At 69.7% G+C, this 57,014-nt stretch carries 51 protein-coding genes and 1 pseudogene (1 of these 52 running past the window's edge); 25 read left to right on the top strand and 27 right to left on the bottom strand.

Annotated features, from left to right (window positions below; all coding sequences use genetic code 11):
* Positions 1–205 carry the final stretch of a GNAT family N-acetyltransferase gene (locus ACFWJW_RS10560; protein WP_190141608.1) on the top strand. Its footprint begins 248 nt before the window's first position, so 205 of the gene's 453 nt are visible here — the last part of the coding sequence; its start codon lies off the left edge, out of view; it ends in the stop codon at positions 203–205.
* Positions 206–237: 32 nt separating this feature from the next.
* On the opposite strand, the gene ACFWJW_RS10565 is transcribed toward ACFWJW_RS10560, so the two are convergent.
* From ACFWJW_RS10565 to ACFWJW_RS10590, 6 genes are all read right to left on the bottom strand, one after another.
* Positions 238–1,050, bottom strand: a complete 813-nt coding sequence (locus ACFWJW_RS10565) for a TetR/AcrR family transcriptional regulator (RefSeq protein WP_387237666.1) — start codon at positions 1,048–1,050, stop codon at positions 238–240.
* A 445-nt stretch (positions 1,051–1,495) separates the two neighbouring features.
* Positions 1,496–2,641 carry a pyridoxal-phosphate-dependent aminotransferase family protein gene (locus ACFWJW_RS10570; RefSeq protein WP_387237669.1) on the bottom strand — a complete coding sequence of 382 codons (1,146 nt, stop codon included), beginning with the start codon at positions 2,639–2,641 and terminating at the stop codon, positions 1,496–1,498.
* 90 nt (positions 2,642–2,731) lie between these two features.
* Positions 2,732–4,186: a serine hydrolase domain-containing protein gene (locus ACFWJW_RS10575; protein ID WP_387237672.1), complete on the bottom strand. Its 1,455-nt coding sequence runs from the start codon at positions 4,184–4,186 to the stop codon at positions 2,732–2,734.
* 49 nt (positions 4,187–4,235) lie between these two features.
* On the bottom strand, positions 4,236–4,937 hold the full coding sequence (locus ACFWJW_RS10580) for a hypothetical protein (protein WP_387237676.1): 702 nt from the start codon (positions 4,935–4,937) through the stop codon (positions 4,236–4,238).
* A gap of 50 nt (positions 4,938–4,987) precedes the next feature.
* Positions 4,988–6,211 carry a MerR family transcriptional regulator gene (locus ACFWJW_RS10585; RefSeq protein ID WP_387237679.1) on the bottom strand — a complete coding sequence of 408 codons (1,224 nt, stop codon included), beginning with the start codon at positions 6,209–6,211 and terminating at the stop codon, positions 4,988–4,990.
* Positions 6,212–6,297: 86 nt separating this feature from the next.
* Positions 6,298–7,272 carry a GlxA family transcriptional regulator gene (locus ACFWJW_RS10590; RefSeq protein WP_387237682.1) on the bottom strand — a complete coding sequence of 325 codons (975 nt, stop codon included), beginning with the start codon at positions 7,270–7,272 and terminating at the stop codon, positions 6,298–6,300.
* Positions 7,273–7,433: 161 nt separating this feature from the next.
* On the opposite strand from ACFWJW_RS10590, the gene ACFWJW_RS10595 reads away from it, so the two are divergent.
* A complete protein-coding gene (locus ACFWJW_RS10595) occupies positions 7,434–8,399 on the top strand; it encodes an NADP-dependent oxidoreductase (protein ID WP_387237685.1) in 966 nt (321 codons plus the stop codon).
* A gap of 6 nt (positions 8,400–8,405) precedes the next feature.
* Here the strand turns inward: ACFWJW_RS10595 and ACFWJW_RS10600 are convergent, their stop codons facing one another.
* The 4 genes from ACFWJW_RS10600 to ACFWJW_RS10615 all read right to left on the bottom strand — a co-directional run bounded on the left by ACFWJW_RS10600 (position 8,406) and on the right by ACFWJW_RS10615 (position 11,840).
* The gene (locus tag ACFWJW_RS10600) at positions 8,406–9,242 is read right to left on the bottom strand and encodes a helix-turn-helix transcriptional regulator (protein ID WP_387237688.1); all 837 of its coding nucleotides are present in this window, start codon (positions 9,240–9,242) and stop codon (positions 8,406–8,408) included.
* An 85-nt stretch (positions 9,243–9,327) separates the two neighbouring features.
* Positions 9,328–9,867 (bottom strand): GNAT family N-acetyltransferase, encoded by a 540-nt coding sequence (locus ACFWJW_RS10605; protein WP_387237691.1) that lies wholly within the window; start codon positions 9,865–9,867, stop codon positions 9,328–9,330.
* A gap of 129 nt (positions 9,868–9,996) precedes the next feature.
* On the bottom strand, positions 9,997–10,638 hold the full coding sequence (locus ACFWJW_RS10610; protein ID WP_387237694.1) for a response regulator: 642 nt from the start codon (positions 10,636–10,638) through the stop codon (positions 9,997–9,999).
* On the bottom strand, positions 10,635–11,840 hold the full coding sequence (locus ACFWJW_RS10615) for a sensor histidine kinase (RefSeq protein WP_387237697.1): 1,206 nt from the start codon (positions 11,838–11,840) through the stop codon (positions 10,635–10,637). The genes ACFWJW_RS10610 and ACFWJW_RS10615 overlap by 4 nt, the downstream gene beginning before the upstream one ends.
* Positions 11,841–12,102: 262 nt before the next feature.
* Between ACFWJW_RS10615 and ACFWJW_RS10620 the strand changes: the two genes are divergently transcribed.
* The gene (locus tag ACFWJW_RS10620) at positions 12,103–12,684 is read left to right on the top strand and encodes a heme-binding protein (RefSeq protein ID WP_387237700.1); all 582 of its coding nucleotides are present in this window, start codon (positions 12,103–12,105) and stop codon (positions 12,682–12,684) included.
* A 389-nt stretch (positions 12,685–13,073) separates the two neighbouring features.
* On the top strand, positions 13,074–13,640 hold the full coding sequence (locus ACFWJW_RS10625) for a dihydrofolate reductase family protein (protein WP_387237703.1): 567 nt from the start codon (positions 13,074–13,076) through the stop codon (positions 13,638–13,640).
* A gap of 18 nt (positions 13,641–13,658) precedes the next feature.
* Here the strand turns inward: ACFWJW_RS10625 and dnaB are convergent, their stop codons facing one another.
* On the bottom strand, positions 13,659–15,137 hold the full coding sequence (gene dnaB / locus ACFWJW_RS10630; RefSeq protein ID WP_387237706.1) for a replicative DNA helicase: 1,479 nt from the start codon (positions 15,135–15,137) through the stop codon (positions 13,659–13,661).
* Positions 15,138–15,595: 458 nt separating this feature from the next.
* Between dnaB and ACFWJW_RS10635 the strand changes: the two genes are divergently transcribed.
* Both ACFWJW_RS10635 and ACFWJW_RS10640 read left to right on the top strand, forming a co-directional pair.
* Positions 15,596–16,933 carry an MATE family efflux transporter gene (locus ACFWJW_RS10635; RefSeq protein WP_387237709.1) on the top strand — a complete coding sequence of 446 codons (1,338 nt, stop codon included), beginning with the start codon at positions 15,596–15,598 and terminating at the stop codon, positions 16,931–16,933.
* A gap of 41 nt (positions 16,934–16,974) precedes the next feature.
* Complete coding sequence (locus ACFWJW_RS10640) at positions 16,975–17,847, top strand: trypsin-like serine peptidase (RefSeq protein ID WP_387237712.1); 873 nt, start codon at positions 16,975–16,977, stop codon at positions 17,845–17,847.
* Between the two features lie 79 nt (positions 17,848–17,926).
* On the opposite strand, the gene rplI is transcribed toward ACFWJW_RS10640, so the two are convergent.
* From rplI to rpsF, 4 genes are all read right to left on the bottom strand, one after another.
* Complete coding sequence (gene rplI / locus ACFWJW_RS10645; RefSeq protein WP_159744422.1) at positions 17,927–18,373, bottom strand: 50S ribosomal protein L9; 447 nt, start codon at positions 18,371–18,373, stop codon at positions 17,927–17,929.
* A gap of 18 nt (positions 18,374–18,391) precedes the next feature.
* Positions 18,392–18,628: a 30S ribosomal protein S18 gene (rpsR, locus tag ACFWJW_RS10650; RefSeq protein ID WP_003978893.1), complete on the bottom strand. Its 237-nt coding sequence runs from the start codon at positions 18,626–18,628 to the stop codon at positions 18,392–18,394.
* Between the two features lie 109 nt (positions 18,629–18,737).
* Entirely contained in the window at positions 18,738–19,328 is a 591-nt protein-coding gene (locus ACFWJW_RS10655) for a single-stranded DNA-binding protein (protein WP_387237715.1), read from the bottom strand.
* Positions 19,329–19,410: 82 nt separating this feature from the next.
* Positions 19,411–19,701 (bottom strand): 30S ribosomal protein S6, encoded by a 291-nt coding sequence (gene rpsF, locus ACFWJW_RS10660; protein ID WP_006604399.1) that lies wholly within the window; start codon positions 19,699–19,701, stop codon positions 19,411–19,413.
* Between the two features lie 228 nt (positions 19,702–19,929).
* Here rpsF and ACFWJW_RS10665 point away from each other — a divergent pair, with 228 nt between their 5' ends.
* From ACFWJW_RS10665 to ACFWJW_RS10675, 3 genes are all read left to right on the top strand, one after another.
* Positions 19,930–20,244: a hypothetical protein gene (locus tag ACFWJW_RS10665; protein ID WP_387237718.1), complete on the top strand. Its 315-nt coding sequence runs from the start codon at positions 19,930–19,932 to the stop codon at positions 20,242–20,244.
* A gap of 124 nt (positions 20,245–20,368) precedes the next feature.
* On the top strand, positions 20,369–21,487 hold the full coding sequence (locus ACFWJW_RS10670; protein WP_387237721.1) for a lipid II:glycine glycyltransferase FemX: 1,119 nt from the start codon (positions 20,369–20,371) through the stop codon (positions 21,485–21,487).
* Between the two features lie 62 nt (positions 21,488–21,549).
* A complete protein-coding gene (locus ACFWJW_RS10675) occupies positions 21,550–22,581 on the top strand; it encodes an alanine racemase (RefSeq protein ID WP_387237723.1) in 1,032 nt (343 codons plus the stop codon).
* 91 nt (positions 22,582–22,672) lie between these two features.
* On the opposite strand, the gene ACFWJW_RS10680 is transcribed toward ACFWJW_RS10675, so the two are convergent.
* Both ACFWJW_RS10680 and ACFWJW_RS10685 read right to left on the bottom strand, forming a co-directional pair.
* Positions 22,673–24,154, bottom strand: coding sequence for a glycosyltransferase family 87 protein (locus ACFWJW_RS10680; protein WP_387237725.1), 1,482 nt, complete (start codon positions 24,152–24,154; stop codon positions 22,673–22,675).
* 122 nt (positions 24,155–24,276) lie between these two features.
* Positions 24,277–26,934 carry a transglycosylase domain-containing protein gene (locus ACFWJW_RS10685; RefSeq protein WP_387237728.1) on the bottom strand — a complete coding sequence of 886 codons (2,658 nt, stop codon included), beginning with the start codon at positions 26,932–26,934 and terminating at the stop codon, positions 24,277–24,279.
* Between the two features lie 361 nt (positions 26,935–27,295).
* Here ACFWJW_RS10685 and ACFWJW_RS10690 point away from each other — a divergent pair, with 361 nt between their 5' ends.
* The 4 genes from ACFWJW_RS10690 to ACFWJW_RS10705 all read left to right on the top strand — a co-directional run bounded on the left by ACFWJW_RS10690 (position 27,296) and on the right by ACFWJW_RS10705 (position 31,145).
* A complete protein-coding gene (locus ACFWJW_RS10690; RefSeq protein WP_387237731.1) occupies positions 27,296–27,976 on the top strand; it encodes a PadR family transcriptional regulator in 681 nt (226 codons plus the stop codon).
* Positions 27,977–28,022: 46 nt separating this feature from the next.
* The gene (locus tag ACFWJW_RS10695; protein ID WP_387237733.1) at positions 28,023–29,105 is read left to right on the top strand and encodes an inositol-3-phosphate synthase; all 1,083 of its coding nucleotides are present in this window, start codon (positions 28,023–28,025) and stop codon (positions 29,103–29,105) included.
* A gap of 78 nt (positions 29,106–29,183) precedes the next feature.
* A complete protein-coding gene (locus ACFWJW_RS10700) occupies positions 29,184–30,443 on the top strand; it encodes an MFS transporter (RefSeq protein WP_387237736.1) in 1,260 nt (419 codons plus the stop codon).
* A 111-nt stretch (positions 30,444–30,554) separates the two neighbouring features.
* Positions 30,555–31,145, top strand: coding sequence for a hypothetical protein (locus tag ACFWJW_RS10705; protein WP_387237739.1), 591 nt, complete (start codon positions 30,555–30,557; stop codon positions 31,143–31,145).
* 89 nt (positions 31,146–31,234) lie between these two features.
* Here ACFWJW_RS10705 and ACFWJW_RS10710 read toward each other — a convergent pair whose 3' ends face one another.
* Positions 31,235–32,710, bottom strand: a complete 1,476-nt coding sequence (locus tag ACFWJW_RS10710) for a CCA tRNA nucleotidyltransferase (RefSeq protein WP_387237741.1) — start codon at positions 32,708–32,710, stop codon at positions 31,235–31,237.
* A 249-nt stretch (positions 32,711–32,959) separates the two neighbouring features.
* On the opposite strand from ACFWJW_RS10710, the gene ACFWJW_RS10715 reads away from it, so the two are divergent.
* From ACFWJW_RS10715 to trxA, 7 genes are all read left to right on the top strand, one after another.
* Positions 32,960–35,215 (top strand): DUF6049 family protein, encoded by a 2,256-nt coding sequence (locus tag ACFWJW_RS10715; RefSeq protein WP_387237744.1) that lies wholly within the window; start codon positions 32,960–32,962, stop codon positions 35,213–35,215.
* Between the two features lie 46 nt (positions 35,216–35,261).
* The gene (murJ, locus tag ACFWJW_RS10720) at positions 35,262–37,469 is read left to right on the top strand and encodes a murein biosynthesis integral membrane protein MurJ (protein ID WP_387237747.1); all 2,208 of its coding nucleotides are present in this window, start codon (positions 35,262–35,264) and stop codon (positions 37,467–37,469) included.
* A gap of 107 nt (positions 37,470–37,576) precedes the next feature.
* Positions 37,577–39,289 carry a serine/threonine protein kinase gene (locus tag ACFWJW_RS10725; RefSeq protein WP_387237750.1) on the top strand — a complete coding sequence of 571 codons (1,713 nt, stop codon included), beginning with the start codon at positions 37,577–37,579 and terminating at the stop codon, positions 39,287–39,289.
* Positions 39,290–39,681: 392 nt separating this feature from the next.
* On the top strand, positions 39,682–40,365 hold the full coding sequence (sigM, locus tag ACFWJW_RS10730) for an RNA polymerase sigma factor SigM (RefSeq protein ID WP_387237753.1): 684 nt from the start codon (positions 39,682–39,684) through the stop codon (positions 40,363–40,365).
* Positions 40,362–41,309, top strand: coding sequence for a hypothetical protein (locus tag ACFWJW_RS10735; protein WP_387237756.1), 948 nt, complete (start codon positions 40,362–40,364; stop codon positions 41,307–41,309). The genes sigM and ACFWJW_RS10735 overlap by 4 nt, the downstream gene beginning before the upstream one ends.
* A 114-nt stretch (positions 41,310–41,423) precedes the next feature.
* Positions 41,424–42,398 (top strand): thioredoxin-disulfide reductase, encoded by a 975-nt coding sequence (gene trxB / locus ACFWJW_RS10740; protein WP_387237759.1) that lies wholly within the window; start codon positions 41,424–41,426, stop codon positions 42,396–42,398.
* Positions 42,399–42,444: 46 nt separating this feature from the next.
* On the top strand, positions 42,445–42,771 hold the full coding sequence (gene trxA, locus ACFWJW_RS10745; RefSeq protein WP_042150984.1) for a thioredoxin: 327 nt from the start codon (positions 42,445–42,447) through the stop codon (positions 42,769–42,771).
* 88 nt (positions 42,772–42,859) lie between these two features.
* Here the strand turns inward: trxA and ACFWJW_RS10750 are convergent, their stop codons facing one another.
* The 9 genes and pseudogenes from ACFWJW_RS10750 to rpmH form a co-directional block, all read right to left on the bottom strand.
* On the bottom strand, positions 42,860–43,477 hold the full coding sequence (locus ACFWJW_RS10750) for a GNAT family N-acetyltransferase (RefSeq protein ID WP_387237762.1): 618 nt from the start codon (positions 43,475–43,477) through the stop codon (positions 42,860–42,862).
* A 309-nt stretch (positions 43,478–43,786) separates the two neighbouring features.
* Positions 43,787–44,878, bottom strand: coding sequence for a ParB/RepB/Spo0J family partition protein (locus tag ACFWJW_RS10755; protein WP_387237765.1), 1,092 nt, complete (start codon positions 44,876–44,878; stop codon positions 43,787–43,789).
* Positions 44,875–45,945, bottom strand: coding sequence for an AAA family ATPase (locus ACFWJW_RS10760; protein ID WP_387237768.1), 1,071 nt, complete (start codon positions 45,943–45,945; stop codon positions 44,875–44,877). Before ACFWJW_RS10760 ends, ACFWJW_RS10755 begins: the two co-directional genes overlap by 4 nt.
* Positions 45,946–46,247: 302 nt before the next feature.
* Positions 46,248–46,973, bottom strand: a complete 726-nt coding sequence (rsmG, locus tag ACFWJW_RS10765; RefSeq protein ID WP_387237771.1) for a 16S rRNA (guanine(527)-N(7))-methyltransferase RsmG — start codon at positions 46,971–46,973, stop codon at positions 46,248–46,250.
* Positions 46,974–47,107: 134 nt separating this feature from the next.
* Positions 47,108–47,614, bottom strand: coding sequence for a R3H domain-containing nucleic acid-binding protein (locus ACFWJW_RS10770; RefSeq protein WP_042150991.1), 507 nt, complete (start codon positions 47,612–47,614; stop codon positions 47,108–47,110).
* A 14-nt stretch (positions 47,615–47,628) separates the two neighbouring features.
* Positions 47,629–48,768 carry a membrane protein insertase YidC gene (gene yidC, locus ACFWJW_RS10775; RefSeq protein ID WP_387237775.1) on the bottom strand — a complete coding sequence of 380 codons (1,140 nt, stop codon included), beginning with the start codon at positions 48,766–48,768 and terminating at the stop codon, positions 47,629–47,631.
* Positions 48,769–48,771: 3 nt separating this feature from the next.
* Positions 48,772–49,089 (bottom strand): membrane protein insertion efficiency factor YidD, encoded by a 318-nt coding sequence (gene yidD, locus ACFWJW_RS10780; protein WP_042150996.1) that lies wholly within the window; start codon positions 49,087–49,089, stop codon positions 48,772–48,774.
* 86 nt (positions 49,090–49,175) lie between these two features.
* Positions 49,176–49,544: pseudogene (gene rnpA / locus ACFWJW_RS10785) on the bottom strand (ribonuclease P protein component); the annotation flags it as partial.
* 21 nt (positions 49,545–49,565) lie between these two features.
* A complete protein-coding gene (gene rpmH, locus ACFWJW_RS10790) occupies positions 49,566–49,703 on the bottom strand; it encodes a 50S ribosomal protein L34 (RefSeq protein WP_003949374.1) in 138 nt (45 codons plus the stop codon).
* A 378-nt stretch (positions 49,704–50,081) separates the two neighbouring features.
* Between rpmH and dnaA the strand changes: the two genes are divergently transcribed.
* The 5 genes from dnaA to ACFWJW_RS10815 all read left to right on the top strand — a co-directional run bounded on the left by dnaA (position 50,082) and on the right by ACFWJW_RS10815 (position 56,965).
* Positions 50,082–51,986 carry a chromosomal replication initiator protein DnaA gene (gene dnaA, locus ACFWJW_RS10795; protein ID WP_387237778.1) on the top strand — a complete coding sequence of 635 codons (1,905 nt, stop codon included), beginning with the start codon at positions 50,082–50,084 and terminating at the stop codon, positions 51,984–51,986.
* Between the two features lie 1,019 nt (positions 51,987–53,005).
* Positions 53,006–54,136 (top strand): DNA polymerase III subunit beta, encoded by a 1,131-nt coding sequence (gene dnaN, locus ACFWJW_RS10800; RefSeq protein WP_018092092.1) that lies wholly within the window; start codon positions 53,006–53,008, stop codon positions 54,134–54,136.
* A gap of 203 nt (positions 54,137–54,339) precedes the next feature.
* A complete protein-coding gene (gene gnd / locus ACFWJW_RS10805) occupies positions 54,340–55,218 on the top strand; it encodes a phosphogluconate dehydrogenase (NAD(+)-dependent, decarboxylating) (protein WP_387237782.1) in 879 nt (292 codons plus the stop codon).
* A gap of 80 nt (positions 55,219–55,298) precedes the next feature.
* Complete coding sequence (gene recF / locus ACFWJW_RS10810) at positions 55,299–56,435, top strand: DNA replication/repair protein RecF (RefSeq protein ID WP_387237785.1); 1,137 nt, start codon at positions 55,299–55,301, stop codon at positions 56,433–56,435.
* A complete protein-coding gene (locus ACFWJW_RS10815) occupies positions 56,432–56,965 on the top strand; it encodes a DUF721 domain-containing protein (RefSeq protein WP_042151016.1) in 534 nt (177 codons plus the stop codon). The genes recF and ACFWJW_RS10815 overlap by 4 nt, the downstream gene beginning before the upstream one ends.
* Positions 56,966–57,014 lie beyond the last annotated feature (49 nt).

A 57,014-nucleotide genomic window follows, 5' to 3' on the forward strand; every position in this document is an offset into this window, starting at 1 on the left:
GATCATCGAGGGCGTCCGGATCCACCGCGATGAGCGCGGCGGGGGCCTCGGCACCCAGCTCATCGAATGGGCGGTGGCGGAATCCCGCACGCTCGGCTGCCAGATGGTGCAGCTGACCTCGGACGCGACCCGGATCGACGCGCACCGCTTCTACGAGCGCCTCGGGTTCGAAGCCTCACACCTGGGCTTCAAGCTCCCGCTCTGAGGAACGGGCCGCCGGTACCCGGCCGGTGCCGGTCAGGTCCGGCGCGTACGCTCCCGCACGCGGTGTGCCTTCTGCCGGCAGGCACCACCGCAGTAGCGCGCGGGTCGGCCCGTGCGCGCCGCCGCGATCGCCGCACCGCACACCTCACACCGCGATTCGTTACGTTTCACCGGCTCGGCTTCGAGTTCCGTTACGGCGCGTTCCGTCCGCAGGGCATCACACATCAGCACCGTCATCCGGCCCGGAGCCGCGTCCCCGGAACCGGCTCCCGGCACGGCCCGCTCCATCGAAAGACAGCCGACCAGCAGCGCCCTGAGCTCCGTTATCCCGACGTCCGGCCGCACGTCGCCCGCCTCTTGGGCCCTTCTGAGCAGGACTTCCAGCGCATCGTCGAAGTTCTGCCCGACCCCCGGCGACGGCTCGAAGCGGCCCGCGCCGGCCTCCTCCAGCGCGTCACACAGCGCTCTGTTCCGTGACGCGAGCCGTACCACCGAGGACAGGAAGCGAAAGAAGACCGGACCGGGATCCATGACCTCGGCCAAGTCCCTTGCGGTATCGGTGAACAGCTCGATCCGGTCCACGATCGTCGCCCTGAACAGGGCTTCCTTGGACGGGAAATGGCGATAAACGGTCCCGGCGCCGACCCCCGCACGGCGTGCGATCTCGCCGAGCGGAACCCCCAACCCCTGCTCCTCGAAGGCGAATCGGGCCGCCTGGAGCACCAGCGCCCGGTTGCGCCGCGCATCCGCACGGGCGGGCGTCACACCACCGTCCGTCACTGCCGGGCCTCCTGGGAACGACTGATACCGGGTCACGCGCTCCGCGTTTTTAAACGGGTCGCTCATTCCGATTCTAGAGGAGGCCCTGAGCAAGATCGTTAAGCGCGTTTCACCGTCGCGGCGCCAGCCGGAATCACCGGCCGGCAGCCAGCCGGCGCGCGACCGGCCGACTCCGCCACGCCGAAGCCCGCGCCCGACGGCGCGATGGACGCGGAGGCGGCGCCGCGCAGCCGTCGCCGGGGCGCCGTCCTCAGCGTCCAGCCTGACCCCGGAGCCCGGGGCGCGCCACCGGACGGCTCCTGACGGGGACGAGAGCGCCGCCGGCCGCGATGCCGTCGCCATGCCTCCCTCCGCGGCGTACGACAGCTCGCCTGCCTCGCCCCCAACTGCCCCTGTACAAAAGGCGTTTCACGTGAAACGGTGCCGCGTCCCGACATACGCGTGGGGTCGTGTTTCACGTGAAACACGACCCCACATCGACAACGCGCCCAGAGCCAGGCGCTCGCTCGGCTCAGCCGGCGACCACCGCGTCCCACGCCGCGCCCGCCGCCTGGGCCGCTCCCTCGGCGTCCACGGACACGCCCAGGGCGCGCAGCCCACCCGCCAGCGCCACCAGGGATGCCGTGACCACCGCCCGGTCGGCGGCGCGGCCATAGTGGTTCACCCGGATCATCCCCTTGGCCAGAGCGCCCGCCGCGGCCTGCACCGGCACCGCCGCATCCACCGCGACCGCGGCGGTCACGATCTCCCGGGCATCCACTCCCTCGGGTGCGCGGAGCGTCGTGGCGGCCGGCGCCGCGTCCTCGTCGCGCACGACATACGGAGCGAGCCCGCCCAGCGCCCGCACACCGGCCCGGGTCGCCGCGGCCGCCGCCCGGTGCCGGGTGAGGACCGCCTCCAGGCCCTCGGCCTCCACACGGTCCGCGGCCTGCTCCAGCGCGAGCATCTCCAGCTGCGCCGGAGCATGCGGAAGTGCGGTGCGTCCGCCGTCGATCCAGCGTTCCTTCCAGTCCAGCAGGGAGAGGTACGAGCGTCGCGGAGCCTGCTCGTTGGCGGCGATCCGCTCCCAGGCACGGGCGCTGACCGACGCCACCGACACCCCGGCAGGCCCGGCCAGCGCCTTCTGCCCGCCGATCACACAGAGGTCCACGCCCCACTCGTCGGTGAGCAGCGGCTCGGCGCCCACCGAGGCGACCGCGTCCAGCATCAGCAGCGCGCCGTGCTCCCGCACCACCGCGCCGATCTCGGCCACGGGGTTGGTGTTGCCGGTGGCCGCCTCGGCGTGCACCAGGCTCACAAAGTCGATCTCGGGCCGCTCCCGCAACGCCTCCGCCACCTGCTGCGGGGTGACCGCACCCGTGAACGGCGCGGTGACGGTGACCACCTCGGCGCCACAGGACCGCAGCCAGCCACCGAAGGTCTCGCCGTACGGACCGGTGATGATGTTGAGGGCGGTGCTGCCGGGCCGGACGGCCGAGCGTATGCAGCCCTCCAGCGGCAGCAGTGCCTCGCCCTGCATCGCCACGACATCGCAGCGGGTACGCATCAGGGCCGCGACCTTGTCCTCGATCCGCGCGAAGTGGGCCGCGGTCAGCGCAGGCAGGTCGAGCAGGTCCGGGGTGGCGGGGTTCGTGCTCAGGTCAGACACAGCAGTCACAGGGCCTTCCAGCGGTGGCGAGCCGACTCGGTGCGGCTCCTGACATCGGATTCGACTGTACGTCCGCGCCGGGCCGCCGCCGTACGGGCCTCAGACCCGCCAGCCGTCCGGATCCACCCCGCCGGGCACCGGCGCCGACGGCTCGTACGGTTCGCGGGTGAACACGAAGGTGCCGAGGTCCAGATGGCTCACCGCACCGTCCCGGTCCCGCCCCACCCGCAGCGTCTCGCCCGCGTAGTAACCGTCCAGCCCGGTCCAGGTGCCGTCCTTCTCGGCCCGGAACCGCGAGGCGCGCCCCGCCCCGGACAGCGGGGTGAGCTCCAGCCCGCGCTCGGCCCGCAGCCGCAGGGCATGGGGGTTCGCGCCCCAGTACCAGGGTCCGGTCAGCGCCAGCAGCTCCGGATCCAGCGGGCCGGGCAGCGGACGCCAGGGCTCGGGGATCCGCGGCTCGTGCGCGATGACGATCCCGGTGAGATCGGTGGCGACGGCCCCGGCCGCCGGGCCCGAGGTGCAGTTGGTGAGGACGACCGCGGCCACGTCCTCCTCGACATCGGCCCACAGCGCCGCCAGGAACCCGGGCATCGAGCCATGGTGCCCGACCAGCAGCCGCCCCTCCCGCCGCAGGAGCTGCACTCCCAGCCCGTACCCGGCATCCCACGTACCGCTCTCCGCCGGCACGGCCGGTGTCCGCAGCTCCGCCAGACTCGCCGCGCCGAGCACCCGTCCGTCGCCCCGCAGCAGGAACGCCGCCCAGCGGCAGAGGTCCTGGAGCGTCGACCACAGCTGCCCCGCCGGGCCCATCAAGCCGGTGTCCGCGGCCGGTTCCGGCAGCAGCGCGTCGGCCCACGGGTGCACCGCCCAGCCCGTCGCGTACGGCCGCTCCGGGCGCAGCGTCGTACGGCTCATGCCCAGCGGTGCCAGCACCTCACGCCGCAGCACCTCGCCCCACGGCACACCGCCCCGCAGCCGTTCGACCAGCGCGCCGAGCAGTGCGTAGCCGACGTTGGAGTAATGGTGCCGGCGGCCGGCCGGATGCCGCTGCGGGCGCTCGTCGAAGAGGTCGGCCGGCTCGGGCCGCAGCCCGCCCGAGGTCCGCTCCCACCACGGCCCCCGCGGCTCGGCCGCCAACCCCGCACTGTGGGAGAGCAGTTGCGCGATCGTCGCGTCCGGCACCGGAGTGTCCGCCAGATGCCTGCCGAGCGGGTCCGACAGCCGCAGCAGCCCCTCGTCCCGCAGCCGCAGCACCAGCACGGCGACGAAGGTCTTGGTGAGCGAACCGATCCGGTACTGCACATCGCCGTGCGGTGCCTCCCCCTCCCCCTCCACCGAGCCCCGGGCCCCGGTCCACACCGCTCGGCCGCCGCGGACGACCGCGCCCGTCATCGACGGTGCGCGCCCCTCGGCCTGCCCGACCGCCAGCCGGTGCAGCAAGGCCCGCCGGGTCTGCGGCAGCAGCTCCGCGCACGCGTCGGGTGTACCGGCCGTCCCCGGCTCCCGGCCGACGGCCTCGGAAGGGGGAAACTCCGTGGACTCTGCGATGGTCATGGCGCTCCTCAACAGCGGATCCGGCTCGGCCGGGCCCATCCTCGCCGCATCACCGCAGCGCTGCCGACCCGATCACCGCACCCAGTTCCGTCTGTTCGTCCGCCGGCAGCCGGCCCGCCGCATGCACCATGTGCAGCGCGGACCGCAGCCGCACGCGGTCCGCGGCCGTGCCGAGGTATCCGAGGTAGGCGGGGAGCGCCAGGCCCAGCGCCATGAGGTCGCCCCGGGCGCACCACCGCGACACCAACTCCCGCACCCGCCCGTCGACCGCGTCGTCGAGACTCCGTGGCGCCCTCTCCGCACCGGCTTCGTCCGCCGCTGCGTCGTCGCGCGGACCGGCCGTCTCCCGCAGGCCCGCCGCGATCGCGAAGCGGTTCCAGTCGCCGTACTGACCGTCGGGGGCCTGCGCCACCCGCTCCGCGGCGCGCTCGAAGTAGGTGCGCGCCAGGGCAGGCCGGCCGAGCCGGCGCCAGGCGTGCCCCATGTTCAGGTACAGCGACGCATAGAACCCGGCCACCCGCTCGTCCGCCACCCGGTCGGCGCGGTCCAGGCACTCCTGGTTCCAACGGAGCGTCTCTTCGGGCGAGTTCTGGTGCCGGGCGAGATAGTGCGCGGCGACACATGCCTCGTAGTCGTCGGTGGCGCCGTCCCATGCCTGCTGGAAGATTGCGCGCGCCGCATCGGCCCGCCCTTCCGCCTCGGCCTGCATCCCCGCCACGCACAGTCGCACCACAGGCAGTTCCGGATCCACCGGTCCGCTCCCCTCATCCGTCCTCGGTGACCGGTCCTCGGTCACCGGTCTCAGCCGCCGGTGCGCCCGGCAGCGTCGACCGCCGCTCCGGCGCCCTCGCGCACCGGCATCACCAGCGTCGTAAAACTCCCCTGGTCGGCGGACCGGACCAGAACGGGCCGGTCCGGCGCGGCGATCTCCAACAACGCGTCCGGCCCCACCCCGGCCTCCAGCGCCGGGACCAGTACGGCCGGATCGAAGGCGATCCGCAGCTCCGGCCCGGTGCGCACCACCCGCATCCGGACGGGCTCCCGGCCCCCGCCCGTCACCTCCAGCACCGGCCCGGCCGCACGGCCACCCGCCTCCGAGTCCGGAACCGCCGAGCCGCCCGCGTGCACCACGTCCCCCTGCCCCGCGCCGACGACCGACAACGACACCGGCCCCGTGCGCCCGGTCATCGCGTCCCGCAGCCCCAGCCGGTCGGCGATCACCCGATACCGCCCCGCCTCCGGGTCCGCCGGTATCAGCCGGTAGTCCGGAAACCCGTCGGCATCCCCACCGCCGCTCCACCCTTGCCCGGCGCCCTCCGGCACCTCCCGGCAGTCCGCCCCGCTCCGCAGCCGGAGCCCCGCCCCGTCTCCCGCGCACTCGATCTCGACCGTCACCTGCCGTACGGCCCACTCCGCCAGGCCCCGCGCCGTCTCCGCGCCGATCAGCACCCGCCGCGGACCGCCCTCGAACGCGTCCGGCCGCAGCACCCGCACCGCCAGCCGATAGCGGTCGGTCGCCACCCAGCGCACCTCACCGTCGACGAGTTCCAGCAGCACACGGCCCAGGACCGGAAACTCCTCCCGGGCCGCCCCGGTCGCGGCGGCGGGCGCCACCTGCCGTACCGCACTGGCGAGTTCGGCGCCGCCCACCCGCGCCCACGCCCGTCTCCCGCGGTCCTCCGGGCCGCCGGACGCCTCCCGCAGGAGCCCCTCCACCACCGCCCGCGCCTCGTCCGCCGTCCGCCGGGTCTGCGCCAAGTGGGCCCGCAGTACGCCGTGCGCCGCGTCCTCGGGACCGTCCAGCACCACCGCGACATCCACCAGCGGCAGCCCCGCCGCCCGCAGTTGCCGCAGCTTCACCGCCCGCGCCGCCTGCCCCGCCCCGTAGCGCCGGTACCCCGTCACGGCATCCACCCGCGCCGGCCGCAGCAGCCCGCAGTCGTCGTAGAACCGCAGGGCACTCGGCGCGAGGCCCACCCGGCGCGCGAAGACGCCGATGGTCAACAGCTGTCCGGTGTCGTCCATGGACGCGATTGTGGGGCTTCCACCAGCCTGAAGGTCAACGCCGGCGGGCAGCCCGAGCCGTGCACAGGGCCTGGTGCGGCGCCGCCTCAGACGGTCAGCGCCGTGGCGCTCCGGAACGTCCGCCGGTAGGCCAGCGGTGCCACCCCCACCGCGCTGTGCAGATGCTGGCGCAGCGAGGTCCCGGTGCCGAAGCCCGCGTGATGGGCGACGAGGTCGATCGACCAGTCCGTGGTCTCCAGCAGATGCCGGGCGCGCTCGATGCGCTGGCCGGCGAGCCACTGACCAGGGCTCATGCCGACCTCGTCGCGGAACCGCCGGGTGAGGGTGCGCACGCTGACGCGGGCGTGCCCGGCGAGGTCGGTCAGGGTGAGCGGCTCGCCGAGACGCTCCAGGGCCCAGGCGCGGGTCGCGGCGGTGCCGCCCGCCGAGGGCTCCGGCACGGGCTGCCGGATGAACTGGGCCTGTCCGCCTTCCCGCCACGGCGGCACCACACACAACCGGGCCACCTCATTGGCGATGGCGCTGCCGTGGTCCCGGCGCACGAGGTGCACACACAGATCCACCCCCGCGGCCGCACCGGCCGAGGTGAGGACATCGCCGTCGTCGACGAACAGCACATCGGGGTCGACCCGGACGGTCGTGAAGAGGCGTTGCAGCTGGGTGGCCTCGCGCCAGTGCGTGGTGGCCGGGCGGTGATCGAGCAGCCCGGCCGCGGCCAGGACGAAGGCACCGGTGCAGATGGCCACCATCCGGGTGCCGGGCCGGACATGCGCCAGCGCCGCCCGCGCGTCATCGGGCAGCCGGCCGTCCTCCCGGAGCGTGTCCGCCGAGTGGGCCGGCGGGATGACGACGGTGTCGACGTGCGCGAGGACGGAGGCGTCCGCGGTGACCGCGATGTCGTAGTCGGCATCGGTGCGCACCGGGCGCCCGTCCGGACTACAGGTGACGACGGAGTAGAGCGGCTCGCCGGCCGCGTCCTGTGCGGCGCCGAAGATCCGCGCGGGGATTCCCAGCTCGAAGGGGACGACACCATTCAGGGCGAGCACTCCGACGCGATGCATGACCCGATTCTTTCAAACATTGGCCATTTGGACACCGCCGGTCTCCCGGCCACCGCGGAAAGCTGGCGGGACCTCGGGAAACGCGGCCGCCAGGCGGCGCGCGCACCCGATCCCCCGCCATGGGCACAGACGAAGCCATGGGCGCAGACGAAGGAGACACCATGTCCGAGACCGGGACCCCGCGGATGCGGGCCGTCAGCCAGGACACCGCCGGAGGCCCTGAGGTCCTCAAGCTGATCACGACCGCCCGGCCGGCGCCCGGCCCCACCGAGATCCTGGTCCGGGTGCACGCCGCGGGCGTCAACCCGGCCGACTGGAAGACGCGGAACGACGGCCGGTTCCTCAACGGCAGCGAGCCGCCATTCATCCTGGGCTTCGATGTATCCGGTGTGGTCGAGGCCGTCGGCCGCGGGGTGACCCTCTTCGAGCCGGGCGACCGGGTCTTCGGCATGCCGCACTTCCCGCACCCCGCCGGAGCCTACGCCGAGTACGTCACCGCCCCGTCACGCCAGTTCGCCCACCTTCCCGAGGGCCTGGACCACGTCCGGGGCGCCGCCCTCCCGCTGGCGGCACTGACCGCCTGGCAGGCCCTGGTCGACACCGCGCACGTGCGGCCCGGCGCGCGGGTGCTGATCCACGCGGCGGCGGGCGGCGTCGGTCATCTCGCGGTGCAGATCGCCAAGTCCCGCGGCGCGTACGTGATCGGCACCGCCCGGCGGGCCAAGCATGACTTCCTGCGCGGTCTGGGCGCCGATGAGCTCATCGACTACACGGAACAGGACTTCGCCACCGCGGTGGGCGAGGTCGACGTCGTGCTCGACACCATCGGCGGCGACTACGGCGCCCGCTCGCTGCGCACCCTGCGTCCCGGCGGCTCGCTGGTCTCGATCCTGCCGCTGGACGACGCCTTCCCCGCAGACCGGGCGCGCGAGGCAGGGGTTCGCGCGGTGTTCGTCCTCGTCGAGCCCGACCGCTCCGGCCTGCAAGCCGTCGCCGGCCTGGTGGACTCCGGAGAACTGAAGGTCAACATCGATACGGCCCTGCCGCTCGAGGAGGCCGCGAAGGCCCACACCCTGGGCGAGACCGGCCGCACCACCGGCAAGATCGTCCTGACCGTCACGCCCTGACGCCGGTCACCGGGACCCCGCCTGCCGCCGGGTGGCGTTGAGGGCGCCGAGCAGGGACAGCGCTTCGGCGCTGGGGCTGCCGGGTTCGGCGTGGTAGATGACGAGTTGCTGGCCGGGTGCGTCGCGGACGTCGAAGGCTTGGTAGGTGAGGGCGAGCGGCCCGACATCGGGGTGGTTCAACAGCTTGGCGTCCTGGGTCTTACCGCGCACGGAATGGGCCTGCCACAGCGCCGCGAAGGCCGCGCTCCGCTCGGTCAGGGTGGCGACGAGCGCGCTCAGCCGGGGGTCGTCGGGAGCGAAACCGGCCGCCTGACGGAGGTTGGCCACGGTGGCCTGCGCGGTCCGGTCCCAGTGGGTGTAGAAGTCCCGGGCGGCCGGGTCGAGGAAGGTCATCCGGGCGAGGTTGTCCGCCGGGTCGAAGGGTGCGTACAAGGCGTCGGCCAGGGCGTTGGCGGCCAGGATGTCCAAGGCTCCGTTGACGACGAAGGCCGGAGTGTGCGGATAGCCGTCCATGAGCCGGCGCAGCGCCGGGCCGACCACGTTCCGCTGTCGCGCCGGACGGTCGTTCGGGGCGATACCGGCCAGCCGGTGGAGGTGGGCGCGGGCGTCGGTGTCCAGGTGGAGGGCACGGCTGAGGGCGTCAAGGACCTGCGGCGAGGGGTGGCGTTCACGGCCCTGTTCGAGGCGGGTGTAGTAGTCGACGTTCACTCCGGCCAGCACCGCGACCTCCTCACGGCGCAGCCCGGCGACTCTGCGGACGCCGTAACTCGCCATCCCGATGTCTTCGGGCCGCAGGCCGGAGCGCCGGGCGCGCAGGAAGTCTCCCAGGGTGTTGTCGGACATGCCCTCAGGTTAGGGAGGAGAGCGGTGCGCTGCCTGGGTGTGTGGCACCCAGGCAGCACGCATCCTGGTCACCGGCTCCGCGGGCTCACCGGCCCCTGCGGAGTCTCTGCCGCTCGACGGAGAACAGCACCTGCGATGCGCCGAACTCGACGAAGCCGTCGAGGCGACGCATGCCGATGGCTTCCAGGAGGCGGCAGGAGCGGGCGTTCGCCTCCTGGGTGACAGCGATGATGGAGGCGCTGTCCGAGGGGACGTTCACGAAGGCCCAGTCAACTACGGCGGCCACGGCTTCCCGGGCGTAGCCCTGGCCCCAGTGTTCGGGCAGGAGCCCGTAGGAGACCTCCCGCCGGTCGTCGAACCGCGACGCCGAATCGATCAGCACCGAGCCAACGACGCTCATGTCCTTGCGCGTGGTCACGGCGAACACATAGGGGCGGCTGGCGAAATGCTGCTGGTAGAGGAGAAGCTTCTCTTCGGCCACCGGCCCGCCCAGGAAGCGCCGGACCTCGGGGTCCGTCCAGAGCCGGGTGAATTCCTGCACGTCGGTGGACTCCGCAGGACGTAACAGAAGCCTGGCCGTGCGGATGGTGGTGGGCCAAGGGGACGACTCGGGCAGGGAAGGCATGCCCTGAGCTTCACACTACGGCCCCACATCAGCTCGCTGGTGGGGCGCTTTCCCGCCACGGCTCCTTCCCGCCACGGCTCCTTCCCGCCACGGCTCTTCCGCCGGCCCTTTCGGCGTCTTCGGCCGCCCTCACGGCACCAGTCGCCGCTCCTTCGCGACCGCCACGGCGCCCGCGCGGGTGTCCACACCGAGCTTGTCGTAGATGCGGCGCAGGTGGGTCTTGACCGTGGCCTCGCTGATGTAGAGGGCGCGGGCGATGTCCCGGTTGCCGATGCCGCGGGCGAGTTGGGCCAGGATGTCGCGTTCGCGGTCGGTGAGGGTGGGCCGGGGCCGGCGCAGGTTGGCCATGACGCGGCCGGCGACCGGCGCGGACAGGGCGGTACGTCCCCCGGCGGCGGCGTGGATCGCGGCGAAGAGCTCATCGGGGCGCTCAGCCTTGAGCAGGTAGCCGGTGGCGCCCGCCTCGATGGCGCGGGTGATGTCGGCATCGGTGTCGTAGGTGGTGAGGACCAGGACGTGGAGGGCGGCCCCGGGGGCGGAGGTGAGGCGCCGGGTGGTCTCCACACCGTCGATGCCCTCGCCCAGTTGCAGATCCATCAGCACCACGTCCGGGGCGAGTTTCGCGGCCAGCGCGAGCGCCTCCTCGCCGGTCCCGGCCTCACCGACGACCTCGATGTCCGGGGCGCTGTCGAGCAGGGCGAGCAGCCCGGCCCGTACGACGGCGTGGTCGTCGCAGACCAGGATGCGCACGGGAGCGCGGTCGGGGGTCATCGGGGCGCCTCCAGGGGGACGGCGGCGGACAGGACGGTGCCCTCGCCGGGCGTGGACTCGACGGTCAGGGTGCCACCGAGCGCGCGCAGCCGGGCTCGTATGGCGGGCAGCCCGTGCCCGCGTCCGCTGCCGGGGACCTCGGGCAGCGCGACGGGGTCGAAGCCGTGGCCGTCGTCGGAGACGTCCAGGACGACCTCGTCGTCGAGGAGGGTGAGGGTGAGCGTGGCACTGTCGGCGGCGGCGTGCTCGCGGACGTTGGCCAGGGCGCCCTGCGCGATGCGTAGTAGCGCGGACTGGACGCGGTCGGGCAGCCGGGGGAGCCGGCCGTCATCGTCGACATGGACGCGTACGGCGAGCTGCGCCCCTGACTCCCGCGCGGCCAGGGCGCGCAGCGCCGCACCGAGACCGCCGCCGCGGGCGAGGTCGGTGGGGGCCAGGTCGTGCACGAAGCGCCGGGCCTCCGCGAGGTTGTGCTCGGCGACGGACGCGGCGGTGCGTACGTGGACGCGGGCCTTGTCCGGCTCGGTGTCCCACACCCGGTCCGCCGCCTGGAGCAGCATCCGCTGGCTGGACAGGCCCTGCGCGAGCGTGTCGTGGATCTCCATGGAGAGCCGCTGGCGTTCGGCGAGGGTGCCCTCGCGGCGTTCGGAGGCGGCGAGTTCGCGGCGGGTGCGGATCAGGTCGTCGATCAGGACGCGCTGGCGGGCGGTGTGCCGCTCCATCTGGAGGAAGACGGCGGTGGCCAGGGCGGCGACGGCGGGCGGCGCGAGCACCAGGTTCGGGTCGAAGCGTCCGGCGAGCTGTAGTTGCGCGGCGACGACGAGCGCGGTCAGGACTGCCACGAGCACCAGGGCCGCGCGGGGCGGCAGCGTGCGCAGGCCGGTGTAGAAGAGCGGCACCGCGCACCAGGCGAAGCTGGGCGCGAGCACGACCAGCACCATCCACACCGCGACGACCAGCGCCAGCCAGGCCGCGCGCCGCCGGGTGGGCCGCGGGCCCGCCTCGCCCATTCCGGGCCCCAGCAGATGCAGGACGGCGAGCACGACGCACAGCGCGATGATCCATGGGGTGCGCGGCTCGCCGGGATGGCGCAGCAGGAAGCGGGCGAGCGCTCCGCCGAGCAGCAGGAAGAACGCCGTGTGCATCACGGCGCCGAGCCACCGGGTGTCCACGGCGCTCGGTTCGTACGGCCGGTGCCGCATCCGGAACCCGCCTCCCCTCGCGCTTGCTGCACTGTGCCCCGGCGGCCCGCCGAGCGGCGCCGAGCTGGGCAAACACCTCCATTGTGACCGTGCACGGGGCCGGGCCGGTCAATCGATCGGATGACCCCGGTGTCATCCGTCTTGCAGCGCCAAGGCAGCCGGAACTCCGACCGCCCGGCCCCGCTTCCGGGCCGAGTGTGGAGAGCGGACGAAGCAGGAGCGGCCACCGGGCCGCCCGCCCACCCGAGGAGCCGACCGACCCATGAAGGCCATGAACCCCGTGCAGCAGAAGTTCTCCCGCCGTGCCCGCGTCGCCACCGGCGGTGCCGTGCTCGCCGCCGTCGCCCTCTCGGGCTTCGGTGCGGTGTCCGCGAACGCCTCCGCCCCCGCCACGACGTCCGCCGCAGCCACCTCGGCCGCCGCCGTCCCGGACCAGGCCACCACCGCCTCCACCCACCTGACGATCGACGCCGCCACCAAGGCCGCGCAGGCCGCGCTCGACGCCGCCGAGAAGGAGAACCAGCGGGTCACGGTCGCCGTCGTCGACCGCAACGGCAACACGATCGTCACCCTGCGCGGCGACGGCGCCGGCCCGCAGTCCTACGAGTCCGCCGAGCGCAAGGCGTTCACCGCGGCCGCCTGGAACGCCCCCACCTCCCAGCTGGCCGAGCGCCTCCAGCAGACCCCGAACCTGAAGGACATCCCCGGCACCCTGTTCCTGGCGGGCGGTGTCCCGGTCACCGCCGAGAAGGCACCGATCGCCGGCATCGGCGTCGCGGGCGCTCCGTCCGGGGCACTGGACGAGAAGTTCGCACAGACGGGAGCGAACGCGGTCGCCCGCTAGGGCCGGAGAGGGGGCGGTTTCGTCCCCCGCCTGACGGGGCGCTCTCCCCCCCCGCCTGACGGGGCGCTCTTCCCCGCTGCCGGCGCGCCGGCCCCGCATCGACCCGGCCCCCGCCGTGGTCCTGTGGGGTCGTGCGCTCGTGACCTGTCGACCTTGCGTGACCTGGGCGTTCTTGGCTGTCTCACGGCCATGTCACCCATGATCGGTCTCAAATCCGTGGCATTTCCTCGCGAGGGCGAGGCCGACATCTGGCGGCTTGCCCGTGCCGGCCGAGCACTCCACGCTGAGCCCCGAGCACGAGGACTACCGGCGAGCCCAGATCGCGCACCGATGAGTTTCCCGCGCCACGCTGGTCCCTACGCCGGACACCACGGACGGAAGGCTGGGCCATGCGGAAACTGATCTACGGCATGAACCTGACCCTGGACGGCTACATCGCCGCGGCCGGCGACGACATCGGCTGGAGCGGACCGCCGAGCCACGAGCTGTTCCAGTGGTGGCTCGACCACGAGCGGGCGAGTGGCCTGTCGCTGTATGGGCGCAAGCTATGGGAGACGATGAGCTCCTACTGGCCGACCGGCGACCAACAGCCCCACGCCACCCCGGCGGAGATCGAGTTCGCGCGGAACTGGCGGGACACGCCGAAGGTGGTGTTCTCCTCGACGATCGACAAGGTCGACTGGAACACCCGCCTGGTCACCGGCGATGCGATCGCCGAGATCACCCGGCTCAAGGCCGAGGACGGCGGCCCGATGAACATCGGCGGCGCCACGCTCGCCGGGGCGGCCATGCGCGCCGGGCTGATCGACGAGTACGTGATCGCCGCCCATCCGGTCCTGGTGGGCGGCGGCACACCGTTCTTCACCGCGCTGGACAGCTGGGTGAACCTGAACCTGGTGGAGACCCGGACGTTTCCCGGCGGCGTGGTCCTGACCAGGTACGAGACGCGGCGCTGAGCAGCTTCCCGCGGCCGCTCAGGTCTGCGCCATGTCCACGAACCGGGAGTAGTGGCCCTGGAAGGCCACCGTGATCGTGGCCGTGGGGCCGTTACGGTGCTTGGCCACGATCAGGTCGGCCTCGCCGGCGCGCGGGGACTCCTTCTCGTAGGCGTCCTCGCGGTGCAGCAGGATGACCATGTCCGCGTCCTGCTCGATCGATCCGGACTCACGGAGGTCGGAGACCATCGGCTTCTTGTCCGTGCGCTGCTCGGGGCCACGGTTCAGCTGGGAGAGCGCGATGACGGGGAGCTCCAGCTCCTTCGCCAGCAGCTTGAGGTTTCGGGACATGTCCGAGACCTCCTGCTGACGGCTCTCGGCGCGCTTCGAGCCGCCGGACTGCATCAGCTGGAGATAGTCGATGACGACCAGCTTGAGCTCATTGCGCTGCTTGAGCCGGCGGCACTTCGCACGGATCTCCATCATCGACAGGTTCGGCGAATCGTCGATGTACAACGGCGCGGCCGAGACATCCGGCATCCGGCGCGCCAGCCGCGTCCAGTCCTCGTCCGTCATGCTGCCGGAGCGCATGTGATGCAGGGCGACCCGCGCCTCGGCGGACAGCAGACGCATCGCGATCTCGTTGCGCCCCATTTCCAGCGAGAAGATCACGCTCGGCAGATTGCTCTTGATCGAGCAGGCCCGCGCGAAGTCCAGCGCGAGGGTCGACTTACCCATGGCGGGACGGGCCGCGATCACGATCATCTGGCCCGGGTGCAGTCCGTTGGTCAGCGAATCGAGGTCGGTGAAGCCCGTCGGCACACCCGTCATCTGGCCCTGGCGGGAGCCGATCGCCTCGATCTCGTCGAGGGCGCCTTCCATGATGTCGCCGAGCGGGAGGTAATCCTCGCTGGTCCGCTGCTCGGTGACGGCGTAGATCTCCGCCTGGGCGCTGTTGACGATCTCGTCGACATCGCCGTCCGCGGCGTATCCCATCTGCGTGATCCGGGTGCCGGCCTCGACCAGGCGGCGCAGCACGGCACGCTCATGGACGATCTCGGCGTAGTACTCGGCGTTCGCGGCGGTCGGTACCGACTGGACGAGGGTGTGCAGATACGAGGCGCCGCCGACCCGCGCGATCTCGCCGCGCTTGGTGAGCTCCGCGGCGATGGTGATCGGGTCGGCCGGCTCGCCCTTGGCGTACAGGTCGAGGATCGCCTGATAGACGAGCTCATGGGCGGGACGGTAGAAATCCTCGCCCTTGAGGACCTCGACGACGTCCGCGATGGCGTCCTTGGACAGCAGCATGCCGCCGAGCACGGACTGCTCGGCGTCCAGATCCTGCGGAGGGACCCGCTCGAAGCCGCCGGTCCAGGAGCCGCCGCCCTCGTCGTCGCGGTCCTGCCGGTCGCCGCGGCCGCGGCCCTTGCCCTCGCCGCGCCGGGAGCGGGCGGCCGGCAGCAGGTCGCTGGGACCGGAGTCCGCCCAGGGGTCTTCCATGGGCTCGGGAATGCTCACCCCGGCACCTCCTCCCGTCCGCGACGCGGACCTTGCTGTGCGGTTCTTTCTTACGGCACAGCTCTGACAATCGAGTCGCCCGACTCCGGTTACGGCGCGTCGAGTTCGGACGATTTCTCAGGCCGGAACAGGCGGCGGGTGCCGGACCACGGTAGGCGCGTGGGCACCGTCCGCCAATCTGGTTATCCACAGGCCATGTGGATGACCGCCCTTCAGCTGTGGAGAAGTCCCCGGATCCTGTGCACGGCCCGGGGGAAACTTCTGTGGACAAGCACACAGTCACCCCACCCTCAACCCTCTGACCTGCACTTTTCTCATCCATAGCCTGTGGGGGAGAAAAACTTCCGCCAGCGGTTCAAGATCGCGACAAACGGCGCAGGGGAGACGACTCCACACTGCGGAAAGTAAGGACTGCACAGGGTTTGCATCTCTTACCTGTGGAAGATTAGATTGCGCGCATGACCCAGGCTCCCGCGACACCTCGCCGCACCGGCCGCCGCCATGACCGCGAGATCATCGCCCTCGCGCTGCCCGCCTTCGGCTCCCTGGTCGCGGAACCCCTCTTCGTCATGGTCGACAGCGCCGTCATCGGCCACCTCGGCACCCCCCAGCTCGCCGGCCTCGGCGTCGCCGCCGCCCTGCTGACCACCGCCGTCTCCGTCTTCGTCTTCCTCGCCTACGCCACCACCGCCGCGGTCGCCCGCCGGGTCGGCGCCGGCGACCTGCCCGCCGCCATCCGCCAGGGCATGGACGGCATCTGGCTCGCCCTGCTGCTCGGCGCCGCCGTCATCGCGGCGGTGCTGCCCACCGCACCCTGGCTCGTCGAGGTCTTCGGCGCGTCCGGCACCGCCGCCCCGTACGCCACGACCTACCTCCGCATCAGCGCGCTCGGCATCCCCGCGATGCTCGTCGTGCTCGCCGCCACCGGCGTGCTCCGCGGCCTCCAGGACACCCGGACCCCGCTCTACGTCGCCGTCGGCGGCTTCTCCGCCAACGCCGCGCTCAACATCGGCCTGGTCTACGGCGCCGGCCTCGGCATCGCCGGCTCCGCCTGGGGCACGGTCCTCGCCCAGTGCGGCATGGCCGCGGCCTACCTCGTCGTGGTCGTCCGCGGCGCGCGGCGGCACGGGGCCACCCTGCGCCCCGACACCGCGGGCATCCGTGCCTCGGCCCAGGCCGGCGTGCCGCTGCTGGTCCGTACGCTCTCGCTGCGCGCGGTGCTGATGATCGCCACGGCCGTCGCCGCCCGGCTCGGCGACGCGGAGATCGCCGCCCACCAGATCGTGCTCACGCTGTGGTCCCTGCTGGCCTTCGCGCTGGACGCGATCGCCATCGCCGGGCAGGCCATCATAGGCCGCTACCTCGGCGCGGGGGACCGCGACGGCGCCCGGGCCGCCTGCCGCCGCATGGTCGAGTGGGGCATCGCCGCGGGCCTGGCCCTCGGTGTGCTGGTCGCGCTCGCCCGCCCGCTGTTCATCCCGCTGTTCACCTCCGACCCGGCCGTGCAGGGCCCGCTGCTCAGCACGCTCCTGGTGGTGGCCCTGACCCAGCCGGTCTCCGGCATCGTCTTCATCCTCGACGGTGTGCTGATGGGGGCGGGGGACGGGCCCTATCTCGCCTGGGCCATGGTCGTGACACTGGCCCTGTTCGCGCCGGTGGCGCTGGCCGTCCCGCTGCTCGGCGGCGGACTGGTCGCCCTGTGGTGGGCGATGGCCCTGATGATGACCGTCCGGATGCTGACCCTGTGGCTCCGCACCCGCTCGGGCCGGTGGATTGTGACCGGAGCCTCTCGTTGAAGCATCTCCCGTAACACGCAGCGCGTGCCGATAATGACCCTGTGCGCTCGCTTGCCAGGAACTCCGTGCTGCCCCTGACGTTCGTCGTCATGGTGGCTGCTGCTGTGGTGGGGTACGCCACGGAGGAAGCCGATACGAACAGCGGCAGCGGCGGCGGTGGCCGCAGCAGCTTCGGCAAATCCGGCGAGGCGGGCCAGGACCCCCAGGACCAGGATCCCGCCGCGACGGCCCCGGCCGGTGACGGCAATGCCTACACCCCGCGCCGGACCGAGCAGAACGCCCGGGTCGGTGCGGTCTTCGAGAAGGACGACACCGGCGATCACTTCTGCACCGCGAGCGTGGTGCAGAGCCCGGGCCGGAACATGCTCATCACCGCGGCGCACTGTGCCTTCGACAGCGATGGCAAGACCCCGGTGGACGATCTGGTCTTTGCCCCCGACTACCGCAACGGCAAGGAGCCCGCCGGCCTGTGGAAGGTCAAGAAGGTGGTCCTCGACGACCGCTGGGCCAAGTCCAACGACGAAGATCTCGATGTCGCCTTCCTCCTCCTCGAAAAGAAGAAGGACCAGCAGATCCAGGACGTCCTGGGCGGAAACACCCTCGGAATCGACCGTGGCTTCCACAACGAGGTCAAGATCACCGGCTACCCCACCAGCCGCGACACCCCGATCTCCTGCCAGAACCGCACCACGAAGTACAGCAACACCCAGCTGCGTATCCGGTGCACCGACTTCGAGGGCGGTACGAGCGGCAGCCCCTGGCTCGCCGATTACGACCCGAGGAGCCACACCGGCACGGTCATCGGCGTCCTGGGCGGTCACGAAGGCGGCGGCGACGAGGACGATGTCTCCTACGCCGCATACTTCGACGACGACATCGCCACGCTCTACAAGCGCGCCCAGGACGAGGACTGACCCCGTCCGTCCGCGCTCCGCACACGGCGAAGGGCCGCACCCCGGTGACGGGATGCGGCCCTTCGGCCGGGTACTGCGATTACGCGGCGATGACCTCGACGCCGAGCTTCGCGACGACCTCGGCGTGCAGACGCACGGAGATCTGGTGCGCGCCCAGGCTCTTGATCGGCGAACCGAGCTCGACACGGCGCTTGTCGACGTCCGGACCACCGGCAGCCTTGATCGCCGAGGCGATGTCGGCCGGGGTGACGGAGCCGAACAGGCGGCCCGCGTCGCCGGCACGGACGGCCAGCTTCACGTTGACGCCCTCGAGCCGGCCCTTGATCTCGTTGGCCTGCTCGATCGTGGCGATCTCGCGGATCTTGCGACCGCGACGGATCTGCTCGACGTCCTTCTCGCCACCCTTGGTCCAGCGGATCGCGAAACCACGCGGGACCAGGTAGTTACGGGCGTACCCGTCCTTGACGTCAACGACGTCGCCGGCGGTGCCGAGGCCGGAGACCTCGTGGGTGAGGATGATCTTCATGATTCGGTCACCCTTCCCTTATCGCGCGGTGGACGTGTAGGGCAGCAGCGCCATCTCACGGCTGTTCTTCACGGCCGTGGCGACGTCACGCTGGTGCTGAGTGCAGTTGCCGGTGACCCGGCGGGCACGGATCTTGCCGCGGTCGGAGATGAACTTCCGCAGCAGGTTCGTGTCCTTGTAGTCGACGTAGGAGATCTTCTCCTTGCAGAACACGCAAACCTTCTTCTTAGGCTTGCGAGCAGGCGGCTTCGCCATTATCTCTCTCCAATGAGTTCAAGAAGTTTGTGCTGACGCCCTCAAGGCCGGCGGCCGTCGCACGGCGCGGTTTCACGTGAAACCGCGCGCGATCGGGCCGCGTACGGACCTAGAAGGGCGGCTCGTCCGAGTAGCCGCCGCCGGAGCTACCGCCCCAGCCACCGCCGCCGCCACCCTGCTGGCCACCGCCGGCCGGGCCGCCGGTCGCCCACGGGTCGTCGGCAGGAGCTCCGCCGCCCTGCTGACCGCCGCCGGGGCCGCCGCCCCAGCCGCCGCCACCCTGGCCGCCGCCCTGCTGACCGCCGCCGCCGAAGCCGCCGCCCTGGCCACCACGACCGCTGGTCTTGGTGATCTTGGCCGTGGCGTTCTTGAGGCTCGCGCCCACTTCCTCGACGTCGAGCTCGTAGACCGTGCGCTTCACGCCCTCGCGGTCCTCGTACGACCGCTGCTTGAGGCGGCCCTGGACGACCACGCGGGTACCCCGCGTAAGGGACTCGGCGACGTTTTCCGCCGCCTGACGCCACACCGAGCAGGTCAGGAACAGGCTCTCGCCGTCCTTCCACTCATTGGTCTGACGGTCGAAGGTGCGGGGAGTGGACGCGACGCGGAACTTCGCGACCGCCGCACCGGACGGGGTGAAGCGCAGCTCGGGGTCGTCGACAAGATTGCCGACAACCGTGATGACGGTCTCGCCTGCCATTAGGGGTACCTCTCGGCGGGTGTGCTGCTGGCTGCTGGTGTTGCTGCTACTCGAACCCGGTTACCGCTGGACGCTGACGCGATCAGTGGGTCTCGGGACGGAGGACCTTGGTCCGGAGGACCGACTCGTTCAGGTTCATCTGACGGTCGAGCTCCTTGACGACCGCAGGCTCGGCCTGGAGGTCGATGACCGAGTAGATGCCCTCGGGCTTCTTCTTGATCTCGTAAGAGAGACGACGACGGCCCCAGGTGTCGACCTTCTCGACCTTTCCGTTGCCCTCACGGACGACGGAGAGGAAGTTCTCGATCAGCGGGGAGACAGCGCGCTCCTCGAGATCGGGGTCGAGGATGACCATCACCTCGTAGTGACGCATGTAGAACCCACCTCCTTTGGACTCAGCGGCCACGGTCGTTCCGTGGCAGGAGGGTCGTATGCGTTCCGCACCCGGCCCGTCCGGTGCTCCGGACAGACATAGGCGCAGACCGTACAGAGTACCTGCCTGATGCCTTCCGGTTGAAATCCGTCCGCTCCACCCCGCAATCTGGAACACAACGGGTGTGAGCGGCGTTACAGTGCGCCGCCTTGTCATCGGAGGTGCCGCATGGCACAGGCACGGACCCAGCGCAGTCTGCTGTCGCTTCTCAACAGCGACGGCAAGGACCATCCCGTCGAGAACACCTTCGCGATCGTGACCGTGGTGCTCGGCGCGATCGCCATCTTCACCACGCTCTCTCCCAGCCTGCACCTGGTCAGTTCCTGGGTCGGTCTGATCGGGATCGGCACCGGCCTGTGGGGTCAGTTCATCTCGTCGACCACCGGCGAACGCTTCCTGTTGATCATCGGCCTCGGGGCGGCGGCCGTCGGCTTCTACCTCGGCCTGGCACACGGCGGCCTCTTCGGCGGTCTCGTCGGCTAGCCGATGGGGCATACGGGGCCCCAGCCCGTATGGCCCAGACGGGGCGCTCCACGGTCACAGTAGGCTTCGGCGCGAGAGCCGGAGCCCCGACCATGGGGACACACCTGCCCGAGGAGCGCCCCGCATGAGCCTGACCCTGAGGACCATCAGTCGAGAGCAGCATCTGGCATATATCCAGAGCCTGCCCGCGGCGAGCCACATGCAGGTTCCTGCCTGGGCAGACGTCAAGGCGGAATGGCGCGCGGAGAGCCTCGGCTGGTTCGACCCCAGCGGCGAGATGGTCGGCGCCGGCCTGGTCCTCTACCGCCAGGTGCCCAAGGTCAAGCGCTACCTCGCGTACCTGCCCGAGGGCCCGGTCATCAACTGGTACGCGCCGAATCTGGAGGACTGGCTCCAGCCGATGCTCGCGCATCTCAAGCATCACGGTGCCTTCACGGTGAAGATGGGCCCGCCGGTCATCATCCGCCGCTGGGACTCCCCGGCGATCAAGGCCGGCATCCAGAACCCGGACGTCAAGCGGCTGCGGGACGTCGAAGCGACCCATATCGAGCCGCGCGCCTTCGAGGTGGCCGACAAGCTGCGCCGCATGGGCTGGCAGCAGGGCGAGGACGGCGGCGCCGGCTTCGCCGACGTACAGCCCCGCTATGTCTTCCAGGTGCCGCTGGCCGACCGTTCGCTGGAAGAGGTCCACAAGGGCTTCAACCAGCTGTGGCGCCGCAACATCAAGAAGGCCGAGAAGGCCGGTGTCGAGGTGGTCCAGGGCGGCTACGACGACCTGGCCGAGTGGCAGCGTCTCTACGAGATCACCGCGGTACGTGACCAGTTCCGGCCGCGTCCGCTGGGCTACTTCCAGCGCATGTGGACGGCGCTCAACGCCGAGGACCCCGACCGCATGCGGCTGTACTTCGCCCGCCATGACGGCGTGAACCTGTCGGCCGCGACGATGCTCGTCGTCGGCGGACACGTCTGGTACTCCTACGGCGCCTCGGACAACATCGGCCGTGAGGTCCGGCCGTCCAACGCGATGCAGTGGAAGATGCTCCAGGACGCCTACGCGCTCGGCGCCTCCGTCTACGACCTCCGCGGCATCAGCGACTCGCTCGACGAGAACGACCACCTCTTCGGCCTGATCCAGTTCAAGGTCGGCACGGGTGGGCAGGCAGCGGAGTACCTCGGTGAGTGGGACTTCCCGCTCAACAAGCTTCTGCACAAGGCGTTCGACCTCTACATGGCGCGCCGCTGACGCTCCACCGCACCGTTCGTTCCCCTGAGACACCAGCCACGAGAAAGGTTCCGGGCCCGGCCATGGCGCTCACCCTCTACGTCGACACCGCGCGCTGGCGGGCGCATCAGCAGAGCGTTCTCCAGCAGTTCCCCGGGTTGGTCCCGGTCTGCAAAGGCAACGGCTACGGCTTCGGCCATGAGCGCCTCGCCGACGAGGCGACCCGCCTCGGTGCCGACATCCTCGCGGTCGGAACGACCTACGAAGCGGCCCGCATCAAGGACTTCTTCAGCGGCGATCTGCTCGTCCTGACCCCGTTCCGCCACGGTGAGGAGCCGGTGCCGCTGCCCGACCGGGCGATCCGCTCGGTGTCGTCGGTCGAGGGTGTGGGCGGCCTGGTCGGGGCCCGGGTCGTCATCGAGGTCATGAGCAGCATGAAGCGCCATGGCGTCAGGCCGGAGGACCTGCCGAAGCTGGCCACGGCCATCGAGGACGTCCGGCTCGAAGGCTTCGCGATCCACCTGCCGCTGGACCGCACCGACGGGTCCGACGCGGTCGAAGAGGTCATCGGCTGGATGGACCAGCTCCGCTCCGCCCGCCTCCCGCTGCACACCATGTTCGTCAGCCACCTCAAGGCCGATGAGCTCGCCCGTCTCCAGCAGCAGTTCCCCCAGACGCGCTTTCGCGCGCGGATCGGTACCCGGCTGTGGCTCGGCGACCACGAGGCCACCGAGTACCGCGGTGCGGTGCTCGATGTCACCCGGGTCGCCAAGGGCGAGCGCTTCGGCTACCGCCAGCAGAAGGCGGCCTCCGACGGCTATCTGGTCGTGGTGGCGGGCGGTACCTCGCACGGTGTCGGGCTGGAGTCGCCCAAGGCGCTGCACGGGGTGATGCCGCGCGCCAAGGGCGTGGCCCGGGCCGGGCTGGCGACCGTGAACCGCAATCTCGCGCCCTATGTGTGGGCCGGGAAGCAGCGCTGGTTCGCGGAGCCCCCGCACATGCAGGTGTCGATCCTGTTCGTGCCGGGGGATGCCCCGCAGCCGCAGGTCGGCGAGGAGCTGGTGGCCCATCTGCGGCACACCACCACACAGTTCGACCGCCTCGTGGACCGCTGAGCCGGCCGCGCCACGACGCGGACACACCAAGGGCCCGGTGCCGCAGACCTTTCTGCGGCACCGGGCCCGGTGCGTTGTCGGCGAGGTCCGTTCACTCCCGTACGGCGCCCCAGCGCACCTGCGGCGTCGCCTGGAACTGCACCGCGTGCCGGGGCGGGTGGTAGGCCCGTCCGAGCACGAACGCATCGGGGCTGCGGTCCAGGACGCCGCCCGAGGGATCGTCGTCCCCGTCCCTGCGGACCACATCGCGCTCCGGCATCAGGATGTCCCGTACGACCAGGGCGCACAGGTAGAGAGTGCCCAAGAGGTGCAGGACGATGGCCAGTTGGTAGCCCTCCGTCGGCAGCCCCTGGTGCTTGTCGCCGCTTCCGGTGTAGGCGAGGTACGTCCAGATCCCGAGGAAGTACATGACCTCGCATGCCTGCCAGATCAGGAAGTCCCGCCAGCGCGGCCGGGCCAGCGCGGCGAGCGGGGTCAGCCACAGCACGTACTGCGGCGAGTAGACCTTGTTGGTGAGGATGAACAGCGCGACGACGAGGAAGGCGAGCTGTGCGAAGCGCGGCCGGCGCGGTGCGTAGAGAGCCAGCAGGCCGATGGCGGCACACCCCACGATCATCAGCAGCGTGGCGTAGGTATTGGCGTTCTCCAGGGGGTTGCCGGTGCGCTGCGAGATCAGCAGCCAGATGGAACCGAAGTCGATGGGCCGTTCCTGACTGAAGGTGTAGAACTTCGCCCAGCCCTCCCGGATGTGGAAGCCCCCGGCATCATGCGTGATCATCACCGGCAGGTTCACCACCAGCCAGGACGCGAGGGCACCGGTCAGCGCTCTCCGGAACGCCCGCCAGGCGCCCGCCCGCCAGCACAGCACCAGCAGCGGGCCCAGCAGCAGCACCGGGTACAGCTTCGCCGCGGTGGCCAGCCCGATGAGGATGCCTGCCGCCAGCGGGCGGCTGCGTGACCACATCAGCATCCCGGCGGCCGTCAGGGCGATCGCCAGGAGGTCCCAGTTGATGGTGGCGGTGAGGGCGGCGGCGGGCGCCAGGGCGACCAGGAGGCCGTCCCAGGGGCGGCGGCGGTGGGTGCGGGCCACACACACCGCGACGACAGCGGCGCAGATCATCAGCATGCCGGCGTTGACCAGCCAGTAGATCTGTTCACGGTGCTGGATTCCGCCGCCGTGCGGGGTCATCCAGGAGGCGACCTCCATGAAGACACCGGTGAGCACGGGGTACTCGAGATACTCCATATCGCCGGGCAGCCGGTCGAAATACGGGATCAGGCCATCGGCGAAGCCCCGCCCCGCATAGAGATGGGGGATGTCGGAGTAGCAGGCGTGCGTGTACTGGCTCGTGGCGCCGAAGAACCAGCCGCCGTTGTAGCAGGGCAGCTTCTGCACCATGCCGAGCGCGAACATGCCGATGGCGATGAGCGCGATGATCCGCACCGGCGTCAGCCAGTGCCTCCCGAGCAGTGCGTGTCGGCCGATCGGCCCCCCGATCAGCTCACTGCCGGCCGCCGCCACCTCATCCTGCTTCGTCGGCCGTACCGGATCATCCCGTCGCACGCTCGTCATGGCCCCATCCTGCCGTACGGCCGTGGCCGGAAAACGGCGAAGCCCCCGCCCGGTCCATCCGGGCGAGGGCTTCGTTGCTCCAGGTTTCACGTGAAACCTTGCGCGTGTTTCACGTGAAACGGTCAGCCGTTCGGGCCGCCGAGCCAGCCTCCACTGTCTGTCGGCTCCGTCGGATCCGGCGTCGGGGTCGTGCCACCGGTGCCGCCATTGGTGCCACCCGCGCCATTTCCGTTACCGCCGCCGTTACCGGCCCCACCGTTGTTCCGGCAGTTCAGGTCCCACGGGGAACAGCTGTCGGTCGGGGTCGGGCTCGGGGAGTTCGTCGGGGGAGCGGACTCGCTGGGCGACTCCGACGGCGAGCTCGACGGCGTGTCCGACGGCGTGGGAGTCGGCGTCGGCGTCGGCATGCCTTCCTGGTCCAGCCGCTGCCCGAGGGGCGTGGCCGGCGGGAAGGACTCCGGGGTGACCCCCTTCATCGCCTGGAGCATGTACTCGGTCCAGACCTCGGTGGGCAGCGCACCACCGTGGATCGAGTCAAAGCCACCGACACCGTTCATGGACAGCTGGCGCGGATTCCCCGCGTCCTCACGGAACATCGTGATGGCCGTCGACAGCTGCTTGGTGTAGCCCACGAACCAGGCCGACTTGTTCTCGTCGGTGGTACCGGTCTTGCCGGCGGCCGGCATGCCCAGCCGCTTGGCTTCCTTCGCCGTGCCGTTGTCGATGACGTTTTCCAGCACCTTGGTCACGTTGTTGGCGATGTTGGCATCCATCGCCGTTTCGCTCCGGGGCTTGTCGAAGCCCTCCAGGTCCCCGGCCTTGTACGTCACCTTCGTCACCGAATAGGGCTCCACCTTCGTCCCGGACTGGGCGAACGTGGCATACGCATCGGCCATGCGGATCGCGCTCGGTGTGGAGGTGCCCAGCGCGAAGGACGGGTTCAGGTTCTTGTCGAAGCTGGCCTTCGAGATACCCGCGGCCTCGGCCATGTCCCGGACCTTGCTCATCCCGACATCCATGCCGAGCTGAACGAACGGGGTGTTGACGGACTGCTCCATCGCCTTGGTCAACGGGATATAGCCCCAGGGATGGTTGCTCTCGTTCTCCTGGAAGAAGAACGAGCCGTCCCTCCTCTTGACGTACCCCCCCTCGGCGTCCTTCACCTTGAGGTGGTCGTCGCCGTTGTACCGGCTGTCCTGCCTGACCGGCACCCCATGGCTCTTGACCGTCCCGTACTTCATCGCCGCCGCGAGCACGAACGGCTTCCAGGTCGAGCCCACGGGCACCCCGAAGGTGTCCGCGTTGTTGCTGAAGTGCCCCTTGTCGTAGCCCTCACCGCCGTACAGGGCGACGATCTTGCCGTCTCCGGGCACCACCGAGGCACCGCCGAACTGGACGAATTTGTCCTTGGCGCGCTTATCGGGGTCGATGTACCGCTTGTTGACCTTCTTGACCGCAGCCTCGAGATCGTTGGTCTTCTTCGAGCTGAAGGTCGTGTGGATCGTGTAACCGCCCTTGTCGAACTGGGCTTCACTGAGACCCGAGTGCTTCAGCACGTACTTCTTCGCGGTGTCCATCATGTAGCCGATCTGACCGCTCTTGCCGGCGACCGGCCTCGGCAGCTTCGGCGTGGGGAAGTGCCCCCGGTACTTCTCCCGCTCCGCCTTGGACATGAGGTGGTTCTCGACCTCCCGGTCGAGAATCCAGGACCACCGCGCCTTGGCGCGCTTGGTGTTCGCCGCCTTCGTGGCCCCAGGGCTGGTACCGCCCGCCGGGTCGTACAGATCCGCGCCCTTGAGCACGGTGGCCAGGAAGGCGCTCTCGTTCGCGTTCAGCTTGGCGGCGTCCTTTCCGTAGTACGCCTGCGCCGCTGCCTGGATCCCGTACGCCCCGCGGCCGTAGTAGCTGGTGTTCAGATACCCCTGAAGGATCTGGTCCTTGCTCTTCGACCAGCCGACCTTGATCGCGATGAACAGCTCCTTGAACTTACGGTCAAGGGTCTGCTCCTGGCTCAGCATCGCGTTCTTCACGTACTGCTGAGTGATGGTCGATCCGCCCTGGGTTTCGCCGCCCCTGGCCATGTTGACCACCGCGCGCGCGATGCCCATCGGGTCCACACCCGAGTCCGTCCGGAAGGACGCGTTCTCCGCGGCGATCGCCGCCTTCTGCATCTCGAGCGGAATCTCGTTGATCGTGACGTTCTGCCGGTTCGTCTCACCGTCACGCGCCATGACCTTGCCGTCAGACCAGAGGTAGACGTTGTTCTGCGACTTGGCGGCGTCGCTCTCGCTGGGCACGTTCACCAAGGCCAGCGCGACGCCGGAGGCACCCACGATCAACCCTATGAATCCGACGCACAGGGTCGTGACCTGCTTCCATGACGGCACGAAGCGCCGCCAGCCCACGCGGTTGGCACGCGGGTAATCGATGAAACGCTTCTTGGCAGGTTTCCCGCCGCCGCGACCCCGGCCGCGGCCGCCCTCGGGACCTCCGCCGCCACCGCCTCGACGGCCGCCGCCACCACGGCCCCCGGCGCCATCACCGGAGGCCATCGCGGCATCGGACGACCGCCGGCGGCCGCCGCGCTGGGCGGCTCTCCGGGCGTCGGCGCGCCCACCCTGCCGCGGCTCGTAGCCGGACGACTCGGAGTGAGAGGCGGGACCGGCAGCGGAGCCACGGGAAGGGGCGGCACGGCGCCCTGGTGGCTGCTGTGCGGCGCGTCGGGCCGCGGCACGTCCGCCACTCTGCGGCTGTGGCGGTTTGCGACGGTGCTCGCTCATGGAACGAATACTCCTCGGGCAGGCGCGCTTTCTCGTCGCCTGAAGGCGGCAGTTGTCTTCAGGTCCCCCCGATGCACGGCCCGCTCCTGAGGCGCGAGCCGCACTACACCGAGGACGAGGACGCCAGATATCGGCCCACGGTTCCCGGCAGTCTGCATGCCGCACAGACTACGCACGGCCAAAACCTGCCCAGTGTTGAAATTCACTCCAAATCAGTCAGGTTGATGAGAACGATTCGGTGATGTGATGCCGTTCACCGTGCCCCCTCTTGTTCCGCCCAGATGGCCGTTCTATCGTCTGGATGTATCGAGTCGATACATCAGCACGACATAAAGAACGCACCGGACCAAGGAGGCGGAGGATGAGCAGACGTTCCGGCATCCTCGAGTTCGCCGTCCTCGGCCTGCTCCGCGAGTCCCCGATGCACGGCTATGAGCTGCGAAAACGGCTCAACACCTCGCTCGGGGTCTTCCGTGCGTTCAGCTACGGCACCCTCTACCCCTGCCTCAAGGCGCTGGTCGCGAGCGGCTGGCTGATCGAGGAGACGGAAGGCGCCCCGGAGGGCGTACCCACCGCGGCTCTGACAGGGCGCCGGGCCAAAATCGTCTACCGATTGACCTCAGCGGGCAAAGAACACTTCGAGGAGCTGCTCGCCCACTCCGGCCCGGACGCGTGGGAGGACGAGCACTTCGGTGTCCGCTTCGCGTTTTTCGGCCAGACCTCGCGGGACGTGCGGATGCGCGTGCTGGAAGGCCGCCGCAGCCGGCTGGAGGAGCGTCTTGAGAGGATGCGTACCTCCTTGGCCAGGTCCCGCGAGCGCATGGACGACTACACCCTCGAACTTCAGCGCCACGGTATGGAATCCGTGGAGCGCGAAGTCCGTTGGCTGAACGAGCTCATCGAGAGCGAGCGCGCCGGGCGTGATCAGCGCCCCACGGGTTCCGCAGCGCAGGACAAGAAGAACCAGTCAGGAGATACGGGCGGCCTGCCCCGGCACCGGGGTGGATCCCGGCCGGATCCGTCCGATGACACCACCACATGAGGCACTGCTGTGCAGATCCTCATCGAGAACACAGGGAGCAACCGGAATGGGTTCGGTTCGCGTAGCCATCGTCGGCGTGGGCAACTGCGCCGCCTCGCTGGTACAGGGCGTCGAGTACTACAAGGACGCCGACCCGAAGAGCCGCGTGCCCGGCCTCATGCACGTGCAGTTCGGCGACTACCACGTGCGTGACATCGAGTTCGTGGCTGCCTTCGACGTCGACGCCAAGAAGGTCGGGCTCGACCTCGCGGATGCCATCGGCGCCAGCGAGAACAACACCATCAAGATCTGCGACGTGCCGAACGCCGGCGTGCAGGTCCAGCGCGGCCACACCCTCGACGGCCTGGGCAAGTACTACCGCCAGACGATCGAGGAGTCCCCCGAGGCCCCGGTCGACGTCGTCCAGGTCCTCAAGGACACCCAGGCCGATGTGCTGGTCTGCTACCTCCCGGTGGGCTCCGAGGACGCCGCGAAGTACTACGCCCAGTGCGCCATCGACGCCAAGGTCGGGTTCGTCAACGCCCTCCCGGTCTTCATCGCCGGCACCAAGGAGTGGGCGGACAAGTTCACCGAGGCCGGTGTCCCGATCGTCGGTGACGACATCAAGTCGCAGGTCGGCGCCACGATCACGCACCGCGTGATGGCGAAGCTCTTCGAGGACCGGGGCGTCATCCTGGACCGCACGATGCAGCTGAACGTCGGCGGCAACATGGACTTCAAGAACATGCTCGAGCGCGAGCGCCTGGAGTCCAAGAAGATCTCCAAGACCCAGGCCGTCACCTCCCAGATCCGGGACCGGGAGATGGGCGAGGACAACGTCCACATCGGCCCCTCGGACTTCGTGGCCTGGCTGGACGACCGCAAGTGGGCCTACGTCCGCCTCGAGGGCCGCGCCTTCGGTGACGTCCCGCTGAACCTGGAGTACAAGCTCGAGGTCTGGGACTCCCCGAACTCCGCGGGTGTCATCATCGACGCCCTGCGCGCCGCGAAGATCGCCAAGGACCGCGGCGTCGGTGGCCCGGTGCTCTCCGCGTCCTCGTACTTCATGAAGTCGCCGCCGGTGCAGTACTTCGACGACGAGGCACGGGAGAACGTCGAGAAGTTCATCAACGGCGACGTCGAGCGCTGAGCCGCCCGACGCACGCTCCCTCCGCAGGCCCCCGGGCATTCCGCCCGGGGGCCTGCGGGCTGTGTGAGGCTGTGCCTCATGCATGCTGTGCGCGTCCTTCGCGTATTACTCCGGCTACGCAACTTCCGTTCGCTCCTTGCCGCACGGCTCCTGTCCCAGGCGGCCGACGGAGTGTTCCAGGTCGCGCTCGCCACCTACGTCGTCTTCTCGCCCGAGAAGCAGACGTCGCCCGCGGCCATCGCCTCCGCCATGGCGATCCTGCTGCTCCCGTATTCCCTCCTCGGGCCGTTCACCGGCGTGCTGCTCGACCGCTGGCGGCGCCGGCAGGTCCTGCTGTACGGCAATCTGCTGCGCACCGTGCTGGCGATGGCCACCGCGACGCTGATCGCATCGAAGGTCCCCGACTGGCTCTTCTATGCCTCGGCCCTCGCCGTGACCGCCGTGAACCGCTTCGTTCTGGCCGGGCTCTCGGCCGCGCTCCCGCGTGTGGTCGACGGTGAACAGCAGCTGGTCATGGCCAACTCCCTGACTCCCACGGCCGGCACGCTCGCCGCGACGGCGGGCGGGGGGCTCGCCTTCGCCGTCCGGCTGACCGGCTCGGATGTGGATGCCTTCGTCGTCCTGCTCGCCGCGGCCCTCTATTTCTGTTCGGCCCTGACCGCGCTGCGCATGGGCCCACAGCTGCTCGGCCCCGACGACGCACGCCTCCAACCACACTTGCGGGAAGCCCTGTTGAGCACCGCGCGCGGGCTGTGGGAAGGGCTGCGCCATCTCGCCGAGCGGCGCACCCCGGCCCGCGCACTGATCGCGATGGCCCTGATGCGTTTCTGCTACGGGGCGCTGACGGTGATGGTGCTGATGCTGTGCCGGTACTCCTGGGCCGAGACCGAGTCCGAGGGCCTGGCGCTGCTCGGGATCACCCTCGGCGTCTCGGGGGCGGGCTTCTTCTCGGCCGCGATCGTCACGCCCTGGGCCGTCGACCGGCTCACCGCGTTCGGCTGGATCGCCGGCTGTGCGGCACTGGGCGCGGTACTGCTGCCGGCTCTCGGGCTGTTCTTCACGCCGGGCCCGATGCTGGCCGCCGCGTTCGTCCTCGGTCTGAGCACCCAAGGAACCAAGATCTCCACGGACACGATCGTCCAGTCGACGGTCGATGACGCCTTCCGCGGCCGGTCCTTCGCCATTTACGACGTGCTCTTCAACGTCGCGTTCGTCGGTGCCGCCGCGGTCGCGGCCCTCATGCTGCCTCCGGATGGCCGGTCCGCCGCCCTCCTCGGCATGGTGACGGTGCTCTACGCGCTGATCGCCGTGGCCACGGTCCGCTCGGGGCGCCGATAGACGGCCGTCCCTCGCCGCTCAGCCCCTGGGCCCTGCAACGGGGCGCGCACGGACCCGGTACCTTACGGGCTTCCAGCACGAGCCTGTACACATCAATAACGGGGGAATCCCATGACCACGCCGCCTCAGGGCCCGAATCCGTACGGCCAGGCGCCGTACGGGCAGCAGCCATACGGACAGCAGCCGTACGGCCAGAGCCCCTATCCGCAGGCACCGCAAGCACCGCAGGCGCCCTATGGCCAGCCCCAGGGCTACGCCTACCCCCCGCAGCCGCAGGCTCCGTACGGACAGCAGCCGCCGCCGGGTTACCCCATGGCGCCCCAGCCGCAGCAGCCCCACATGCAGGGCGGAGCTCCGGTGCCGCCGCCGCAGCCTGCCAAGCGCCGGTCCCCCAAGTCGATCCTGCGGGCCATCGGCCTCGTGATCGCGGTGATCGTCTTCGCGTTCTTCTGGATCAACAGCATGGACGACGCGGACAGCGCCGAGGCCGGCGACTGTGTGCAGAAGTCCAGCAGTTCACTCGACGACGGTCTCAAGGTGGTGGACTGCGGCACCTCGGAAGCCCAGTACAAGGTGAGCACCGTGCACAACGACACCACGGACCCGACGGTGTGCTCCGAGGGAGAGTCGGCCTACGTCAAAGACGTGCGCCGTCGCAGGAGCAGCACCCGCATGGTGCTCTGCCTGACCTCGGTGAAGTAGCGCACGCCGGACGCGTCGGAAGACGAAGGAGCGGTGTTTCACGTGAAACACCGCTCCTCGTTTCACGTGAAACACCGCCCGTTTCAGGCTCAGCTCTGAGCGGCCCACCACTCCTTCAGCGCAGCGACCGCCGCCTCGCGCTCCATGGGCCCGTGCTCCAGCCGCAGCTCCAGCATCTGCTTGTACGCCTTGCCGACCTCGGGACCCGGGCCGATGCCCAGAACCTGCATGATCTCGTTGCCGTCCAGGTCCGGGCGGATCGCTTCCAGCTCTTCCTGCTCCTGGAGCCGCGCGATGCGCTCCTCAAGCCCGTCATAGGCACGCGACAGGGCACCGGCCTTGCGCTTGTTGCGGGTCGTGCAATCCGAGCGCGTGAGCTTGTGCAGCCGCTCCAGCTGCGGACCGGCGTCCCGCACATAGCGACGGACCGCGGAGTCCGTCCACTCTCCCGTCCCGTAGCCGTGGAAGCGCAGATGCAGCTCCACCAGCCGTGAGACGTCCTTCACCAGGTCGTTGGAGTACTTCAGAGCGGTCATCCGCTTCTTGGTCATCTTCGCGCCCACCACTTCGTGGTGATGGAAGGAGACCCGGCCGTCCTTCTCGAAGCGCCGCGTCCGGGGCTTGCCGATGTCGTGGAGCAGTGCCGCCAGCCGCAGCACGAGATCGGGCCCGTTCTCTTCCAGGTCGATCGCCTGCTCCAGCACCGTCAGCGAGTGCTCGTAGACGTCCTTGTGGCGGTGATGCTCGTCACTTTCCAGCCGCAGCGCGGGCAGCTCGGGCAGGACATGGCCGGCCAGGCCCGAATCGACGAGCAGCCGCAGCCCCTCGCGTGGACGCGGCGCCAGGAGCAGCTTGTTCAGCTCGTCCCGTACGCGCTCCGCGGAGACGATCTCGATGCGGTCCGACATCGCCGTCATCGCGGCGAAGACCGCGGGGTCCACCTCGAAGTCCAGCTGAGCGGCGAAGCGCGCCGCGCGCATCATCCGCAGCGGATCATCGGAGAACGACTCCTCCGGCGTCCCCGGCGTCCGCAGCACCTGCGCCGCCAGGTCCTCGAGACCGTCGTGCGGGTCGACGAACTCCTTCTGCGGGAGCAGCACCGCCATGGCGTTCACCGTGAAGTCCCGGCGCACCAGATCCTGCTCGATGGAGTCGCCGTAGGACACCTCGGGCTTGCGGGAGGTGCGGTCATACGCCTCGGACCGGTAGGTCGTGACCTCGATGTCGAAGGAGTCCTTCTTGCAGCCGACCGTGCCGAAGGCGATACCGACCTCCCAGACCGCGTCCGCCCACGGCCGGACGATCTTCAGAACGTCCTCAGGGCGGGCATCGGTGGTGAAGTCCAGGTCGTTGCCGAGCCGCCCCAGCAGCGCATCCCGGACCGAGCCGCCGACCAGGGCAAGTGTGAACCCGGCCTCCTGGAATCGACGGGCCAGGTCATCCGCGACGGGGGACACCCGTAGCAGCTCGCTCACGGCACGGCGCTGGACATGGTTCAGCGCGTTCGTCGACTGCGCGGTCCGCTCGGCGATCGGGGCGGGGAGGTCATTGTTGGCGTTCGGCACAACAAAACAGGGTACGTGGCCGCGCAGCGCGAGGCGCCACGTAATAAAGGGGTCAGGCCGGGCACCCGGGTCTCCGCACCGCGATCATGTGGAGCAGTCCCTGGCACTCCGGCACGGCGGGCCTCGTTACCATTCGTGGACGCACATTCCGACGACCACTGACGACGACGAGGGACGGACGAGCGCGTGGCCGAGGCGGCAGGGTTCCAGGGGACTGAACGGCCGCGTGGTCGATGGCTGCGAAGGACCGTGACACTGCTCACTGGGGTGCTCCTGCTCGTGGGGCTGCTCCAGGTTCCGCACAGCCCCACCGCCCACGCGGCCCCGACGGGCTCCCGCACGGTCGATGTCACCATCGACTCGATGTCCCCGTCCGCTCCCTCCAAGAGCGACTCGGTCACCGTCTCCGGGACGCTGACCAACGACGGACGCAGCACGATCACCGACGCGCACATCGGTATGCACCGCGGGGACGCGCTCGGCGGCCGTAGCTCCATCGACAACGTGTCCCGCCGCACCGGCTATCTGCCCGGCGCGGACGGCGCGGAGATCAAGAGCAGCGAGAAAAAGATCGGCAAGCTGGAGCCCGGGGTCAGCCGCTCCTTCACGCTCAGCGTGCCGGTCAAGGACCTCCGTCTCGATGAGAACGGCGTGTACCAGCTCGGTGTCTCCGTGTCAGGACGCTCGCAGACCGCGGCCTACAGCCAGGTCCTCGGCTTCGACCGGACGCTGCTGCCCTGGCAGCAGGCCGATGCCACGAAGAAGACACAGCTCACGTACATGTGGCCGCTGATCTCCTCCACCCATCTCACCGCCGAGACCGACGCCGACGCCCAGCAGACGCCGGTCTTCCGCAACGACGACCTCGCCGCCGAACTCGCACCGGGCGGCCGGCTCCAGCAGATGGTCGCGCTCAGCAAGAACCTGCCGGTGACCTTCGTCATCGATCCCGATCTGCTCGCGACCGTCGACGCGATGACCAAGTCCTACCGGGTCAACGGCCCGGACGGGCCCATGGGCAAGAACCAGGCGGTCGCCAAGCAGTGGCTGCACGAGCTCGAAGAAGCGGCCAAGACCCATGAGGTCGTCGCGCTGCCCTTCGCCGACCCCGACCTCGCCTCGCTCGCCCACCACGGCAAGCACGTGCCCAGCGCGCTCAGCCACCTCGGCCCGGCCACCGACCTCGCCGAGAAGACCGTGGACACCATCCTCGATGTGAAGCCGCGGACGGACTTCGCCTGGCCCGTCGACGGTGCGATCGACTCCTCGGTCGTGGACGTCGCGACCTCGGCCGGTGCGCACAATGTGATCACCCGCAGCGACAGCCTGCGGGAGACCGGGGGACTGTCCTACACCCCGACGGCAGCCCGCCCCATCGGCGGCGGCAACACCGCAGTCGTCGCGGACGCGCAGCTCTCGCGGGCCTTCGAAGGCGATATGTCGAAGGCCGGAAACTCCGCCCACGCGGTCCAGGACTTCCTCGCCCAGACCCAGATGATCAGCCTGGAGGACCCCGGCCGGCAGCGCAGCGTCGTCGTCGCGCCGCAACGCATGCCCTCGGTCAGCCAGGCCCACGCCATGGCCACCGCGCTGCGGACGCTGGACGACTCGGGGAGCTGGAGCCAGCCGCTGAGTCTCGGCAGGGCGGCCAAGGCCAAGCCCGACGCCTCGGCCACCCGCCGGGTGCCGAGCGGCGCCGCCTACCCGTCCTCGCTGCGCCGGCAGGAGCTCCCCACCTCCGCCTTCCGCCAGATCCGGGGCACCCAGGCCGCACTGGACGACTACCAGGTGATCCTGGCCCAGCCGCAGCGTGTGGTGACCCCGTTCGGCAGCGCCATAATGCGGGAGATGTCGACGGAGTGGCGCGGTGATGCCGCCGGTGCCGCGACGTACCGGCGCTCCGTACGCAGCTACCTCGACGGTCTGACCAAGAAGGTGCACCTGATCCAGAAGTCGGGGGCGACGCTCTCCGGGCGCAGCGCCACGATTCCGGTGACGGTCCAGAACAACCTGGTCCAGGGCGTCAAGGACATGACGCTGAAGCTGACCTCGTCCCAGCCCAACCGGCTGGACGTGGGCAAGGCGCAGCAGATCACGGTGGACGGCGGCCACAGCCAGTCGTTCAAGTTCGCCACCACGGCGAACGCCAACGGCCGGGCCTGGGTGACCGCCCAGCTCTACACCGCGGACGGAAAGCCCTACGGTGACCGCATGACGTTCCAGGTGAACGTCACGGAGATCACCGCCACGGTGATGCTCGTCATCGCCGGCGGTGTGCTGCTGCTCGTCCTCGCCGGCGTACGGATCTATCTCCAGCGCAAGCGGGCGGCCGCCCAGCGCGCCGAGGGCGGGTCCGACGACGAGGGTCCCGAGGGCGACTCAGGTACGGACGGCGACAACGGCGGCACGGACGGCGACGAGCCCGAGCAGCCGAGTGACCCCAGCCCGGACACCGGATCGGAAAGCTCCGACCCGTCCGGCTCAGGTGAGAAAGTGGACCGTTGATAGTTGGCGGGGCCGGATGGCCGGCGACGGATGAGGTGGGGCAGCGATGAATGCGCCGTATGACGGTGACCGGGGCCGGGGCGCCAATGGCGACCCCACGGGCCCGGTCCCTCCGACGCCCCCGTTGCCCGCGGACCAGGACCCCTACGTCCAGGACGCCTACCGCAACGATCCGTACCGCGCCCAGGACCCGACCGCTCAGGATCCGGTGGCCGAGGCGCGCTACGACCGCGCGGCGCACCCACCACCGTCCCCGGGGCAGCCCGCGCCCCCGCCCTACCAGCAGCCTCCGGCGGGCCGTCACACGCCCGACCCGCAGCTGTGGGCCCCGCCGCCCGGGCAGCAGGGGCCGGCCGCCGGCCTCCCGTACGGCGAGGCGGACACGACGACACAGCCCCTGGGCCTCGAGGGCCTCAGGACCCAGGCCGCCGGCGAGCGTCCGGAGCCCGATGCCTTCGCGCATCTCTACCGGGACCAGCAGCACTACGAGCCCCAGCAGCCCGCTCCGGTGCCTCCGGGCCCCGCGGCGGCCGGTGCGGCGCCCGGCCCGGAGGGCGTGCCCCAGCAGCCCGCCCCGGCACCGGAGCCCGCCCCCGTGGCCGCGGCCGGCAAGCCCTCCGGCGGCCGGGCCGGCGGTCTGTTGAAGTCCAGCGCGGTGATGGCCGCCGGCACGATGGTGTCGCGTCTCACCGGCTTCGTCCGCTCGGCACTGATCGTCGCGGCGCTCGGCGGTGCGGTGCTCGGTGACTCCTGGCAGGTCGCCTACCAACTTCCGACGATGATCTTCATCCTGACCATCGGCGGCGGTCTGAACTCCGTCTTCGTCCCGCAGCTGGTGCGCGCGATGAAGGAGGACGACGACGGTGGCGAGGCGTACGCCAACCGGCTGCTGACGCTGGTCATGGTGATCCTCGGCCTGCTTACGGTGCTGGCGGTCTTCGCGGCGCCCCTGCTGGTGAAGCTGGTCTCCTTCGACATCTCCCGCGACCCGGCGGCCAACGAGGTCGCGGTCGCCTTCACCCGTTACTGCGTGCCCACGATCTTCTTCATGGGCCTGCACGTCGTGATGGGCCAGATCCTCAACGCCCGCGGCCGCTTCGGCGCGATGATGTGGACCCCGGTCCTCAACAACATCGTCATGATCGCCACCTTCGGCCTGTTCATCTGGGTCTACGGCTCGGCGGAGACCTCGCACATCGGCGTCACCACGATCCCCGACGAGGGCATCCGGCTCCTGGGCATCGGCACCCTCCTCGGGCTCGTCGTCCAGGCGCTGGCGATGATCCCGTATCTGCGCGACGCCGACTTCAGGCTCCGGCTCCGCTTCGACTGGCGCGGCCACGGCCTGGGCAAGGCCGCCAAGCTCGCCAAGTGGACGGTGCTGTTCGTGCTCGCGAACCAGGCGGGCGTCCTCGTCGTGACCCAGCTCTCCACCTGGGCCGGCAACACCGCCAACGACCAGGGCCACCCGGGCACCGGCTTCATCTCGTACGCCAGCGCCCAGCTGATCTGGAACATGCCGCAGGCGATCATCACCGTCTCCGTGATGGCCGCGCTGCTGCCGCGGCTGGCCCGGTCCGCACACGACGGTGACACCGGAGCCGTCCGCGACGACATCTCGCAGGGCCTGCGCACCTCCGCCGTCGCCATCGTCCCGATCTCCTTCGGCTTCCTCTCCCTCGGCATCCCGCTGTGCACGCTGGTCTACGGCTCGTCCGGCGCCGGCATCCCGATGGGCTACATGCTGATGGCCTTCGGTGTCGGCCTGATCCCGTTCTCGGTGCAGTACGTCGTCCTGCGCGCCTTCTACGCGTACGAGGACACCCGCACCCCCTTCTACAACACGGTGATCGTTGCCGCCGTCAACGCCGCCGCCTCCGGCCTCTGCTTCCTGGTCCTGCCCGCCCGCTGGGCCGTGGTCGGCATGGCGGCCTCCTACGGCCTGGCGTACATCATCGGCGTCGGTGTGGCCTGGCGCCGCCTGAGCAAGCGCATGGACGGCGACCTCGACACCGCTCATGTCGTCCGGACCTACGCGCGGCTGGCCGGCGCCAGCATCCCGGCCACGATCATCTCGGGGGCCGTGGTGTACGGGATCATGCAGACCCTCGGCAGCGGATTCCTCGGATCGATCACCGCTCTGATCGCCGGTATCGCCGCACTTCTGGGTGTGTTCTACGTAGCCGCACGCAAAATGCGCATCGAGGAACTGAACGCCCTGGTCGGCATGGTCCGGTCGAAGCTTGGACGTTAGTTGAGCACAACCATCGACTGCCACCGTGTGTCGTGCATAGTGGCGGACTGTGGGCACAATTGTCTTGGCTCATTGAGCCTGCAACGGATGGGGAGGCAGGAACGACGGTGGCGGAACGGAGCACGGCTGCCGTCGACGTGGCTGACACGAGCGGTGAGGAACCGCTGACCGCCAAGGCGGGTAAGGCCACGGACGACGGTGCTAAGGCCGAGAAGGTATCCGGCAGGGAACAGGACGCCGCAGGCACCGACGAGGAGCGTGCCGAGGCGATCGAAGCCCAGCCACCGGAACTGCACAGCGGCCACAAGCTTGCCAGACGCTACCGCCTCGAAGAGTGCGTCACCCGTCTGGACGGATTCAGCAGCTGGCGCGCGGTCGACGAGAAACTGCGGCGCGCCGTCGGTGTGCACATCCTGCCCGCCGACCACCCCAGAGCCCGGCCGGTGCTGTCCGCGGCCCGCTCGTCGGCGCTGCTCGGCGACCCCCGGTTCGTCCAGGTCCTGGACGCCGTCGAGGAGAACGACCTCGTCTACGTCGTCCACGAGTGGCTGCCGGACGCCACCGAGCTCACCACGGTGCTCGCCAACGGCCCGCTGGAGCCGCACGACGCCTACCAGCTCGTCAGCCAGGTCTCCCAGGCCATGGCCGCCGCGCACCGCGAGGGCCTCTCCCATCTGCGGATCACCCCCGGCTCGGTGCTGCGTACGGAGTCCGGGCAGTACCGCATCCGTGGCCTGGCCGTCATGGCGGCACTGCGCGGCATCAGCTGTGAGTCCCCGCAGCGCGCGGACACCGAGGCGATCGGTGCGCTGCTGTACGCCGCGCTGACCCAGCGCTGGCCGTACGAGAACGACGCCCATGGCCTCACCGGCCTGCCCAAGGGCGTCGGGCTGATCGCGCCCGACCAGGTGCGGGCCGGCGTTCATCGCGGGCTGTCCGAGCTGGCCATGCGCGCACTGATCAACGATGGCTCGACGGCCTCCCGCCAGGAGCAGCCGTGCACCACCCCGGAGGAGCTGGCCAAGGCCGTCGCGGCCATGCCCCGTATCCGGCCCCCGGAGACGGCGTTCAGCGCCCCGCCGCCGTACCAGCGCACCGGCTACCAGCAGGGCAGCTACCGGCAGCCGTCCACCCACGGCGCGTCGGCACCGCATGCCACGCAGCCGGTCACCCCGCCTCCGTCGCCGCTCCAGAGCCGCACCGGGCGGGCCCTGAAGTGGTCCGTCTCGTCGCTGCTCATCGCGGCGCTGGGGCTCGGCAGCTGGCAGCTGGCGGACACGCTGCTGAAGCGGGAGAACGAGCAGGACACCCCGGGGAACTCACAGTCGTCCGGCGGTCCGAAGAAGCACACCGGAAAGCCTCTCCCGGTCAAGGGCGCCACAGAGTTCTCACCCCTGGCCCAGCCTTTCTCGGAGGATGAAGCTCACAACGTCACGGACGGCGATCCGGGTACTGCCTGGGTGACCGGACGGTTCAAGGGCTGGCCCAACTTCGGAAACCTGCCACCGCGCGCAGACGGCAGCGGAATCATCGTTGACCTCGGGAGCGCCAAGGACATCTCCGGGATACAGGTCAGCATGTATCGGCCAGGCCAGACCGTAGAAGTCCGCGCAGCAGCACCCTCCGCAGCGGATCCGGCGGCACTCGGTGATTTCTCGCAAAGCCTCTCCAAGCTGGGAAAGGCCGGCGACAAGTTGGATGTGAAGCTCGACCGGTCGGTGAAGTCTCGCTATGTCCTGGTCCACATCACGAAACTTTCCTCTGATGGAACGTCGGACTGGTTCCGCGGCGGCATTTCAGAAATCAAAATCTTCAGCTGACGCACCGGTATCAACTCAGCGCACCGGAAACCCGTAGAAATACGAGGTGGCCAACGCCCCGCCGGCCTTCGGGCCGGCGGGGCGACCTCGTGCGGCAGACCAGCCGCCGGCGGGCAGCCCACCCTCAAGGTCAAAGCGGCACCTGAGCAGCACCACCCTGAGAAGCAAAAGCAGCCACGCATCTTTTGGCGTTCTCGGGCAAGAAGGTCACTCGTCGACGAGTCGAAGCTCCCTAGTGGTTCTCCACACGCCTGCCTACGATGAACAGTGTCTCCTTGTTGCTGCAAGTCAGGAGCCACTTACGTCAAGTAGCAGCAGGTTTGGCGATCTTTACGCCGATGTCTTACAGGGGGCAAGATTTCCAGGAGTCGGCGCTAGGTGAGGGGGTATGAGTGGGTCTGCTAGAGGACTCTAGTGATCAAGACCTCATCGCTCGCCATGTCGCTGGTGATCGCGAGGCATTCGGGGAGATAGTCCGGCGCCATCGCGACCGGCTCTGGGCGGTGGCACTGCGCACCCTCGGTGATCGCGAAGAGGCCGCCGACGCCGTGCAGGATGCCTTGGTCTCCGCCTATCGCGCGGCCCATACCTTCCGCGGTCAGTCCGCCGTGACGACGTGGCTGCACCGCATCACGGTCAATGCCTGTCTGGACCGAGCCCGCAAGGCCGCCTCACGGCGCACTTCGCCCGTCGCCGAGACCGAGCGGCTGGAGCAGCTGCTGGAGCCCGAGGAATCCGCCGCGGCACCCGCCGAGCGCCAGGATCTGCACCGGGAGCTGCTCAGCGCCCTACGCACCCTTCCCGAGGAACAGCGGGCCGCCCTCGTCCTCGTCGATATGCAGGGCTACCCCGTCGCGGAGGCCGCGGCGATCCTCGATATCCCGACCGGAACGGTGAAAAGCCGCTGCGCACGGGGCCGGGCTCGGCTCCTGCCCTTGGTCACCCATCTGCGCGCCGACAACGGGGATAGCAAACCCGTGAGCGGGGGAAGGAACCGGGCGCAGGGGACATCCGTCCCACCGACGGCAGGGCCGAAGGACACAGGTGCCGTGAAGGGCGGAGGTGGGCGAGCGTGACGTCGACGACCGGCACGGGTGAGCACCCCACAGGTGAGCACCCGGAGGTCTCCGAGATCTCCGAGCTCACGGACGGGCTGCTTTCTCCCTCGCGCACCGCGGAACTGCGCGACCATCTGTCCACGTGTCCCCTGTGCGACGACGTCTATGCGTCCCTGGAAGAAATCCGGTCACTGCTCGGCACGCTCCCCGGCCCGCTGCGGATGCCGGCCGACGTCGCCGGTCGCATCGATGCCGCCCTCGCCGCCGAAGCACTGCTGGACGCCACCACCCCCGTCGCCACGGCTCACGTTTCACGTGAAACGGCCACCATCCCTGTCGTGGTTTCACGTGAAACCGACGAAGAGGCACCCCGCCGAGGGACACCGGCCGCCCGGCCCACCGGGCGCCCTCGGGGCTCCTCGGGCCCCGGACGGCAGACGCCTGGCGGCCGCGCGTCCCGAGCGCGGCGCTGGCCACGGATTCTGCTCGGCACCGCGGCGGCCGCGGCGGTCTTCAGCTTCGGCGGCCTCCTTATGCAGAACGCGGCCCTCGACGGCCCCCAGGCGGGCAAGCAGGACCGGACCACCGCTTCCCCCGAGAAGAAGAGCGGCGATGCGGGCGCCCTCACCGCGGCGAGTCTCGAATCACATGTGGACGAACTGCTGACGTCGAAGGGCTCGCCCAAGTCCCCCGGCATCGGGACCCGGAGCTCCCCCGACACCCCGATGCGCGGCAGCGCCGACACCATTCCGTCCTGCGTCCGCCACGGCATCGCCCGTCCGGAGACTCCGCTGGCGACCAGCCACACGCGCTACCAGGGCAAGGACGCCTACCTCGTGGTGCTGCCGGATCCGACCGATCCCCAGCGCGTCTCTGCGTATGTCATCGCTTCCTCTTGTGTCTCTGCCACGCCACCGGCTCCCGGAAAGGTTCTGCTGTCGCACTCGTTCCAGCGAGACTGAGCGACGAGAAGTGCGCTGTGACACTCCGGGAATGCTCGCCCCGTAGGATCCGTTGGGTGGGGTGAGAGAACCGAGAGCCCCAGCAAGCAGTCGGCAGAGACAAGGAAGACACCCGTGAGCGACGTCCGCAACGTGATCATCATCGGCTCCGGGCCCGCGGGCTACACCGCAGCGCTCTACACCGCCCGCGCGTCCCTGAAGCCGCTGGTCTTCGAAGGTGCCGTCACCGCCGGAGGCGCCCTGATGAACACCACCGACGTGGAGAACTTCCCCGGTTTCCGCGACGGCATCATGGGGCCGGACCTCATGGACAACATGCGTGCCCAGGCGGAGCGCTTCGGCGCCGAGCTCGTGCCGGACGACATCGTCGCGGTTGATCTCTCCGACGAGATCAAGACAGTCACCGACACCGCCGGCAATGTGCACCGGGCGAAGACCGTGATCGTCAGCACCGGATCCCAGCACCGAAAGCTCGGCCTGCCCCGTGAGGACGAGCTGTCCGGTCGCGGCGTCTCGTGGTGCGCCACCTGCGACGGGTTCTTCTTCAAGGACCAGGACATCGCCGTCATCGGCGGAGGCGACACCGCGATGGAGGAGGCCACCTTCCTCTCCCGCTTCGCCAAGTCGGTCACGGTCGTCCACCGCCGTGACACCCTGCGCGCCAGCAAGGCGATGCAGGAGCGTGCGTTCGCCGACCCGAAGATCAAGTTCGTGTGGGACAGCGAGGTCGCCGACATCCACGGTGAGGGCAAGCTCTCGGGTCTGACCCTGCGCAACCTCAAGACCGACGAGACCTCCGAGCTCCCCGTCACCGGCCTCTTCATCGCGATCGGCCACGACCCGCGGACCGAGCTGTTCAAGGGCCAGCTGAACCTCGACGACGACGGCTACCTCAAGGTCGACGCCCCCAGCACGCGCACCAACCTGAGCGGCGTCTTCGCCGCCGGCGATGTTGTCGACCACACCTACCGCCAGGCGATCACCGCGGCCGGCACGGGCTGTTCCGCCGCCCTCGACGCCGAGCGGTTCCTCGCTGCGCTGTCGGGCGGCGAGTCGACGCCCGAGCCGGAGAAGACCCCCGCCGCCTGACCCGCGCACCCAGCTTTCCCACCACCCACCCAGTAAGGAGAATCCCATGGCCGGCGCCACGGTGACCGTCACGGACGACAACTTCGAAGAGGTCGTCCTCAAGAGCGACAAGCCCGTTCTCGTGGACTTCTGGGCCACCTGGTGCGGCCCGTGCCGCCAGATCGCCCCGTCCCTGGAGGCCATTGCCGCCGAGCACGACGGGATCGTCATCGCCAAGCTGAACACCGACGAGAACCCGGCCACCACCGCCAAGTACGGCGTCATGTCGATCCCGACCATGAACGTGTACCAGGGCGGCGAGGTCGTGAAGACCATCGTCGGTGCCAAGCCGAAGGCCGCGATCGAGCGCGACCTGGCGGACTTCCTCGGCTGAGCACGCCGCCACGTTTCACGGGAAACGGGCCCGTCCCCCACGAGGGGGCGGGCCCGTTCTCCGTTTCACGGGAAACATCGGCTCGGCTCTACAGCGGTCGCAGCGCGGGTTCCTTCTGGACGGCTCCCAGCAAGCGGTCGAGTGCCAGCTCCACATCTTCCTTCCACGAGATCGTGGTACGCAGCTCAAGCCGCAGTCGGGGAAAGCGGGAGTGGGGACGCACGGTCTTGAAGCCCACCGCGAGCAGATGATCGGCGGGCAGCACACAGGCCGGCTCACTCCAGCGGGCGTCTCCGAATGCCTCGATGGCTTTGAAGCCGCGCTGGATGAGGTCCTTGGCGACCGTCTGGACCATCACCCGCCCCAGCCCCTGTCCTTGGTAGCCGGGAATCAGCCAGGCCGTCAGCAGCTGCACCGCATCCGGTGAGACCGGGCTGGTGGGGAAGGCCGTGGAGCGCGGCACATAAGCCGGCGGGGCGTACATCACGAACCCGACCGGCACCTCATCGACATAGACCACCCGCCCACAGGACCCCCACTCCAGCAGTACTGCCGAGATCCAGGCTTCCTTCTCGAGCTCAGGGCGACCCGCTTTTACCGCGGCCTCGCCGCTGACGGGGTCGAGCTCCCAGAAGACGCAGGAGCGGCAGCGCTTGGGGAGGTCCGGAAGGTTGTCCAGCGTGAGCGGTACGAGCCGACGGCCCATGAACCCAGGTCCTCGCTTTCCTCGCCTGCCACACCTCGCAGCGCCGTCAGCGCCACCTGCTCTCTGAGCAGACCACCAACGAACCCTCCGACGGCTGCGAGTCCGAAGCCCGCTGCCAGCAGTCCGGTGCGGCTCACCGATCGCATGGCCCTCTCCTCGGTGTGAGATGTCTCCACATGGATGCGTGCCATACCCGAACGCATCGTATCCACCCTTTACGGGCGCGGGTACCGCAAGAGTGCAAAGGGCGGGCACGTGTTCCGGTATGAGCTCCGGAACACGGCCCGCCCGGGAGCCGAGAGCGTCAGCTCACTCCTCTTCGTCGTTCTCCTCGGCCAGTGACTGGCCCAGGACGCGCCCCTCACCCGGGGCGAGGGTGCCGAGGATGCGCTCCAGATCGTCCATCGAGGCGAACTCAACGACGATCTTTCCCTTCTTCTGTCCCAGGTCGACCTTCACCCGGGTCTCGAAGCGGTCGGACAGCCGGGAAGCGAGACCCGTGAGCGCGGGGGACACCCGGGTGCCGGCACGCGGCCCCTTGGTCTTGCTCGCACTCTTGGGGGTCGACCCCATGAGCGTCACGATCTCCTCGACGGAACGGACCGAGAGTCCCTCCGCGACGATGCGGCGTGCCAGGTGGTCCTGCTCCTCCGAGTCCTCCACGGAGAGCAGGGCACGGGCATGGCCCGCGGAGAGCACACCCGCGGCAAGCCGCTTCTGCACGGACGGCGAGAGTTTCAGCAGCCGCAGCGTGTTGGAGACCTGCGGGCGCGAACGCCCGATCCGGTCGGCCAGCTCGTCATGGGTGCACTGGAAGTCCTTCAGCAACTGGTCATAGGCGGCTGCCTCTTCCAGCGGGTTGAGCTGAGCCCGGTGGAGATTCTCCAGAAGCGCATCGAGCAGCAGCTTCTCATCGTCCGTGGCCCGGACGATCGCGGGAATCTTCTCCAGCCCGGCCTCACGGCATGCCCGCCAGCGGCGCTCACCCATGATGAGCTCGTACCGCCCCGGCCCCGTCTGACGGACCACCACCGGCTGAAGCAGGCCCACCTCCTTGATGGAGGTGATCAGCTCGGCCAGGGCATCCTCGTCGAAGACCTCACGCGGCTGCCGCGGATTCGGCTTGATCGCATCCAGCGGCACCTCAGCGAAGTGCGCGCCGGCCACCTCCGAGATACCCGCCGTGTCCGCCGCGGCTGGTGCTTCCGTTTCACGTGAAACACCGTGCGCCGGCAGCGACGTCACCTTGGCCGCCGCCACCCCGCGCTCCGGGGCCAGAACCGGTACGGACGACGGTGACGTCGCTCCCTGTCCGGCGGGTCCGGCATGATCCGTGCTCTGCGGTGCCGCGGGGATCAGCGCACCGAGCCCACGGCCCAGTCCTCTACGTCGTTCACTCACTGAGTCCCCTCCGAGATGCTGTGCTGTGCTTCATAGTTGACGCTGAGGCCCTGGCCCCCGGTCTGCGGGACCCCACGCAAGGCGATCTCCCGGGCCGCTTCAAGATAGGACAGCGAGCCGCTGGATCCCGGGTCATAGGTGAGCACCGTCTGCCCATAGCTGGGTGCCTCGGAGATGCGCACCGAGCGGGGGATGCTCGTACGGAGCACCTCATGGCCGAAGTGGCTGCGCACCTCATCGGCGACCTGGGACGCCAGCCGGGTGCGCCCGTCGTACATGGTGAGCAGAATCGTCGAGACATGGAGCTTGGGGTTGAGATGGCCCCGCACCAGATCGACGTTCCGCAGCAGCTGCCCCAGCCCCTCCAGCGCGTAGTACTCGCACTGAATCGGGATCAGCACCTCGGCACCGGCGACCAGAGCGTTGACCGTCAGCAGGCCGAGGGAGGGCGGGCAGTCGATGAAGATGTAGTCCAGTGGCTGTTCGTACGCCTTGATGGCGCGGTCCAGCCGGCTCTCCCGCGCCACCAGCGAGACCAGCTCGATCTCCGCACCGGCCAGATCGATCGTGGCGGGGGCACAGAACAGGCCCTCCACATCCGCGACCGGCTGCACCACATCGGAGAGCGGCTTGCTGTCCACCAGCACGTCATAGATGGAGGGCACTTCGGAGTGATGGTCGATCCCCAGTGCCGTGGAGGCATTGCCCTGGGGGTCGAGGTCGATCACCAGAACCCGGGCGCCATGCAGGGCCAAGGAGGCCGCCAGGTTCACCGTGGTCGTGGTCTTACCGACCCCGCCCTTCTGGTTGGCAACCACCATGACCCGAGTCTGTTCAGGCCGGGGCAGCCCCTCACCCGCGCGGCCAAGTGCCTCCACCGCAAGCTGAGCTGCACGACCGATCGGGGTGTCGTCCATCGGGGGCGGCGTTTCACGTGAAACGTCGTCCCCGAACGACTCGCTACGGGGACCGGGGACCGGATCGGTCATCGGTCCCGCGATGTTGGCGTCGGACCGCAAGGATTCACTCTCCTCGACATCAGGCTCGCAATGTTCAGAGCCTGCCATGCTTTCGGTGTCGTGAACCAGTGAGGTCCGTTCTCCTGTGGACGAATCCACTTCTGTGGATACTTCGCTGACCCTTGTGGGTCTACGGTCGCGCGGCGCGGCGGCCGCACGACCACGGTCGATGATCCCTTGCAGCAGAGAACGACGTTTCACGTGAAACACGATGCCAGCGTCGCGCCTGAATGAGCCGCGACACTCCGTCTTGTGTCGTTTTGATGGCATTTGCGGAATTCCCCGTCCCGCTTTCGCGGAACGGAATGTCCTCATGCCAATGCCGGCTTCCACGCACCGGCAGCGGAGCATCAGCGCCGGCGCCCCCTCGACGCACGGCTCACACGCGCCGCCTTCGCCCGCTTGGCCGCAAAGCGCACACCGCCGGGGCTCTCGCCCACCTCGACCCGCACCACGGTCGACGGCGGATCCACCACGCCCTCGCCCACATGCACCACCGAGGTCTCCACCACGCCGAGCTTGCTCAGCGCGGCCCGAGCCGCCTTGAGCTCCTCCTCAGCGGTATCGCCCTTGAGCGCCAGCATCTCGCCGTAGGGACGGAGCAGCGGCACACCCCAGCCGGCCAGCCGGTCGAGCGGGGCAACGGCACGCGCCGTGACCACATGCACCTGAGGGAGCTTGCCCATCACCTCTTCGGCCCGCCCGCGCACGACCGTGACGTGGTCCAGCCCGAGCAGCTCGACGACCTCCTGGAGGAAGTTCGTCCGCCGCAGCAGCGGCTCCAGCAGCGTGATCTTCAGATCCGGGCGCACCAGAGCCAGCGGGATACCGGGCAGCCCGGCACCCGAACCCACGTCGCAGACCGAGACGCCCTCGGGCACCACCTCGGAGAGCACCGCGCAGTTCAACAGATGCCGCTCCCAGAGCCGCGGCACCTCACGCGGGCCGATGAGCCCCCGCCGCACCCCGGCGTCGGCGAGCAGTTCGCCGTACCGCACGGCTTCCGCAAAGCGCTCACCGAATACCTCCTCCGCCGCCTTCGGCGCAGGAGGGAGCTCCGCTGCTGCCTCCGTCACGGGAACCGCCCTTCCTCTGGACTGCTACTTCTGCCGGGAACCCGGGTTACGCCCCGGGATAACACAGAACGCTGACAACTTTTGGCCCCGCCTGCGAGCAGACGGGGCCAAAGAAAAACGGGAGCGCTGAGCGGTCAGGCCGGGAGGACGACCACTCGACGCTGCGGCTCCTCGCCCTCGGACTCGCTCCGGAGCCCGGCCGCCGCCACCGCGTCGTGGACGACCTTGCGCTCGAAGGGCGTCATCGGGTCGAGCTTCACCGGCTGCCCGGTGCCCTTGGCCTCCTCCGCCGCCTTCGCGCCGAGCTCCGAGAGCTCCTCACGCTTACGCGCCCGGAAGCCCGCGATGTCCAGCATCAGACGGCTGCGGTCACCGGTTTCCCGGTGCACGGCCAGCCGGGTCAGCTCCTGAAGAGCCTCCAGCACCTCACCGTCGCGGCCCACCAGCTTCTGGAGATCACGGCTGGTCGAGTCGCTGATGATCGACACCGCGGCGCGGTCGGCCTCGACATCCATGTCGATGTCGCCGTCGAGGTCGGCGATGTCCAGCAGACCCTCGAGGTAGTCGGCCGCGATCTCGCCTTCCTGCTCCAGGCGGGTCAGGGTGTCGGTGCCCTTGGTGGCAGGGGTCGTGTCCGTCACGAAAGGACTCCTTCTTACTTCTTGGTCGGGTGCTTGGGGCGCTGCTGGCCCTTGCGCTGTCCGGACTTGGCCGTGCGGGACCCGGAGTCGCCGCCCTTGCCCTTGCCTTCCTGCGCGTCCTTCTTCTCCAGCGACGGCTTCTTCGCCGCACCCTGACCGGAGCCCGAGCCACCCGACGCCGATCCGGCACGCGTACGGCTCTGCGCACCGCCGGCCGGAGCGCCGCCGGTCTGCCGCTTGCTCTTCGTCTGGCGCTTGGGCTGCTGGCGGTTCTGGCGCGCTTCCTCGGCGGCCTGCTTCGCAGCGACCTCGGCCGGGTCCTCGACGATCTTGCCCGCGGCCCGCAGCCGCTCCTGGCGCTCCTCGAATGCCTTGCTGCCCGGGGTCGGGTTACGACGGATGACGAACATCTGCTGGCCCATGGTCCACACGTTGGTGGTCAGCCAGTAGACGAGAACACCGACGGGGAAGTTGATGCCGAAGACGGCGAACATGATGGGGAAGACGTACATCAGCATCTTCTGCTGCTGCATGAACGGCGTCTTCACCGTGAGGTCGACGTTCTTGGTCATCAGCTGGCGCTGCGTGTAGAACTGCGACGCCGACATCAGGACGATCATGACGATCGTGACCACGCGGACGTCGGTCACAGAAGCACCCAGGCTCTGGATCTTCTCCGCGCTGTCCATGAACTTCGCCGCCAGCGGCGCACCGAAGATGTGGGCCTTCTGCGCGCTCTCCAGAAGCGGCTGGTCGATGACACCGACCACCTTGTTCTGGGCGATGTGGTTCAGGACCTGGTACAGCGAGATGAAGAACGGCGACTGGGCCAGAATCGGGAGACAGCTCGAGAGCGGGTTGGTGCCCGTCTCCTTGTAGAGCTTCATCATCTCTTCGGACTGGCGCTGCTTGTCGCTCTTGTAGCGCTCCTGGATCGCCTTCATCTTCGGCTGAAGCGCCTGCATGTTCCGCGTCGACTTGATCTGCTTCACAAAGAGCGGGATCAGGCAGATACGGATCAGCACCACCAGCGAGACGATGGACAGACCCCACGCCGCGCCACTGTCCTTGTCAAAGATGAGGCTGTAGAACGAGTGGAACTGGACGATGATCCAGGAAACAGCGATATAGAGGGGACTGAGGATCGTGTCCACGAATCAGGCTCCTTGGACGTTGGGCTGAGTCTCGGGCTGGGCGACAGGCTCAGGGACGGTGGGCCCGCCCAGGCGGCTCCTCAGCCGCTGATGCCAAACCGGACGCTTCCGGGGAGGGACGTGGTCGACGCCCCCGAGCGACCACGGATTGCACCGCAGGATGCGCCAGGCTGTCAGCGCAGTCCCTTTCACCGCGCCGTGCCGGTCGATGGCCGTATAGCCATAGTGCGAGCACGACGGGTAGTACTTGCAGACCGGTCCCAGCAGGGGGCTGATGGTCCACTGATAGATCTTGATCAAAAGCAACAGCGGGTACTTCACTGTGCGCTCCCTCCCGGGTCCCGTCCGGAGCTCCGGGGGCCCGCGGGGCAGCTGCTGTCGGTCGCAGCCCCCGGGGGATTGCAGCCTCTCGGCGCCCCTCCCAGCAGCCGCTCGAAGGCGGCGTCCAGGTCGCGGGCCAGCTGGTCGTGGTCCGCGTCACCCGCACCGGGCAGGGCCCGTACGACAACCAGGCTACCGGCGGGCAGCCGGTCCAGCCGATCGCGCACGAGATGACGGAGTCTGCGCTTGACCTTGCTGCGCACGACAGCGATGCCCACTGCCTTGCTCACGACGAAACCCGCACGTGCCGGGGGAACACTTTCCCCCGACCCGTGCGGGTCCGTTGCACCGCTGCGAAGATGAACGACAAGGAGCGGGCGCCCGGCCCTGCGTCCCCGGCGTACCGCGGTCGCAAAGTCCTCGCGCCGCCTCAGCCGATACTCGGTAGGCAGCACGTCATGGACCTAGGTTGCTGCTCAGGCCGACAGGCGGGCGCGACCCTTGCCACGGCGGGACGCGAGGATCGCGCGGCCGGCACGGGTCCGCATGCGCAGACGGAAGCCGTGGGTCTTCGCGCGACGGCGGTTGTTCGGCTGGAAGGTGCGCTTGCTCACTCGGGGGCTCCAGGAATGCTTGTTGTCTCAGGAGAGACAGATGTGGGGCGTCGACTGGCTGTCACCGTGCGCCCACGAGTAGCTCGCAACGCCTAAGTGCACCGCTACACGATCACTTCGAGCGTGATCTTTGCCCATCGGAGGCAGGCGGCAGCAGCCATCGACAACTCGACCTGGTCACGGTACGCGCGGCTACGCCATCCGGTCAAACCGGCTTCTCGGCGTCGCCTGCCGGCCCCTTGTCAGGACACACTATGCACAGGCTGTGGACAACAACTTGAATCCCCAGGCCCGCCCTGACTACCGTGGCTGAACTTCGATTCCTTCCCGCCCGTCCTGAGAATCACACATTCGTGGGACTGTGAGAGAGCGTGCCCTGTGGCTGATGTACCTGCCGATCTTGCCGCAGTGTGGCCCCGCGTGCTCGACCATCTCCTTCGTGCGGAGGTCGATGGCCTCAAGCCCAAGGACGAGACCTGGCTCAAGCGCACCCAGCCGCTGGCGCTGGTCGCCGATACCGCGTTGCTCGCCGTCCCCAATGAATTCGCCAAGGGTGTGCTCGAAGGCCGGCTGGCGCCGCTGATCGGGGAGGCCCTCAGCCATGAGTGCGGCCGCCCGATCCGGATCGCGATCACCGTGGACGACTCCTCCGAGGAGCCCCCGGCGCAGTCCACGCCGCCGGCACCCCAGCACCAGCCGTCCCAGCAGCACCCCCCGCACCACCAGCAGACGCATCAGTCACAGCAGCAACACGATGCGTACGACGGCTACGAAACCCGCCACGAGTCCCGGCACGACAGCCGGCAGGGATACGGACACCAGGGCGACGACCTGCCCGGCGTCCGGCCCGCCTACCCGGACTACCCGCAGCCCCGGCACGAGCCCGGCGGCTGGCCGCAGATGGGCGGCGGCCCCGGCCCGCGCGACGACTACGGCTGGCAGCAGCAGCTCGGCGGCTTCCCCGAGCGTGACCCGTACGCCTCCCCGTCGTCCCACATCTCGCAGCATCAGCAGCGGCAGAACGACTACCGTCCGCAGGCGCCCGACCGCAACGGGCCGCCGCAGCACTCCGACGGTCCGCGCTCCCCTTATGACCCGCCGCGCCGCGACCGCTCCGAGCACCAGCCCGGCGGGCACACCGGCCGCGCGGGCACCCCCGGCTCCGGCCCCGGCGCCGTGCTTCCCGCGCCCAGCGGTGCGCCCAGCCCGCTCGCCGCGCAGCCCGCGCCGGCGACCGGCCCCGGTGAGCCGACCGCGCGGCTCAACCCGAAGTACCTCTTCGACACCTTCGTCATCGGTGCCTCCAACCGCTTCGCGCACGCCGCCGCGGTGGCCGTCGCCGAGGCGCCGGCCAAGGCGTACAACCCGCTGTTCATCTACGGGGAATCGGGGCTGGGCAAGACCCACCTGCTGCATGCGATCGGGCACTACGCGCGGAGCCTGTATCCGGGCACCCGGGTGCGGTACGTGAGCTCGGAGGAGTTCACCAACGAGTTCATCAACTCCATCCGCGACGGCAAGGCGGACGCGTTCCGCAAGCGCTACCGCGACATGGACATCCTGCTGGTCGACGACATCCAGTTCCTGGCGAGCAAGGAGTCGACGCAGGAGGAGTTCTTCCACACCTTCAATACGCTGCACAACGCGAACAAGCAGATCGTGCTCTCCAGTGACCGGCCGCCCAAGCAGCTGGTCACCCTGGAGGACCGGCTGCGCAACCGCTTCGAGTGGGGTCTGATCACCGACGTCCAGCCGCCCGAGCTGGAGACCCGGATCGCGATTCTGCGGAAGAAGGCGGTGCAGGAGCAGCTGAACGCGCCGCCGGAGGTGCTGGAGTTCATCGCGTCCCGGATCTCGCGGAACATCCGTGAGCTGGAGGGCGCGCTGATCCGGGTCACGGCGTTCGCCTCGCTCAACCGGCAGCCGGTGGACCTGGGGCTGACCGAGATCGTGCTGAAGGATCTGATCCCCGGCGGCGAGGACGCCGCGCCGGAGATCACCGCGACCGCGATCATGGCCTCGACCGCGGACTACTTCGGGCTGACCATCGACGATCTGTGCGGCTCCTCGCGCAGCCGGGTCCTGGTGACCGCCCGCCAGATCGCCATGTATCTGTGCCGCGAGCTGACCGACCTCTCGCTGCCGAAGATCGGGGCGCAGTTCGGCGGCCGGGACCATACGACCGTGATGCACGCCGACCGCAAGATCCGCGCGCTGATGGCCGAGCGACGTTCGATCTACAACCAGGTCACCGAGCTGACCAACCGCATCAAGAACGGCTGAGGCCGGCCCACAGGACGCCCAGGGCGCTCCGGGATCCGCTCCCGGAGCGCCCTTCGCCGTACGGGGGCCACCGCCCGGCGAGCGCCCGGCCGCACCCTTCTCCCGGCTGCGCCCCGCTCCCTTCCGCTTCTCTCCGCGGCGTCCTGCGCGCTCCCGCCGCGCGCGTCCGATCGCGTAACGCACCTCTCCCGGCCCCGCTTTGAGCCCTCCAACCCCCCGCTCCGAGACGCCCCGCCGCCGTCCCAAACCTGTGGAGCGCACCCCCTGTGTTCGATTCCGCGGCCGGACACGGCTTCTCTCCACAGATTGGGCAAGAATCTTCCGTCCACATCCTGGGGAGGGGAAAGTTATCCCTGTGGGATCCACAGGCCGGTGTACTGACGGGCCATCGGGGGAGGTCAGCCGCATGTGGATTTGTGGCCAACCGCCCTCCACAGGGTGTGGACAGTGGATTCGTCCACAGGGCGGCCGGCGTCTTGTCCACCGCCCGCCCACAGGCAAGCCGCTGTTGTCCCCAGCAATCCCCAGCTTCTCCACACCGCTGTCCACTGTTCGGCAACACGACACCCGCCCTCACCGGGCCGAGTGAAAGCCGTCACACCAAGGTGGTCGGTTGGGCTGTGGGGAACGTGGGTAAAGCTGGGGATGGCACTGGGGAGAAGTACCTGTCCCCTGTGCATCGGGTGTGCAGAACTTCCGGCGGTCCACAGAACCGCCCGCTTATCCACGGCCGCCACCCACAGGGGCGGTGGACAAAAAATCCGCGTTGACCTGCGCAAAAGCGGTTGTCCACGGTTTCCACAGCCCCTACTACTACGACCACGGATATCTACCGGGGAACTCGTTCGGAAACGGGGCCTGTGCACAAGTTGGCCGCCGGGTGCCCGCCCTCGGCCGAGTCGACTTGACCCCGAGCCGCACCGACTGTCGGTGGCGTGCGTCAGACTGGTCTCCGGCAACCCAGCCGACGACGAAGGCCAGCAGGGCGAAGAGCCAGCAACAGCAGGAGGCGGTTTCCGGTGAAGATCCGGGTGGAGCGCGATGTACTCGCGGAGGCAGTGGCCTGGGCGGCCAAGAGCCTCCCGGCCCGTCCGCCGGTGCCCGTCCTCGCGGGCCTGCTGCTGAAGACGGAGGACGGCACGCTGAGCCTCTCCGGCTTCGACTACGAGGTCTCCGCGCGGGTCTCGGTGGACGCGGAGGTGGAAGAGGAGGGCACGGTCCTCGTCTCCGGCCGGCTGCTCGCCGACATCTGCCGTGCGCTCCCCAACCGCCCGGTGGAGATTTCCACCGACGGTGTACGGGTCACCGTCGTCTGCGGCTCCTCGCGGTTCACCCTCCACACCCTTCCTGTGGAGGAGTACCCGTCCCTGCCGACCATGCCCACCGCCACCGGCACCGTCCCCGGTGAGGTCTTCGCCGCGGCCGCCGCCCAGGTCGCCATCGCCGCCGGCCGTGACGACACCCTCCCGGTGCTCACCGGCGTACGGATCGAGATCGAGGGCGACACGGTCACCCTGGCCTCCACCGACCGCTACCGCTTCGCCGTGCGCGAGTTCCTGTGGAAGCCGGAGAGCCCCGACGCCTCCGCGGTCGCGCTGGTCCCCGCCAAGACGCTGCTGGACACCGCCAAGTCCCTGAGCAGCGGCGACACCGTCACGCTGGCGCTGTCCGGCTCCGGGCAGGGTGAGGGCCTGATCGGTTTCGAGGGTGCCGGGCGCCGGACGACGACCCGTCTGCTGGAAGGCGACCTGCCGAAGTACCGCACGCTCTTCCCGACCGAGTTCAATTCGGTCGCCGTGATCGAGACCGCCCCGTTCGTCGAGGCCGTCAAGCGTGTGGCCCTGGTGGCCGAGCGGAACACCCCGGTCCGGCTGAGCTTCGAGCAGGGTGTGCTGATCCTGGAGGCCGGCTCCAGCGACGATGCACAGGCTGTGGAGAGGGTCGACGCCGATCTGGACGGTGACGACATCTCGATCGCCTTCAACCCCGGCTTCCTCCTGGAGGGCCTGTCGGCCATCGACTCCCCCGTGGCGCAGCTGTCCTTCACGACCTCCACCAAGCCCGCGCTGCTGAGCGGCCGGCCGGCCAAGGACGCCGAGGCGGACGACGCGTACAAGTACCTGATCATGCCGGTGCGGCTGTCGGGCTGACGGCCGGAGCGCGGGTCACGCGGGTGGCGGCATGCCGTCGCCCGCTGTCCCGTGGCCGCCGGACAGCGGCCCAGGCCACGGGCCTGCGGCGACCGGCTGACCGGCCCCTGATGAGCGGCTGAGCCCACAGGTGTGCGCGGACCTGCGGGCGTAGGCTCGGGTCCGGGTACACCAGCAACGTCTACGTGCAAAGAGGGTCTCTGATGGAGCTCGGTCTCGTCGGTCTCGGCAAGATGGGCGGCAATATGCGCGAGCGCATTCGCCGCGCCGGCCACACCGTCATCGGATACGACCGCAACCCGGACCTGGCGGATGTCAACAGCCTCCAGGGGCTTGTGGAGAAGCTCAAGGGTCCGCGGGTGGTCTGGGTCATGGTGCCGGCCGGTGCCGCCACCCAGTCCACGATCGACGAGCTGGCCGAGCTGCTCTCGCCGGGCGACATCGTCGTGGACGGCGGCAACTCCCGCTGGACCGACGACGAGAAGCACGCCGAGGAGCTGAAGGCCAAGGGCATCGGCTTCGTCGACTGCGGTGTCTCCGGCGGCGTCTGGGGCCTGGAGAACGGCTATGCGCTGATGTACGGCGGCGACAAGGACGATGTCGCCAAGGTGCAGCCGGTCTTCGACGCGCTCAAGCCCGAGGGCGACTTCGGTGCGGTGCACGCCGGCAAGGTCGGTGCCGGCCACTTCGCGAAGATGGTCCACAACGGCATCGAGTACGCGATGATGCAAGCCTTCGCCGAGGGCTGGGAGCTGCTGGAGAAGGTCGACTCCGTCACGGACGTCCGCGAGATCTTCCGCTCCTGGCAGGAGGGCACGGTCATCCGTTCCTGGCTGCTCGACCTGGCCGTCAACGCGCTCGACGACGACGAGCACCTGGAGAAGCTGCGCGGCTTCGCCGCCGACTCCGGTGAGGGCCGCTGGACGGTCGAGGCCGCCATCGACAACGCCGTGCCGCTGCCCGCGATCACGGCCTCGCTCTTCGCGCGGTTCGGGTCCCGTCAGGACGACTCCCCGCAGATGAAGATGATCGCCGCGCTGCGCAACCAGTTCGGTGGGCACGCGGTCGAGAGCAAGAAGTAGCGGACACCGCTCACACCGCAGCAACCAGAAGCAGCAGGCAGCAACCGTTGTAAGCAGCCGGGGGAGGTCGGCGCCCAGCCATGCACGTATCGCATCTGTCCCTCGCCGACTTCCGCTCGTACGCCCGGGTCGAGGTGCCGCTCGATCCGGGCGTCACGGCTTTCGTGGGCCCCAACGGGCAGGGCAAGACCAATCTGGTCGAGGCGGTCGGCTATCTCGCCACGCTCGGCAGCCACCGGGTCTCCTCGGACGCCCCGCTGGTGCGGATGGGCGCCGAACGGGCCATCGTCCGGGCCGCCGTCGTCCAGGGCGAGCGGCAGCAGCTGATCGAGCTGGAGCTCAACCCGGGCAAGGCGAACCGCGCCAGGATCAACAGGTCTTCGCAGGTCAGGCCGCGGGACGTACTGGGCATCGTGCGGACGGTGCTGTTCGCGCCGGAGGATCTGGCGCTGGTCAAGGGCGATCCGGGCGAGCGCCGGCGGTTCCTGGACGAGCTGATCACCGCGCGCTCGCCGCGGATGGCCGGGGTGCGCTCGGACTACGACCGGGTCCTCAAGCAGCGCAACACCCTGTTGAAGACCGCCGCGTTGGCGCGGCGGCACGGCGGCCGGCAGATGGATCTGTCCACCCTCGACGTGTGGGACCAGCATCTGGCCCGCGCGGGTGCCGAGCTGCTGGCGCAGCGGCTCGACCTGATCGCCGCGCTGCGGCCGCTCGCGGACAAGGCGTACGACCAGCTGGCGCCGGGCGGCGGTCCGCTGGCGCTGGAGTACCGCGGTTCGGCGGGCGAGGCGATGGCCGACGCCACCACCCGCGAGGACCTGTACGGTGTGCTGCTGGCGGCGCTGGGCGAGGCCCGTAAGGGAGAGATCGAGCGCGGGGTGACGCTGGTCGGCCCGCACCGCGACGATCTGGTGCTCAAGCTGGGGCAGCTCCCGGCGAAGGGCTACGCCAGCCATGGCGAGTCCTGGTCGTACGCGCTGGCGCTGCGGCTGGCCTCGTACGACCTGCTGCGGGCGGAGGGCAATGAACCGGTGCTGGTTCTGGACGATGTCTTCGCCGAGCTGGACGCGCGCCGTCGTGAGCGGCTGGCGGAGCTGGTGGCCCCGGGCGAGCAGGTGCTGGTGACGGCGGCGGTGGACGACGATGTGCCGGGCGTCCTGGCCGGTGCGCGCTACGCGGTGTCCGACGGCGCCGTGGAGAAGGTGACCCCGTGAGCGAGGAGCAGCCCGAGCGGCCCAAGGCCCCGGAGCTGTCCGGGGTGGATCTGGCCCGGCAGGCGCTGGTGGCCGCGAAGGAGCAGGCGCGGGCGCGGGGCGCGGCCGCACAGCAGAAGAAGCAGGCCAGGCGCGGCGGACTGCGCTCGGGGGCGCGCGCGGACGGCCGCGATCCGCTGCCACTCGGTGCGGCGATCAACCGGCTGATCACGGAGCGCGGCTGGGAGACCCCGGCGGCGGTCGGCGGGGTGATGGGGCGCTGGCCGCAGCTGGTCGGGCCCGAGGTGGCACAACACTGCGAGCCGCAGAAGTACGACGAGGACGCCCGGGTGCTGACGGTGCAGTGCGATTCGACGGCCTGGGCGACGCAGCTGCGGCTGCTGGCCCCGACGCTGGTGGCCCGCCTCAACGAGGACCTGGGCCACGGCACCGTAAAGGTGATCAAGGTGCTGGGCCCCGGTGGTCCGGCACGGCGCTACGGATCGTTGCGCGCACCGGGCAGCAAGGGCCCCGGCGACACCTACGGCTGAGCCCCCGGCCCCCTGGATGACCTGCGCAAGACGCCTGTATACGGGTGAG

Origin of the sequence: Streptomyces sp. NPDC127097, from assembly GCF_042724075.1 — a bacterium.
Lineage (GTDB): Bacteria > Actinomycetota > Actinomycetes > Streptomycetales > Streptomycetaceae > Streptomyces.

What these genes read in the sequence shown, in the direction of transcription:
- ACFWJW_RS10675 (WP_387237723.1), top strand. Translation starts at nt 21,550, where the DNA reads ATGGCGCTCACCCTCTACGTCGACACCGCGCGCTGGCGGGCGCATCAG.
- rplI (WP_159744422.1), bottom strand. Translation starts at nt 18,373, where the DNA reads ATGAAGATCATCCTCACCCACGAGGTCTCCGGCCTCGGCACCGCCGGC.
- ACFWJW_RS10750 (WP_387237762.1), bottom strand. Translation starts at nt 43,477, where the DNA reads ATGGGCCGTCGGCTCGTACCGCTCACGCTGGACAACCTTCCGGACCTC.
- murJ (WP_387237747.1), top strand. Translation starts at nt 35,262, where the DNA reads ATGAATGCGCCGTATGACGGTGACCGGGGCCGGGGCGCCAATGGCGAC.
- recF (WP_387237785.1), top strand. Translation starts at nt 55,299, where the DNA reads ATGCACGTATCGCATCTGTCCCTCGCCGACTTCCGCTCGTACGCCCGG.
- ACFWJW_RS10670 (WP_387237721.1), top strand. Translation starts at nt 20,369, where the DNA reads ATGAGCCTGACCCTGAGGACCATCAGTCGAGAGCAGCATCTGGCATAT.
- trxA (WP_042150984.1), top strand. Translation starts at nt 42,445, where the DNA reads ATGGCCGGCGCCACGGTGACCGTCACGGACGACAACTTCGAAGAGGTC.
- ACFWJW_RS10615 (WP_387237697.1), bottom strand. Translation starts at nt 11,840, where the DNA reads ATGCGGCACCGGCCGTACGAACCGAGCGCCGTGGACACCCGGTGGCTC.
- ACFWJW_RS10620 (WP_387237700.1), top strand. Translation starts at nt 12,103, where the DNA reads ATGAAGGCCATGAACCCCGTGCAGCAGAAGTTCTCCCGCCGTGCCCGC.
- ACFWJW_RS10565 (WP_387237666.1), bottom strand. Translation starts at nt 1,050, where the DNA reads ATGAGCGACCCGTTTAAAAACGCGGAGCGCGTGACCCGGTATCAGTCG.
- rpsR (WP_003978893.1), bottom strand. Translation starts at nt 18,628, where the DNA reads ATGGCGAAGCCGCCTGCTCGCAAGCCTAAGAAGAAGGTTTGCGTGTTC.
- ACFWJW_RS10575 (WP_387237672.1), bottom strand. Translation starts at nt 4,186, where the DNA reads ATGACCATCGCAGAGTCCACGGAGTTTCCCCCTTCCGAGGCCGTCGGC.
- ACFWJW_RS10655 (WP_387237715.1), bottom strand. Translation starts at nt 19,328, where the DNA reads ATGGCAGGCGAGACCGTCATCACGGTTGTCGGCAATCTTGTCGACGAC.
- ACFWJW_RS10685 (WP_387237728.1), bottom strand. Translation starts at nt 26,934, where the DNA reads ATGAGCGAGCACCGTCGCAAACCGCCACAGCCGCAGAGTGGCGGACGT.
- ACFWJW_RS10635 (WP_387237709.1), top strand. Translation starts at nt 15,596, where the DNA reads ATGACCCAGGCTCCCGCGACACCTCGCCGCACCGGCCGCCGCCATGAC.
- gnd (WP_387237782.1), top strand. Translation starts at nt 54,340, where the DNA reads ATGGAGCTCGGTCTCGTCGGTCTCGGCAAGATGGGCGGCAATATGCGC.
- ACFWJW_RS10705 (WP_387237739.1), top strand. Translation starts at nt 30,555, where the DNA reads ATGACCACGCCGCCTCAGGGCCCGAATCCGTACGGCCAGGCGCCGTAC.
- ACFWJW_RS10625 (WP_387237703.1), top strand. Translation starts at nt 13,074, where the DNA reads ATGCGGAAACTGATCTACGGCATGAACCTGACCCTGGACGGCTACATC.
- ACFWJW_RS10760 (WP_387237768.1), bottom strand. Translation starts at nt 45,945, where the DNA reads ATGGCAGGCTCTGAACATTGCGAGCCTGATGTCGAGGAGAGTGAATCC.
- ACFWJW_RS10680 (WP_387237725.1), bottom strand. Translation starts at nt 24,154, where the DNA reads ATGACGAGCGTGCGACGGGATGATCCGGTACGGCCGACGAAGCAGGAT.
- ACFWJW_RS10695 (WP_387237733.1), top strand. Translation starts at nt 28,023, where the DNA reads ATGGGTTCGGTTCGCGTAGCCATCGTCGGCGTGGGCAACTGCGCCGCC.
- ACFWJW_RS10590 (WP_387237682.1), bottom strand. Translation starts at nt 7,272, where the DNA reads ATGCATCGCGTCGGAGTGCTCGCCCTGAATGGTGTCGTCCCCTTCGAG.
- ACFWJW_RS10690 (WP_387237731.1), top strand. Translation starts at nt 27,296, where the DNA reads ATGAGCAGACGTTCCGGCATCCTCGAGTTCGCCGTCCTCGGCCTGCTC.
- ACFWJW_RS10595 (WP_387237685.1), top strand. Translation starts at nt 7,434, where the DNA reads ATGTCCGAGACCGGGACCCCGCGGATGCGGGCCGTCAGCCAGGACACC.
- ACFWJW_RS10665 (WP_387237718.1), top strand. Translation starts at nt 19,930, where the DNA reads ATGGCACAGGCACGGACCCAGCGCAGTCTGCTGTCGCTTCTCAACAGC.
- ACFWJW_RS10610 (WP_387237694.1), bottom strand. Translation starts at nt 10,638, where the DNA reads ATGACCCCCGACCGCGCTCCCGTGCGCATCCTGGTCTGCGACGACCAC.
- rpsF (WP_006604399.1), bottom strand. Translation starts at nt 19,701, where the DNA reads ATGCGTCACTACGAGGTGATGGTCATCCTCGACCCCGATCTCGAGGAG.
- ACFWJW_RS10605 (WP_387237691.1), bottom strand. Translation starts at nt 9,867, where the DNA reads ATGCCTTCCCTGCCCGAGTCGTCCCCTTGGCCCACCACCATCCGCACG.
- ACFWJW_RS10600 (WP_387237688.1), bottom strand. Translation starts at nt 9,242, where the DNA reads ATGTCCGACAACACCCTGGGAGACTTCCTGCGCGCCCGGCGCTCCGGC.
- ACFWJW_RS10585 (WP_387237679.1), bottom strand. Translation starts at nt 6,211, where the DNA reads ATGGACGACACCGGACAGCTGTTGACCATCGGCGTCTTCGCGCGCCGG.
- ACFWJW_RS10700 (WP_387237736.1), top strand. Translation starts at nt 29,184, where the DNA reads ATGCATGCTGTGCGCGTCCTTCGCGTATTACTCCGGCTACGCAACTTC.